Genomic DNA, 49641 nt, shown 5'->3' on the forward strand with positions numbered 1-49641 from the left:
GCGATGGCGTGAAGGGGCCCAATATTCACGGTACGGACCACGTCACCGTCCAAGACCCGGAAGTATCCTTCTTTGACTGTGTGCAATGGTCAAAAAACGTCGTCAGCACAATTGTCAGGCTGATCGGTTCAGGCAATGCTGATCTTTAGTCCCTTGCCCCGCCGTGTTTGTGACCCCGCAGCCGCAGGTCAAGACTGGCGATTGCCAGCATCAACTTCAACAAGCAATACCCCAGCTCGGCAAACACTCCATCATCTGACCGCTACCGGATCATCATCCAAGTGCTTTCCGAACGCCAGACCGGCGCTTTCCGATGCTCAGACACCCGCTACCGGATCGGGCTTCCTAACAAAAGTATATACTGCCAGCACTGGTGCTCTCTGCCTTGGTGTCTTCGGAATTATGACGCTTATTGTAAGAGTCCCCAGTCCTGTTTCCTCTACCAGGGAGATAACAATAGTCTTTTCGACGACCTACACTTGTGTCGAAGATACAGCTACCGTGAATCTTCTGGATGTGTGATTAAACGAAACCGCCCGGCTGAAGCAAATTCTTCAACCGGGCGGATCTATCGTCGATTCGCTATCGCTTAGGAACGATCACGTTTGCCTTCAAGCTCGCGGACTGCGGTCTCCACAGAGCTTTGTAGCTTACGACGGTCTGTGTTGTGCTCTGCGTGCGCTTCTGCCAGTTCTTCGGCTGTCACGGGCTCAACACGATCTTCGAAGAAGTGGCGTGACCAGCGTGCACGAAGTTTCTCCAGAAGTGTGATCTTGCCTTTCTTATTAGGTTGGGCAGGAACAGGCTCTGGGGATTCGTAGGAAACGAGTTCGTACAGACGGTATTCGTCTAAGAGCTCGTGGCGCTCAAGGATTGCACCTTCAGGGGTGAACTCGATGACACCGGTTTCGCGGCCGTGCAGTGCGATCTCGCGGTCTTTACGCTGCAGCGCTAGGCAGATGCGCTTGGTGACGATGAAACCGATGATCGGCCCAAAGATCAACAGGAAGCGCAGGATGTAGGCGACATCATTCAGCGACATCTTGAAGTGGGTGGCCATTAAGTCAGATGACGCAGCGGCCCACATGACACAGTAGAAGATGACGGTTGCTACGCCGACGGCAGTGCGGCCTGGTGCGTTTCGTGGACGATCCAGAATATGGTGTTCACGGTTGTCACCGGTGATACCACGTTCAATCCATGGCCAAGCGAACATGCCAACGACCAAGATACCCATTGGGATCATTGGGACAAGGATTCCCATTGGAAGAGCGTTCCAGCCCCAAGGCATTGGAATATGCCAGAGGAAGGAGAAGTCTCCCAACATACCAGGCATCAGACGAAGGATTCCGTCACCAAAACCTACATACCAGTCAGGTTGGGTACCAGCAGATACTGGTGATGGGTCATAAGGCCCGTAGTTCCATACTGCGTTGATCTGGAAGAATCCCGAGATCAGAGCAATGATACCGAATACGATGAAGAAGAACCCACCGGCTTTCGTAGCGAATACCGGTCCGATTGGGTAACCAACCACGTTATCCTCGCGACGGCCAGGTCCCGGATACTGGGTGTGTTTGTGCACGACAACCAGGAACAAGTGCAAAGCGATAAACAGGATAATAAACGCTGGCACGACCATGATGTGCAGAGAATACAGACGTGGAATGATCTGATCTCCTGGGAATTCTCCGCCGAATAAGAAGAACGAGATGTAGGTTCCAACAACTGGAATCGCTTTCATCATTCCGTCAATAATGCGGAGACCGTTACCGGATAGAACATCATCCGGCAGGGAGTAGCCAGTGAATCCAGCAGCGATAGCCAGGATCCACAGAACGACGCCAATGACCCAGTTGAGTTCACGTGGACGTCGGAATGCACCGGTGAAGAAGACACGGAGCATGTGGATCGATAGTGACGCTACGAAGATCAGTGCGCCCCAGTGGTGTACCTGACGCATAAACAGACCACCGCGAACCTCAAACGAGATGTCTAGGGTTGACGCGTAGGCCGCCGACATTTCTACACCGTAGAGTGGTTTGTATGCTCCTTCGTACACGACGTGTGCCATGGATGGATCGAAGAAGAAAGTCAGGAAAGTACCTGAGAGCACGACGACAGCGAAGGAGTACATTGCCACTTCGCCGAGCATAAAGCTCCAGTGGTCCGGGAAGAGTTTGCGCCCGAACTCTTTAACGATGCTCGACGCGCCAACACGGGTGTCGACGTAGTTCGCAATTTTGCCGGTAGTTGTCGATGCTTTGTAGTCACGAATGACGGACATTATGCACCACGCTCCTCAGCTGGTCGTGGGTCACGTTCCCAGTAGGCAGGACCGACTGGCTCGAGGAAGTCGCTTTGCGCCACCAGGTAGCCTTCACTGTCAACTGTAATTGGCAGCTGTGGCAGTGGGTGCGATGCCGGACCGAAGACAACCTTGCATTCCTGAGTCAGGTCGTAGGTCGACTGGTGGCAAGGGCACAGTAGGTGGTGCGTGTGTTGTTCATAGAGCGCAATTGGGCAGCCAACGTGGGTGCAAATTTTAGAGTAAGCGACGATACCGTCGACGTGCCAGTCTTCGCGCCCGTCGCTGATCTGCATGTCTTCTGGATTTAAACGCATAAGCAATACCACGGCTTTTGCCTTTTGGTTGAGCTTATCGTGCTCCAGGTCCAGCAGACCGTCTGGTACGACGTGAAGGGCCGAACCGATAGTTACGTCCTGAGCCTTGATCGGAGTGCCGGTCACGTCACGAACCAGTCGTGTACCGGTATCCCACATCGTGTGGCGCATGCGCTCTACACCAAAGTTTTGTGCCGGGTCATCGGATTGGTTACCGGTGTTATCCAAGTCGCGAAGGAGCGCGATTGCTGGCAGTGGCGCGATAGCAAGTGCACCGATAAGAGTGTTGCGCAACAGTGGACGACGCTTGATCTGGGATTCATCGATGATGTCATTGATCATGTTGGCAGCGTCTGAGCGGTCTTCTTCGGTAACTACTTCTCCGCGTTCTTCGACCCATTCGTGATCGGGCATAAGAGCGCGACCCCACTGGACGATACCTATACCGATGCCAAGCATTGCAAAAGCGGTACCCAAACCGAGCAACCAGTTCTGCAAGCGGATGAGGTCCATATTGGTTTCGTCAAGCGGCAGCTGTCCGACGCCAAAGTACCCCACGAAGAAGATGATGGTACCGACGATGGACAGGATGAACATGAAAGAAACCTGGCGTTCTGCGCGTTTGGCTACGCGAGGATCTTCATCCGTAGTACGTGGCCGGTGAGGTGGCAATCCGGGGTTTTCGATAGCGTATTTACCCGAATCATCACTAGCGCGCTCTACGGTGCCCGGTGTACCGGGATCTCCGTGGCGTTGCTCGCCCATAGATCTGATTCCTTTACTCGAGTGATGTTGGTGATGTATTTAATCGACGATATTTCGATAAATTTTAGTTTGATCGTGAGGTTATCCACACCATGAAACCGATGATCAGTGCCAGGCCGGCAGTCCAAACGAACAGCCCTTCAGCCACTGGCCCAAGCGAACCGAGGGAAGCACCACCTGGGTGACCCTGGGATTCGAACTCTTTGAGGTATGCAATGACATCGCGTTTATCCTCGGGAGTGAGGTTGGTGTCAGAGAATACCGGCATATTCTGTGGACCAGTCACCATAGCTTCGTAGATGTGCTGCTCAGAGACGCCATGCAGAGATGGTGCATACTTACCACGGGTCAGAGCACCGCCGCCTGCTGATGCAGAGTGGCACATGGCGCAGTTGACGCGGAACAGGTCGCCACCACGTGCGAGGTTTACATCAGCGTGGTCAGCATCTAGGTATTCTTCTTCCGGAACGGTTGGGCCGGTTCCGAGGGAGTGGACGTATGCAGCCAGCTGCATGGTCTGTTCTTCACCGAACTGCACTGGTTTTTGAGCCCCTTGTGGCCCACTCATCTGCAGTGGCATGCGGCCGGTGCCGACCTGGAAATCAACTGATGCAGCGCCCACACCAATGAGGGATGGGCCAGCAGGTCCACCGGTTGCGCCAATACCGTGACAGGAAGCGCAGTTTGCGTTAAACAGTGCTTCGCCATCTGCAATGTTGTCTGCGCTGGTGTAATCAGCCTGCGAGTAGGCCGATGCAGAGTTGATGTTGGAGGCTAAGGAGTACAGTCCTCCGGTCAGTAGCAGACCCAGCAACAGCAGGGCCACTCCGACCATGGGGTGGCGGCGGTTCTGTGAGAGTGCCTTCACTTTTATGGATTCCTAACGTTTTGTATAACCGGATGAGGTGTGACAAGTCCAGTCCGGTTACCTCGGGTGCGATTGATGTCGAGCCGGCGGACCGAACAGATCACTGAATGACGTAGATGATGAACCAGAGGGCGACCCATACAACGTCGACGAAGTGCCAATAGTACGAAACGACAATGGCAATCGTGGATTCATGGTTTCCAAAGCGCTTAGCTAGGTAGGCGCGACCAATTACGAACAAGAACGCGACTAGACCACCGAGCACGTGCAATGCGTGGAACCCAGTGGTGATGTAGAAGGCAGAACCGTAAGCATGCGCTGCAACGGTTACACCGTGGGAAACAAGGACCGCGTACTCATACGACTGCACTGACAAGAAGATTGAACCGAGGATGAAGGAAACGATGAACCATTCCACAACACCCCAATCTTTGAGTTTGTTGCTGGTGCGGCGTGGTCGTAATTGGACAGCTGCCTTAACACCCCACTGAGCCGTGAACGAACTGATCACCAGGATGACGGTGTTAATGGTCGCCAAGACCGGATCCAACAGTGCGGTGTTCTCCTCCCACAATGTGGGCGAGGTTGACCGCAGCGTGAAGTACATAGCGAATAGGCCACCGAAGAACATAACTTCGGACGACAGCCAGACCATGGTGCCAACGGCAGCCAGGTTTGGCCGACTTGGGAAGCCGGTGGGATTATGCGAGAGAGTCTGAGTTGATGTTGTCACCCTTTCATTATGGCCCGAAATTATTCAAGATTCACAATGAGACTTGCCGACTGCGTGTCCTTTTGTTGTGACAGGCCCAACCTTCTGCGCCGTTATACCGCATAATTCCGAGGTAATACGCAGGTTTCATAGACAGTAATCTCAGCTTGTTGCGACTTCTACGGCTTGTGGAAATTGCTGAATTGTTAAGCGCAAATCTCGCTTTTTGAGGTCTTTTTCGGTGCGCAATTGAGGCTTCGGAAAGTCAAGATCGCTCGGAAAATCGAATTGGGTAATAGGATGACATAAGCAAGAGGAATCGTCTCGTCCTGAGGAAGCATTTAATGAATTGGCCCACAGTATTGTCTGCAGTATCGAATCAACAGCATTTGACGCAGGAACAGGCTGCTTGGGCGATGGAAGAAATGATGTCAGGGATAGCTACTGATGCCCAAATCGGCGGTTTCCTGATGGGACTGTCCACGAAAGGGGAGACGGTTGAGGAACTGCTTGGTTTAGCTGATGCGATGCTCGACGAAGCTGTTGCGGTTGACCTGCCTTCTGATGTCCTTGATATCGTCGGTACCGGTGGTGACCGATTAGGAACAGTCAATCTCTCTACGATGTCGTCGTTGGTAGCTGTTGGTGCCGGCGCGAAGGTCGTGAAACACGGGAATCGAGGCTCATCATCTACCGCAGGCGCTGCCGATGTCATCGAAGCCCTCGGTGTGGATCTCAATCTCACGCAATCGCGAGCCAAACAGTCCTTAGAAGAAGCCGGCATCACGTTCCTGTTTGCTCAGGAATACCACCCCTCAATGCGCTACGTAGCACCTGCTCGTAAGCAACTAGGCGTCCCCACAGCATTCAACTACCTGGGGCCGCTTTCAAATCCGGCCAGGGTCCAAGCACAAGCACTTGGCTGTGCGTCACAAGTAATGGCTCCGTTGCTTGCTGGAGTATTGGCAGATAGGGGAGTGCGCGGCCTCGTCTTCCGCGGCTCGGACGGACGTGACAAGATCACAACCTCAGGCCCGACGACGATATTTGAAGTTCGCAACGGCAAGGTTGAAGAATACGAACTACACCCACAGGATTTCGATATCGAATTGGCGTCAGTCGAAGCGCTGGCGGGTAAGGATGGCGCTTACAATGCCGGCATTGTCCGCGCGGTGTTGGAAGGCAAGCACGGTCCCGTTCGCGATGCGGTGCTATTGAATACTGCTGCGGGCCTTACCGCTTACGACAAGGATGCATCAGGCCATCTGTTCGACCGCATGCGAAAGAATATGACTCGTGCCGAAGTAGCTATTGATTCCGGCGCCGCGCAGCAAGTCTTGGACAACTGGGTAAAGGTTTCTCGCCCAGACAGTATCTGATACTGTCCTTCAGCTTTGGTTCATAAGAACGTGCCATGGATCCGCATTGCATCCGGACCCATGGCACTTTGATGCTTACTCGAAGCCTAGGGCGAAGCCTTCTTCTAGGTCGTTTCGGGAGTAAGCCCGGAAGGCCAAATGAGTCTCTGTGGCCTGAATCCCGGTGATCTTCGATAGACGATCTGAAATAACATCTTCGAGGTCTTCAAACTCTCGTACCCCTACCATAGCGATTAGGTCCCATGCTCCTGTGACCGAATATACCTGGGTGATACCGTCCTTGTCCGCCAGTTCCTGAGCGATCTCTGGAATGCGGTTGGTGTCAGTTTTGATCATGACGAAAGCGGTTACCATGGTCCTCCTTGTGGTCTCGTATTAGTAGTCTAGGTGGTTTGTTTTCCTCGAGTAACCAGTGTCGAAATGATGCGTCGGCCGATAAGGAGCAACGCCAAGGCGCCCGAAGTGACCAGCATGAAGGCCAATGCCGACGTGTCGTTAAACAAGGCTGCACGCAATATAGGTCCGATGATCACCGTGCTCAGCCACAGAATCACACCCATGGGAAAGATATTGTGAATGAGTCGCGTGGGTCTAATGCCTGCAGCAAGGATGAGATACGGGATCAGAAATGGAATGGCTACGCGCGCGATACTGGCTGGATCTAAGTTTCCATTGTGCGATGAGATCCCGATCATCGCAAAAATAACGATGAGTACAGCGTCGACGGCTAATAGACCAGCCACCGTGGACTTCGTGGCTTGATGTGGTTCTGATGTCATGATTGCAGTCTAATTCAGCACACTGAGCCTTTTAGATACTGTGTGTAACGCACACCACTGACCGCTTACGATGGTTTGGGTGCACAAGCAAATAGGGTTGTCACTATGCTTTGTTTGACATTGACCTTGGCCAAGACTGTTCCTGATTCACAGGGGCCTGAAATTGTTGGGCAGCTGGTCGAGTCACTCACTTGGCGACCTGACGGCGATGGGGGAGCAGGCCCGAATTTCAAAGCCACGGGCCGTCGTCAGGTGCAGGGACATTTGGCATCGGCTGACGAGACCGTGGGGTTCATATTATCTGCGGCTCGTTCAGGAACTTGGGGAGTGCATCTAGTTATCATCCCAGAAAGCACAGATGAGTTTGCTGACATAGATGAAGCTGATGCGTTGCACGAAATTTTGTGCCAGGCAGTCAAGGCTGCCCCTCAGGCCCTGCGAGCACCTGGGGGAGTACAGGTGGTAGCCGCACAAGGAAAGAAACTGGTGGATTCAAAAACTGCGCCAGAAATCGGTCCGATCGAATCTACGCTCCAATTACTATGCTCGATCGAGCGACGTCGTTCAGACGAAGGTCAAGAAGCGGGCTTGATGATCAATGCCGGAAACTCGCAAACACAAGCAGCAAAGAATCTTGGGGTTTCACAACAAGCGGTCTCTGCACGCTTACAGGCCGGATATTGGTATGAATCCAGGAAAGTAGCTTACTGGCTGGCGGTGCAACTTGACCAATTGCTATTGGGCGAGTAGCACATTCATGCGGTAGCTTCGACCGTTGGTTCAACTGATTGTTGTCCGGGAGCGAAGACCCGACCGATAGTGGCGAAACTCGCGGGTGACGCACAACACCTCTCCGGGAGGCCGATTGGCCGTCCTGTAGCTGATCATCGGCATATTGGGCCGAGAGTATTTCCGCGTCAAAGCTTGGCTGGTGCTCACAGCCGTCAAATATCTTCGGGGGAGTTGTGTAGAGCCGCGAGTTTGGGGCAACACGTCCCAGGGTGAAGTACCTCAGAGTGAAGCTCGTCTTCCAGGTCTACACAGATCTCCTCTGATAGCTCGTTGTGATTGGGTGAACCACAACGAGCTCCTAGGGCCGCGTTGAGACCAGTGTTTCTTGAGCTGTGGCCTGTGTGTAGCCTACATTGATGAGATAACCGTCGACGTGCGCAGGTAAAGCAGGATTTGGTGATAAGTTTTCGCCGCCGAGCAAACGTTTTGGTCCAGCGCATTGTGCGTAAAGGACATCTGCTGCCACGTTCGGAGTATTTGGTTACATGATTCGCTACGCCATTCAATGACGCCGAATTCCTTTGTGTGGCGATTCCAAGATGGTCTCGAGTTCAGAATGCTTTCGACGATTATTGCACGTGACCGAGATGAAGATCATTGGGTGTTGGCAGTCAGTGGCACTGTACGAATGTCGAATATGAATCAATGTCGAATAAGGGTGCTTGAGGGGATCGGTAGGCAAAGCTACCTAAAGCTATTCCCTTCCGAAAAGTCTTCAACTTTACATAATGTAGATTATCGGCGTTTTTGGTTGTTGTATTTGTGCTGCTTATTCGGCGATGACTGGTTCATCATCATTCTGCTGTTTCGGTATGGGTGTCAGCTCAAACAGCGTTGCTGATGCATCTTCCCACCGGCCCACGAGTCGGCGAAGTTCGCCGCCGTCTTCATCGAGAGTATCTAAGACATGATGAACGGATACTGTGCCCCATTCATCAGGCAATTCGCCACGAATGTAGATGCTGATATCGGAATCCTCTGATCCCAGATACTGGCCATCTTCGTTGTAAAAATGGTATTCAGCTTGCTGAATTTCGCCGGCAAGCGCTTGGTTGAGCATATGGATTCCCACGGGGTCTGCCATGGCGTCATAGACCCAGCGTTCTCCAAGCACAGAGTGTTGCGTTCTTGTAATGAGGTAGTCTTCGGCGCCGTCCAAGGGTGCTGCACGGTATGTCATTGGCAGGTGCAGTATCCTGTCATCTCGCTTTACGACAAAGCCTTCAAAGCCGACTTCCCCGCTGGTGTCGTCAAATCGGTAAGTGCCGACCAGTTCGGGTTCACCGGAGCCGCCCCAGAATTGTTTATCTAACCAAGCAGTTACAAATTCTTTTTTGGACGGAGTCAGCTCAGCTGTATAAATAGTGGCCATGATGAATAGTCTACGCGTTGGCTACCAAAAACACAGCTAAGCAAAAGCCATGCCGACACCCCCTAGAGATTATCGACTTCAGCATGGTCATCGTAACCATAAGGTGGTACACGAGCTGGCTTTTGGCGACAGCATAAGTCGAAACCAAGTATCCTGAAAACATGAACGCACTTATGGGGGGCCATCATGGTTGAGTGGATCCTAGATAACTTCTGGTCATTCTGGCTCATTATGATGCTGTTGCTAATCAGTGTTCAGGTCATGACAGGTGAATTGACCTTCCTGTTAATTGCGGCGGGAGCCATGACCGCGATCATTGCTGATCTCCTAGATGCTCCCCTGTACATTCAGTTCATTATCTTCGCAGTTATATCACTGGCGTCTCTGATATGGTTACGCATTTTCGATACCAAACGCAGAGAGAACGAAACGGGCCCCTCCCCCTGGAGCGTGAACCGGTATGTTGGGCGTGTGGGTGAGGTCACAGAAGAGGTGACCTCCAGTAGTGGATTAGTGCGTATCGGCAACGAAATTTGGTCCGCTCGAACCTACGCGACCGCTGCCATCCCTGCCGAAACTGCAGTCATCATCCAACAGATTGAAGGGGCCATTGTGTGGGTGGCCGAATCCTCCACTACCTCCGAGGCCTAATCTTACACGTGTACTCTTGTGGACGAGGGCTCGGTAATGTCAGATCAATAACGCCAATTCAACGATCAATCAGGAAAAGCCGTGGATATTTTTCTCATTATTCTTTTCGTCGTCCTAGCCATTTTTGTAGTGGCCATTTTGGCGAAATCGTTCCGCATAGTACCTCAGGGGCACTGTGGAATCATTCAACGACTCGGTAAATACCAGCGAACACAAATGGCCGGTTTAACCATGATGGTGCCATTTATTGATGAGATGCTTCCGCTCATAGACATGCGTGAGCAAGTTGTTTCTTTCCCACCCCAGCCGGTGATTACTGAAGATAACTTGGTCGTGTCAATCGACACGGTCGTATTCTTCCAGATCACGGACCCCACTGCGGCAACCTACGGCATTGCAAATTATATTGCTGCAGTAGAAAACCTCACTACGACCACGCTCCGTAACGTGGTCGGTGGCATGAACCTTGAAGAAGCTCTTACTTCGCGTGATGCTATCAACACGCAGCTTCGCGGTGTTCTGGACGAGGCCACCTCGAAGTGGGGTTTGCGTGTGTCTCGAGTCGAACTCAAAGCGATTGATCCGCCACGCTCTATCCAGGATTCCATGGAGAAACAGATGCGTGCTGAACGTGATCGACGTGCAGCGATTCTGACGGCAGAAGGCCAGAAACAGTCGGAAATTCTGACTGCTGAAGGCCAGCGGCAGTCCGCAATCCTCGAGGCTGAAGGTGATGCTCAAGCGGCCATCTTGCGCGCGAATGCTGAGGCGGAAGCTATCGTTACTGTTTTTGACGCGATCCATGAGGGTCGACCAAATGCTGACTTGCTGGCATATCAATACTTACAGGTGCTGCCACAGATTGCTGATTCTGAGTCCTCAAAACTCTGGATCATCCCATCCGAGGTAACCGATGCGCTAAATCGTTTTAGTTCCTCCTACGGGCCGCAATCAACTCCTTCGCCGTCAGATGACGAGTCTCAAGCGGCGCCTACTCCTCCCCCGCCAGCACCGCGGCGACGTACTAAGCGCGCTACGACGGCTGCCGAAATTGCAGACCGTGCTCCTAAAGCACCAAAATTGGACGACACTTCTTTAGAGGAAGCGTTAGCTGAGCCGGATATCGAAGAAGAAACTTTCCCGCAGCGACCAACACGTCGCGATGAAGGGGAACAAAACTAGCCGGAATTGCGTTACACATTTCGAGACGTTTTTCGTTAGACTGTCTTGTCTGCAGAATTTTTGTTGGAGGAATCTCTGAATGTCTGATCGTTCACTGCGCGGTATGCGCCTCGGTGCCCAGTCTATGGAAACTGAAGCAGGTGTCGAACCTGCCCCACGGCAGCAAATCGAATATCGTTCCGAAGACGGCGAATCGATTGTTGTCACTTTCGCGGCTGAAGCCGATGTACCCGACACATGGACTACCAAGTCCGGCAAAGAAGCCCTTCGTGTTGATGGCAAGGCTCCTGAGCTCGAAGATGAGAAACCTCAGCGTACCCACTGGGATATGCTTCTCGAGCGTCGCAGTGTCGAAGAGCTCGAAGAAACTTTAGAAATGCAGCTTAACAAGCTGCGTGCGCGTCGCGGTGAAGGCGTAGACGCCTAAGCCTCTTGCATAGTCACAGGAAAAAGGTCCGGTAACTGAAAGTCACCGGACCTTTTTCCTGTGTAAAGAGCTATCGCTGGAAACGCGATTTAAGCTTGTCTATACGAGCAGCCAGTCCCCATTTGGTGACATTGACTAGTGCCTCGGTGATGATATTGCCCGACATTTTGGACTCGCCGAATTCGCGTTCGGTAAAGGTGATTGGTACTTCAACGATTCGTTTGCCCAACTGCGCGGTTCGAAAGGTCATGTCAACCTGGAACCCGTAGCCCTTGGACTCCACAGCGTCCAGATCCATGTCAGTCAGTGTGCTGGCTCGGTATGCACGGAAACCCGCCGTGACGTCAGTTAGGCGTAATCCCAACAACAACTGCGGGTACAACGAGCCACCAATAGATAACAACTTGCGATACCAGGGCCAGTTCACCATCTTGCCGCCGGGAACGCGCCGCGAGCCAATGACCAGGTCGGCTTCATCAATGGCCTGGAGAAGGCGTGGAAGCTGTTCTGGGTGGTGGGAACCGTCGGCATCCATTTCTACGAGCACATCGTAGTCACGCTGCAATCCCCAGCGGAAGCCAGCTATATACGCTCCCCCGAGTCCGTCTTTGACCTGGCGGTGCAAAACGAACACTTGGTCGTCTTTTGCTGCTTGTGCATCGGCCCAGACACCGGTGCCGTCAGGAGAGTTATCGTCCACTACGAGCACATCAGATTCAGGGACCGCAGTCCGGAGACGTTCGAGTGTGCCAGGAAGCGATTCGGCTTCATTGTAAGTGGGGATAATGGTCAATACGCGCACTAGTTGTCCTTTGTTTATCCGTGGTTCGCCAGCCGTCGGGCCGGGATCAACCTTCGATTATAGTCAGCGTTCCTGAATAAGCGATAATAATTGGCCTCCTCTGATGACGCCGGCCAGTGATGGTGCGTCAGTGGCCGAAGATAAGATAGGCAAAAGTGCGGTTCCGGCGCGTTTATCAGTCGACCAGTGGGCGGCTTTTTCATCGGGGGCTTGCACGCCGAGTTGTTCGGCACGCCATATATTCAGGTCACCGGGTGATCCCACAGCCATTTGTCCTGCTCCCATTTGAGATTGTGCGATGCGGTTTGGTAAGACGCGGACGCCGTCGCGAGTCACGGTATTGAACGCAGCCCGAGTCGAAATGCGTTGGTTGTGATCTGGATGCTCAATCAATGCAGTCAACAACTCCCATACCGATCCAGTCCAACTACCTGATCCAGTAGCGACATGCACCCCTTGAGCGATGAGTGAGGCGACTGGTGCATGAAAAACCGGAGTGCTGTCACGAAGACTTGGTACCACAGTGACGGAAACGTGCAGCTCGACGAGTCGTGACACCTGCTGATCTGTCAGAGGGTGATTCAATAATATGCGGTGGCGACAACGCATCAGCACGGCATTTGGCTGCTTGGCGATGGCATCAAGAATTTTTGAAAGGTTCTCTTGGTTCGTGGACTCGATGAACAGCTGAGTTGGCGGCTTGAGCTGTGCTAACAGGGTTTCAAGGAGGCCCAGATCCTGCGTTGCAACAAAAATTCCTGCGGCCTCATCGACGTTCTCGGACGCCGGCGCATAGTGCACACCTCGGTTGGTCGGTGCCGTAGCGCTCAGGCCTACACGGGAATCAAGATCCGCCAGTGGTGTGGTGGAGAATCCATCGATAAACGCGGGCGTGACTAACATGCCGTTCAAATCGTGTGTTTCTACCGGCCCGGAAGCGGTAGCTGCAACCATTTGGTGGGCGGTCTCGTTGGATCCCAACCATGCGATGACATTGTTGTCGATGTGCAGCGCGTTCGCGTAGGGTTCTGCGACTGAGTGAATATAGCCGTTGGTGAGCAGCAGGGAGGTTGTCACTGATTTAGGTCCAGTTCTTCTATAGCGTTGTAGTCTTCGATGGGTTCATCTGGCAAGCGGACGGCCGATGAATAGGCGACGATGCCTCGATTGACGAGATCTTTGGCGCGACGACAACGTCGTGCCAGGTCTGGGTGTGTGTCATCAAGGCTGGCCAATTGATCCAGCAAATCCATCACCTGACGCGCCCAGCGAATGAAATCTCCGGCTGCCATATCTGCACCGGTTAACGACGCAAGGAGTTCATTGCCTCGTACCCACCGTACAATCGGCCAAACGAGCCCCGGATGGGGTTGGTCAGTAACCGTCAAATCGGCAGCACGTTCAGCGGCTTGAAGGTTGTACCAGTGCTCATCGACGACGTCGAGAGCTTCCTGGAGCATCTGGGTCGGCATGGCTGGTTGAAAAATCTGATCCTCGGTTGATGACTCAAAGACCAACAGTGCAGCCAACCCGGCCAGATCTTCGGGTGCCATAGTGTCCATCAGGCCGGATTGCAGCAACATGGAGACCAGTAGGTCGCGGTCACCATAAATCCGGCGCAGACTTTGACCAGGCTCGGTAACCTCATCATATTCGACATAACCAAAATCGGTCAGCAGGTTGATGATGCGGTCAAATCTCCGTGCAATCGTATTTGTTCGACCTTGGATCTTGGCGATATTCTTATCAGTCTCCGCACGTAGCTTCTGCCACCGGTTGGCCCAGGTCTGGTGATTCTCACGGTCCGGGCAACCATGACATGGATGCGCATGGAGTTTGGCACGGAGTTCTTCCACCCGGGCAAGGTCGTGTTCATCGTTATATCGGAAACCGACCGGTTGCTTGCCTTCAGATATTGGTGGGCGCTGTTGACTAATAGCTCCGTGCATCCAGCCGGCAATATTTTTCCGATGCTTAGGCGATTTGGTCAGCAATTTTCGTGGCAGTTCCACCCCCGCAAAAGGCACGATGGGCTCGTTTAAATCGTCGGTGGAAAGTCGACGTAGCTGACCTTTCGTCGTCACAACTCCGACTCTGGGATTCGTCGGGTTGCCCGCAGCAGATACAACGACACAGGTCCCCAGATATCGACTGCCCCTGACATCAAGGATATCCCCCACTGCTAAGTTGTTGAGCGACTCCATAATCGTGCGGCGTTGGACACGCTGACGGGAACGTGAAGCGGTCTTTTCAGCTTTTGATAATTCGTGACGGAGCCGGGCATACTCGGTAAAATCTCCAAGGTGGCACTCCATAGATTCTTCGTATCCGGCAAGGGAGCGTTCCTGGCGTTGCACTTCCTGGGCGAGTCCAACGACAGAGCGGTCGGCTTGGAACTGGGCAAAAGAAGATTCCAGAATATTGCGAGCACGTTCTCGGCCGAAGCGTGCCAGGAGATTCACCGACATGTTGTACGTCGGTTTGAATGATGAATTGAGCGGGTAGGTCCGTCTGGCGGCTAGCCCGGCAACAGATCCGGGATCTAGCCCGGGTTGCCACATCACCACGGCGTGCCCTTCGACATCGATGCCGCGTCGACCCGCCCGACCGGTCAGCTGCGTGTACTCCCCCGGGGTCATGTCTTTATGCGATTCACCATCGAATTTCACGAGCTTTTCGATAACCACGGTTCGAGCGGGCATGTTGATACCTAATGCCAGGGTTTCGGTCGCAAAAACAACCTTAATGAGGCCTTCGGCAAAGAGTTCCTCGACGATCTCTTTGAATAATGGCAGCAGACCGGCATGGTGGGCCGCAAAGCCTCTCCGTAGGCCATCTCGAAAACCCCAGAAACCTAATGCATCACGATCTTGTTCTACTAATACGGAAGCAGCTCGGTCTACGGTTTCAAGAATCTGTTGTTTCTCAGTGCCGGTTGTTAAGTCCAACCCAGCGTTGAGGCACTGCTCTACTGCAGCATCGCACCCGTTTCTAGAAAAGATAAAGGTGATGCACGGTAACAACCCTTCCCGCGACAGTGCTCGGACCATCTGGGGTCGTGAGACACGTAGGTCTCGACGTGGTGCCCGGGAGTGTTCAAATGAACCGCGACGGTCGGATTGCCGCCGGTCCCCTTGGCGTCGTCCATTGCGGGTACGTTGTCGGTTGCGGCCGCGACTGCCGGGACGCCCCCAATCATTGGGCTGGATATCGCGTCGCGCACGTTCGGCGAGCCGGACTAATTCTGGGTTGACCTGGGTGGTGGAAATCTTATCGCCGGTCATCATAAACAGGTCGTAGAGTTCCTTACCCACCATGACGTGTTGCCACAGCGGTACCGGACGGTGTTCTGAGACGATTACTGAAGTTGACCCGCGCACGGTATCCAGCCAGGCACCAAATTCTTCAGCATTCGATACAGTAGCCGACAGGGCGACCAGCTGTACGGATTCGGGTAAGTGGATGATGACTTCTTCCCACACAGCGCCACGGAACCGGTCGGCCAAATAGTGCACTTCATCCATAACCACGTATCCCAGGTTTTCTAGGGCATTGGAGTCAGCGTAGAGCATGTTTCGCAACACTTCGGTGGTCATGACCACGATCTGTGCTTCGGGATTCCGTGACGTGTCCCCGGTGAGCAAGCCGACTTTTTCCTGCCCGTAGACAGCAACCAAATCGGTGTATTTTTGGTTACTGAGTGCTTTGATTGGCGTGGTATAAAACGCCTTCTTGCCTTGAGAAAGTGCAAGGTGGATGGCAAATTCTGCCACCACGGTTTTTCCCGCTCCAGTGGGCGCTGCTACGAGGACAGCATGGCCTTCCTCGAGCTGCTCAGCGGCTTCCAGCTGAAATGGATCCATGGGAAATTTGAGACTTGCCGAAAATTTTCCGAGCTCAGTTTTTGCAAATTCTGCCCGCTGCCGTGAAGCTGCATAGCGCTCCGATGGAGAGAGTTCTTGATAGTGATCAGATGAATCGGGGCACATGCAGCCTAATTTTAGTCCTCATCAACGAAATCAGACAGAGGCTGTGCCCCACGCTGAATCTCGGCTTCTCCGGGTGTTCCCTGTCTGGCCTCGCGTTTTGCACGTCGTCGATCATTGATCAAGGCGATGCCAAGAGCCAAGGCAAATAGCAGCGTGAGGGGTGCACCCAAATAGAACATCGTCATGATGTCGGATCCCGGGGCGCCCATGGCGGCGACGACGGCGATCAGAAAGACCGAGATGCGCCAGTGTTTCAGCATGGTTTTGCCCTGGAGAATTCCTGCCATGTTTAGCCCAACCAGTACTACTGGGATGACCAGGGCAATGCCGAAGGCGAGCAATAAGCGTGTTACGAACGGGATATATACGGTGGCAAGCACCCGGTGTGCGGTGCCGTCTGGAGTCAAGGAGGTGAAGAACGCCATGGCTTGTGGCAGCGCAAACCAGCCAAGGGCGATCCCTCCGATAAATAGTGGCACCGCGGCTGCGATGAAACCAACTGCGTAGCGCCGTTCTTGTTTTTTCAATCCGGGCACAATAAATGCCCAAATCTGGTAAAGCCAGATGGGTGAGGACAAGATCAGCCCGATGAACAGGGCGACTTGGAGCATAATGTCGAATGGTTGAGCTACCGAGGAGAAAATGACTTCAACCGGGGCTTCTTCGGTCGACAGTTTGGTGATGGGTTCTGTCAGGATGGTAAATGCCGGTTGGTAGACGATAAAACCGACAACGGTGCCCAGCACAATGGCGATAGCGGCCTTGAAAAAACGGTTGCGAAGCTCGCGAAGGTGTTCGCGCAGCGACATTTGACCGTCGGAGGTTTTGAGTGGCTTTTTGCGACGTCGCTTATTCGACGTAGCCTGACTTTTGTCAGTGGAGGTCATTTACAGGACGATACGTTAGTTTGACGTCTGGCCTTTGGGGCTTTCCTGGGTACTGGTTTCGCCGTTAGAAATCACGGTGCCTTCAACAGCTTCAACGTCGCCGTCAGACGATGATTTTTTGTTCTTGCCGTCTTTTTCGTCAGTTTTCATTTCTTTGACTTCAGACTTCAAAATGCGCATCGATTGACCAAGGTTGCGGGCCATCTTTGGTAGCTTATTGGCGCCAAACAGCAAGAATGCTAACAGGATTAACACCAGAAGAATAACTGGGTTCCTAAAGATCTGCATGGTCTACCTTTCTGTACAGTTGGCTCTAGTCTACAGCCGCTAGAACAGTCCGCGAGTTGATTCGTGTGAGGCGCTTGATGCCTGGTCTGTTATGGTCCACACGGTTTCGCGAATCTTTCCGGGCTGCACGACAGTAATCTGGCCGGGGTGATTCGTCAACAGCTCAACCAGCGGTGTTAGGGATCGGAATGCTAACCGTGCAAAAACCGACCCATCATTGGCGACAGCTGTGGCGCTCGGGTGATACGCGCCGAGCACATCGCGCTGCCGGTGGGTGGCGTGAACCACTACGGTGATGGCGTCGTCATTGACAGCAGGTGCGATTGTGCGGCTATCAGACTGTTCCTTCACAGGCACAAAAGACTCGGTGGTCAGCGTGGCTGAACCAATGCGGTCAATGCGGAAAGTCCGATAATCGTCGGTCTTTCTGCACCAGGCGCGAATATAAGCGTGTCCAGCCGAATACAGCAGTTGCAGCGGCTCGATGGCGCGCGTACTGATGGCCCCGGACGATTCGGAATAGTAGCTGATATTGACCACCAGATGTCCGCGGGCAGCCTGGTGGAGCACTTCGGCGACTTCGTCATCGTCACCCAAGCTCAGATCCGGGTGCACAATCGCATCGTGGGATCCAACGTGTGGGGCGACCGTATCGACGGCGTCACGCAATTTGCGTTCCAAGGAACGCGCTGCGGCTTGTTGGGTAGCAGAAATTCCGGGGATGGTGGTGACCGCGCTCAGACCCGAGATGAGTCCAAGCGCTTCGGGTGCGGAGAGCTGCCAGGGCTGCGCTAATAGCTCGGCATTGCTGATTACGATTGGATCAGCGTGCGGGTCGACCTCGAATTGACCGCCGGCAAAATCAGTTTCGGGCATACCCCAGAACTGCATGGCGGCAAGGTCTTCAGTCAGGGTGGCCTCACTGATGCCAAAGCGTTGGCGGACGGCGGCCCGTGCTAACGAACCGCCGTGTTGGTTTACCACGGCGACGATACCCAAACGACGGGCAATGACTTCCCGGTCGCCGGTACGTTTCCGTGGGCGAGCGACTTTTGTCAGTGTAGGCACGCTCAGTGCTGATTCACCGTGATGGGCATCGCGTACAATGGCCAGAATATCGGATACCAGCTCTGCTAATTCGGGGCTGCGGTCGTGATCCACCTGGGCATTGGTGGTCAAAGCGGCGATAGTTGCGGCGGTTTTGAGTGGCTCACGGTAGATGATGCGTAAGAGATCCCATCCTGGGCGCTGGTCCACCTGCTGGGCGCGGATCCGGACACTGGAGGCGGTATCGGTGGCCAGCCACACGTAGCCGTCAACCGGGGGCTGGTCAGTGTAGAGACGTTGACGAATATCCTCGACGTCGAAATCTGCCGGCCGCGCAGAGGCGTGTTCTTGATCCCCTAGGACTTCGGAGGCGAGTAGGCTGATAGTTTTTGACTCGATGCGGGACAATTTGAATAACCGCTGGCTTCGGCGATCCAAGTCCCAGCCGGTCATGTACCACTGCTGATGGGCCATCAGTACCGCCCAAGGTCGCACCCGACGCACAGTGATTTCTTCTCGCCCCACAGTGCGGTAACGGAATTTTACGGGTGCTTGTTCTCGAGCTGCGGCCACGAGTTCGGTCAGCAGGTTCTGACCGGTAGCAAGCTGGGCGCCCACCACCGGTGGTGTGGTGGGTTGTTGAGCCGTCATCCGTGCCAGGGCAGCATGGATGGCGTCTTCAATCGGGGTACGCATCCACAATGCTCTAGCCTGGTGAAGCGCTACGATCTCGTCGTCTCGCAGCGTCAGGTCTGGCAGATAGAGCTGATCTCGGTCAATCAGGTAGACATCCTCAGCATGGGCTTGTTGCTGCCATTGCACGGGCACCCCGATGGAGGTCAGGGCTGCTTTATCGCGCGAAAATTGGCGTTGTTTGGCAGTTTCGGAGGTGTCCAGGTGGTCGTAGAGATAGCTAAAGATCTCCGATTTGGTGCGCCCGTTCGCTCCGGCTTCCAATAGAAGCCAGAGCAGCGAAACAATGCGTTCCGCAGATCGGGACACTTCTAGCGGACCTCCACCAGGTCAACAACGAAAATCAGGGTCTCATTCGGGCCAATATCGTTTCCGGCACCGGCTTCACCGTATGCCAGGTGCGGTGGGATTTCCAGACGACGACGACCGCCGACTTTCATTCCGAGCAGTCCCTGATCCCAGCCTTCGATGACCTGACCGACACCCGCGGTGAAATCCAGTGGTTGGCCGCGGTTCCAAGAAGCATCGAATTCGGCACCGGTGGACCAGGCTACACCAACGTAGTGGCAAGCGATCGGGGTGCCGGGGATCACGACTTTCCCGGTACCTTCGATGATGTCTTCGATGACCAGATCGGTCGGTGGGGTGTCGCCTGGGAAATCAATTTCCGGGCGTGGACGGTCGAGTTCGCGTTTGCCAAATGACATCGGGTCTCCTTTGGACAGATGGTGTTAGTGGTGCGTTCGATTATTCGGCTGGCATTGGATCGGCAGAGTGCACAATGTCGATCACAAAGACTAGAGTTTCTTCGGCGAGTTCGTGGTCTTGGCCGCCGTAGCCAAGTTCTGGCGGAACCGACAGCAATACCTGAGAACCGACCTGCTGGCCTGCCAGGCCTTCCTGCCAACCGACGATGAGGCTTTGGAGATCGAAGCTAATGGGTGACCCGGTATTGTCCGGACCCCAAGATGAGTCGAATTCTTCACCATTTGACCACGAAACCCCACGGTAGTGGATGGTGACCTTCGAATCCGGTTGAACTTCTCGTCCGTCGCCTTGTTTGAGGACATCGACCACCAGTTCATCTGGTGCTTCACCCTCGGGTGTGGCAATGCTCGGCGCGTGGGTTTCCTCATCGAGGGTCACCTCTGGCAGGACATTACTGAGTTCAGATTGTGCGACTGGTTCACCGGTGGCATGCGTTGGCAGGACCTGGGCTACCGTGGCAATATTCAATACCGCAGGCGCACCGTCATAAATGCCATTTTCTGGCTGATAGATCGCCACGTCTGAGCCTATCGGTGCGTCTAAGAATGCTTCATAGGTTTGGGGGTTGCCGGCTTGTAAGTCGGCCATTGAAATGGTCATCCCACCCAGGTCGAAATCGTGGCTGAGAACTTCTTGGTTTTCAATATCGATATTGGCACTGTGAACCTCTAACAGGTCGTCTTCTGTAATTGGTTCACCGTCACCTTCGGAGATGACCCAGGCTGCTGGCTGGTCGCTGTTGAGTTCACCGTCGATGCTGACTTCTTCAGTTTCTTCAGAAATCTCGTAGCTGATCTCCACATCCGGGATCGCCGCGGACTGGTTATCGCCTTGATTGTCGGATTCTTCATCTGATCCGCAAGCGGTCAAAGCCAATGCCGTGGTCAGAGCAATCCCGGCAATGGTTGCGAGCCGAGTCCGGCTGTGTTGAGATGACATGTACTTCCTTGTCGTTGGGTGTCGAACCGTAGTTATTGTAGTGCGGTCAACCAGAATTTTAGTGGCCAGCAGAGGCGACTTTAGCAAACAGCTCATCGACGATTGAAATATCCGTTTCGAATGGATCTCGTACATACAGCGTGTGCAAGGGATGATAATTCAGTTTCATGTGCATCCAATCCATTGAATAATCCATCCCCATGGCTCGAGCGGTTTCGATAAAACGATGCCGCAGCAGTGCCCGGGTGGTGGCCGGCGGATTATCGTGGGCCGCTTGCACCTGAGCATCGGTGAGTACCCTGGCCGCCGCTCCCCTAGCCTCGAGGAGATTAAACAGCCCGCGCTGTGGATGAATGTCGTGATACGACATATCTAACTGCACCAAGCGTGCTGCATCCCAGTCGAGATTATTTTTGTTCGCGTACGCCGTCATGAATTTGTGTTTGATCGCCCAATCGATTTCGGTGTCGATTGCGGAATAATTTTGACTGGCGATCGCGTCTAAGGTTCTTGACCACAGATCCATGATCTGCTCGAGGTGTTCATGGTGTGGGCCCTGCCGAGCCAAAAACTCTTGGGCCTGGGTCAGGTAGAACTCTTGGAGCTCTAGCGCCGTCATGGTGCGACCGTCGGCGAGTTCTAACGGGGTCTGACCGGTGAGATCATGCGAGGTTTGGCGGATGGCTCGCACTGGATGTGCCAGTTGAAGATTCTGTAGGGGTTTTCCGGATTCAATGATGCGCAGCAGCAGGTCGGTGGTCCCAAACCGCAGCAGTTGGGTGGTCTCTGACATATTGGAGTCCCCCACAATAACGTGTAGCCGCCGGTATTTCGTAGAATCTGAGTGGGGTTCGTCACGGGTGTTGATCATGGGCCGGGCACGTGTTGATGACGACGAGATCGCTTCGTGCATGTAGTCAGCGCGTTGGGAAAATGCGAAATGTGGTTCGGAACGGCCGGGGAATTGGTCGGCAAGTGGCAGGGCGGCCGGGTCTTTGATGACCACTCCGTTGCCTGCGATGAGTTGACGGGTCACCAGAAACGGCAGCAGAGCTTGGGTGAGACGCCGGTATTGGGTGGTGCGCTCGATCATGTAGTTTTCGTGGCTGCCATACGAGTTGCCCAGCGAGTCAGCATTGTTGCGGTACAGGTAGACATCGCCGTCGAACCCGTCTTTGGCCATGGCCTGCCGAGCCTGGGTGACGAGCATGTGCATGATCGAATCACCGGCTGCATCTAGTGCCAGCAGTTCATCGAGTCGGGTCGTTTCTGCGGTGGCATATTCCGGGTGGGAACCCACATCCAGATATAACCGGGACCCGTTGGGGATGAACACGTTAGATGAGTTGCCCCAGGATACGACGGGTTTGAACATGTATCTGGCCACCTCATCGGGGGCCAGTGGTCGTTTGGTCGGATGAACTGTGTGGACTCCGTATTCGGTTTCCACCCCGATGATTCTGGTCTCCATGCGGCTCCTACAACGCTTGTGGATCGAGGCGACGAAATGCCCGGTGGGAGCCACGCAGCGTGTGTGGATCGCGATCCAACAGTGCTAATTCTACGTGGGAGCCGGTGGTGCCTAACTGCTCGCGGATGATGCGAATGGTTTCATCGAGCTCCCTCGACGACGCTGGAAGAGCCTGCTGGATTTGGAGGTGGAGATCTGGTGCATTACCACCCAGTACCAATAGGCCGTGGTGTTCTAACAGCGTGCCGTCAAAGGTGATCTGGTAGAGGCGATCGTCGTCGGGGGTGTCCCCGACTTCAGCGACACCGATTTCGACTTCGAAGGGTTTGGCTCCGGATAGGAAGAGTTCGCCGAGCGTGCGAGCATACATATTGGCTAGTCCGCGGGCGGTGACATCCGAGCGTTCGTAGGCGTATCCTCGAGTGTCGGTGTAGCGGATGCCGGCCTGACGGAGTGCTTCGAATTCGTTATAGCGTCCGACGGCACCCCAGGAGATGCGGTCATAGATTTCCGAGAGTTTGAATAATGACTGTGAAGCGTTGTGGGTCAGGGAGACAATGCCTTGGGTGGTGGAAGCAAATACCACTGGTTGTCCGCGACGGATACCGGCCCGGGCGAAGTCTGCCCGGTCTTCCATCTGCTGCTGGGGCGAAACATACATGGATGGTTGCACTAGTGTTTCCCTTCAAGCCCGGCCACGAGTTCAGCGATCACAGACTCGGCGATCTTCGTCACGCCGTCCCCGGTGACCACATACACCACCGGATATAGTCCTTTGAGCGGATCGGGTCCGGCGGTTCCGGCATCGGCATCGGCCGCATCGATCATGGCCTGCAGGCTGGCCTCGATGGCTTGGTGACTGGTGGCCTCGGGTGACCACAGACGTTTCAGCGTGGTTAGCGCGTAGGGTGAACCAGAACCGATGGACTGCCAGTTGCGTTCCTCAAACCGACCACCGGTGATGTCGTAGGAAAAGATTCTGGCGTCACGGGTTGCCGGTGTTACGCCGGCAAAGAGTGGCACCGCGGAGATACCTTGCATGGCGTGACCCAGGTGGCCCCGGACCAGTGCGGCTAACCGGTTGGCCTTACCCAGCAGGCTCAGCTGGGTGCCTTCTAATTTTTCGTAGTGTTCTAATTCCACCGCAAACAGTCGGGCCATATCGATTGCCACCCCGGCCACACCGGCGACTCCGACCAGGGAGTGGGAATCGGCTGCAAAGACTTTTTCCATGTGCGACGAGGCGATGCGATTGCCGATCGTGGCGCGGCGGTCACCGGCCATGACCACGCCGTCGGCAAATTTCAGTGCGGTGATCGTGGTCGCTTCCATGAGATCCTGGCGCGGCTCGGTGTGGCGTGGCATCAGCTCGGGATGCTGCTGTTGCAGGTGGGCCACGAATGAGGCTTCCATTCCGAGCGACTCGTTAGGCGAAAACATGGTTGGTGTTGGGTTCTTTCTGCACGGTGGGCAAGTAATGGGCTACTGGCCGCCCTTTTGGACAAATCCTTGGACGAATTCTTCGGCGTTGACTTCCAGGACGTCATCGATTTCATCGAGTAGTGAGTCCAGGTCGGAGGTTTGGGCTGCTGCTGAACCCGGTGTTGGGGTCCCTTCGGGCAGTGGATCCGGGATGTGCGGATCATTGTCTCGTCGCTGGGATGCTTGACGGCGTTGGTCTTGTGCCATGGTCAGCTCCTTTCCATTTCCGGACTAGTGGCGCCCGGTTACTCTATAGGGTTTTAACAGCTCTAATAGTGCGGCTATTTCCTCGCGGCTGTCTGGTGTGTCGTCCAGGGTCAGCTGCGGTTGATCCGGGGCCAGGAGCGCATTGTCATCATGTCGGGTACCGGCCAGCGGCTCCAGTAAATGGTAGCGGTGTATCGGTCCTGAACGAAATGGTTTTAGCAGTACAGACTCCCAGGATACTCCGGCCAGGTGGGCCCCAAACCGATCGATGAGTCGACCGCGTAGCCAGGCCCGAGTGGTGGGCGGCGGCAGGCGCATGGCATGGGTAATCTGGTCTTGGCTGATCAGTGTGCGCATGGCACCACGGGCCACAAGCTTGTAGTAGAGCCCTTTGTCTTGGCGCAGATCTGCCCACTGCAGATCCAGCATGGCCAGTTTTGCGTTGTCCCACTGCAGGCCGTGGCGTTGACGCATGCCGTTGAGTAATTGATATTTGGCAACCCAGTCCAGTCGGTCGGCCAGTTGTGCGGGATCGTGTTCCAGCAGGTCTAATACCTCAGACCACGCGTTTACAACGTCGCGTGATTGGGCATCGTTGATGTCATAGCGATCGAGGTAAGCTTGGGCGGCTTGTTGATAGACGCGTTGAATCTCAATGGCAGTCATCCAGCCGCGGCCATTGACCAGGACTTGGGTTCGAAGTGTCGGGTCGTGTGAGATGTCTTGCAGCGCTTGGACCGGTTCGGCCAGCTCGATCATGGGTAATTCACCCAGCTCGATCATCGATAACACCAAAGATGTCATCCCTACGCGCAACCAGGTGGAATATTGTGAAAGATTGGCGTCTCCGATGATCACGTGCAACCGTCGGTAGGTATCGGGTTGGGCGTGTGGCTCGTCACGGGTGTTGACGATGGGACGTCGGATGGTGGTTTCTAATCCGACTTGTTCTTCGAAGAAATCGGCGCGCTGTGAGATCTGGAATCCGGCATGCTGGTTGAGGTTCCCGATACCGACCCGACCGGCCCCGGTAATGATCTGTCGGGTGGTGAAGAATCCTACAAGGTGTTCGGCGAGTTCATCAAAATCTAGTCCCCGAGCCACCAGGTAGTTCTCATGAGCCCCATAGGAAACGGATTTGGAATCGGTGTTGTTCTTGTACAGCAGGATTTGGGCTGCCCCATCTTGGCTGGCGATATGGTCGGCGGCCTGTTGGGCGATCCTGTCGCCTGCCTGATCCCAAATGACGGCATCCAGCGGATTGGTCGTTTCCGGTGAAGAATATTCTGGGTGAGCATGGTCAACATAAAACCGCGCCCCATTAGGCAGAATGAGGTTAACCAGCATGTGCACTTCGTGGCCATCTGCGGTTACCAGAGCCTGGTCAGTCAATTGGGTCGGATGGGCGATCGAACGAGGCATCTGCCAGCCGCGCGCATCGGCCAGTGGGGATTCTTCATTGTAGTCCCACTCGGTGGAGGCCACATGAACGCCGTCCTGGGCCAGTTTATGTCCGTAGGCATTTATCAGCTCCAGCGACATCACTGAATGGGAGGCTTCAGGGTGGGCTGGGGCATGGATGCCAAACTCGGTTTCTAACCCGACGACCCGGTGGACGCCGTAACCCACGGTGGGACGGTCGGACGGGAATTTGGCGGCAAGAGTTTCAGGAATCAACGACACCGGTGTCATCGAATTATCCCTGCCCATTCTGCAGCACTCGTAGGGAAACGGCTTGAGCGCCCCGATGCCCTGCTAGTCGCAACCACTGTTGTGGAGCCGAGGTATCTGGTAAGTCGAGTTGTTGGGCTTTTTCTTCACGAAGTGCCTGCACGAGGTGTGCGGTGCGCAGTCCTTTCGAGGCGTGGTGGTCGGTTTTTGCCGCACTGAGATAGTCCTTGATGGCCAGACGTTTGGCACGGTCCACAATGTTGGCAATGGTGGCGCCGGAAACGAAATCAGCAAAGTACAGGATTTCGGTGGAACCATCCAAATAGGTCACTTCAACGAATTCGTTGGCCGCATTACGTGCGTAGAGCGCCGCCACGGACTCTTCGATCATGTGGGCGATAGCCAAGGAAACCTGTCCGTGAGTCACGATTTCTTCGGGATGGATCGGCACGCCCGAGCGCAGGTAAATCTGGAAGATTTCTCGGGCGCCCTTGGCATCGGGGCGATCCACACGGATTTTTACATCGAGTCGGCCGGGGCGCAAAATGGCCGGATCGATCATGTCTTCGCGGTTGGAAGCGCCAATGACGATCACATTTTGTAAGGATTCCACGCCGTCAATCTCGGCAAGCAGCTGCGGTACGATGGTGGTTTCCACATCCGAGGATGTGCCGGATCCGCGAGTGCGGAATAAGGATTCCATCTCATCGAAGAAGATTACGACCGGATACCCATCGGAGGCCTTATCGCGAGCACGGGAGAAGATCGTGCGAATGTGTCGTTCGGTCTCCCCCACATACTTATTGAGCAGCTCAGGGCCCTTAATATTCAAGAAATACGAGTGGTCTATGCCGTCGACGCGTTCTGCCAGAGACTGGGCAACAGCCTTGGCGATGAGGGTTTTACCGGTGCCAGGTGGACCGTAGAGCAAGATGCCCTTGGGCGGCTGCAGCTGGTGTTGCTGATAAAGCTCTGGATACTGAAATGGCAGCTCAACTGAATCGCGAATCTGTTCGATTTGCTCGCCGAGCCCACCGATGTCGTCGAAAGTGGCATCCGGAACTTCTTCTAACATGACGTCCTGGACATCTGAAATTTCCAGTACCTGGGTGGCGTAACCGGAGCGATAGTCGACCAGCACGGCGTCGCCGATGCGGATTCGTTGGTCTTTGAGTGCGCCTGCGCGTTTGACCACGTATTCATCATCACTGCGTCCCACGATGACCAATCGGTGGTCATCCAACAGTTCTTTGACACGACCTGTTTCTCCGGTTGGGTTGGTGCCCAGGACCGCCACGATGGACAGTGCTTCATCTAAGAGCACCTCACTGCCGGCAGTAACGGAAGCGGCATTGAGTAACGGGGAGATATGGGTGCGCATTTTTCGGCCCGAGTACAAAATGTCAGCGCTTGGTCGAGCAACTGCTGGCAATTCGACTTCTGGATTGTGCTCTCGGCCCTCGTGTACCTCAAGGACCGTGCCAAAACTAAATGGTGGTTGAGCGTTGTCGGCAATGGAATCCTTCAGCGTGGCGATTTCTTCACGGGTGAGATTCAAGATATCGACCATACGCCGATTATTTCGGGCGGCTGCGTCAAGATCGGCGCGTAGCTGTCGATTATTTTCCACCAACGTGGCCAGCCGACGTCGTGTCGAATCATATTTATGCCGCAGGTCACCATGAACTTTTGCAGAGACTGGTTCCTGTGGAGTTTCAATCGGCGTGTTGTCGGCCAAGCTAACACTACCTCCAATAAATTACGGTGCCGTGTCCTTATAGTGTACGTGGGTTTACCACTATGAGGGTGACTTTATGCCTGCTGCTCATCGTCTGTGGGCGAATTTTCCTGCTCAACCACTGATTCCAACGACTCTACTGCCCGCTGGGCTTGTGCTTTCGACTGGCGCACGGCTTTCTTGGCGCGTTTCGTCGTGGGCTCGCGCTGACCGTGTTTCTCCGGGTGCCATTGGGCGTCGTCTTCGGGGGTCCAAATATCCATGTCTTCTTGTTTGAAGGTCTTGATCCGACGACGCAGTTCCAAACCTTCCTGGCCCAGGGCCAGGCGGCGCGCCATAATCAAAAACCCGGTGTGTCCCACCATGCGGTGTTGTGGTCGAACCGCCAGGCCGTCTAGGTGCCAGCCACGCACCATGGTCTCGGAGGCTTCGGCAGCGGTGAACCGACCATCGTCACGGATGGCTTCGTGAATCCTTGACAATTGGGTGGCGGTGGCCACGTAGTTGAGCCACACTCCCCCGGGCGCCAATAAGGTTGCGACCGTGTCGATGGTTTCCCAAGGCGCCAGCATGTCAAGGACCACCCGATCAATGCTGCCGGGTTCATGTTCTTGTATCGCTTCGTCTTGCACGTCGCCCAGGGTGATGCTGAATGCCGGATGCCGTTGACCGAAAAATGTGGTCACATTGGCTTCGGCAATCTCGGCGAAATCTGCGCGGCGCTCATAGGAAAAGACCTTGCCATACTCGCCGACCGCCCGGAGTAACGCGATCGACAAGCCACCTGATCCCACGCCAGCTTCCAGCACGCGGGCGCCCGGAAAGATATCGGCCATATGAATAATTTGGCCGGTGTCTTTGGGATAGATGACCGTTGCCCCACGCGGCATCGACAGCACGTAATCCGATAGCAGCGGGCGCAATACCTGGTACTCAAATCCGTGGGTGTTTTCAATCACGACACCTTCTGGGCCGCCGATGATGTCGTCATGGCGCAGCACCCCGTGCTGGGTGTGAAATTCTTCTCCAGCGAGCAACGTGATTGTGTTGAGTTTGCCGCGCTCGTCGGTCAGTTGTACGCGCTCACCGGCGCGCAGGGGTCCGCGGCGTGTGCTCGCACCAACCGGGATATGGTGGTCACCCATAGGGGTCATTCAACAGTCCTTTCAAAAGCTGAGTTAGGCATTGAGCCGTCCGGCCAGCGTATCCGGATTAATGATGCCGATGATCCTGTGCGGTGTGGCTGTGTCATCAACGACGGCGATCAGATCGTTGGGGTGGGCCATGATCGTGGTGAACAGGTCTGGTACCGTATCGGTTGTTCGGATTTGGGCTTGGGAGTTGACAGCGCGCGCAACCGTGCTCACCGGTAGGTGCCATGCCGACCGTGGAACCGTCCCCAGCGCAGCATAATCGACTACTCCCACCAGTACCTCACCACCGGTGGTTTGATCGACGTCGAGTACCGCAACGGGAAGCTGTTGATATTCAAAACCCGGCCGGGTTCCGGTGAGCAAGGGCACCAGCTTGGCGATACTGGTATCGGCCAGTATGGTTTGCACCGGGGTCATCAGATCAGTGATGCGCATCTGCTCCGCCAATAACTGCATTCGTGCTGCTCGGATGGTCGCGGAAGCGGCTTGCCACAACATCATGGCAATCATGATGACAATGAGTATCCCAAAAATCGAGACGTCGCCGGTTTGAGCCAGTGGCACCACGATGCCACCGACAACCAACAGCCCGACGATGATTCGCCCGGACCAGCCGGCTGCGCGCATGCCTCGTGCGCGAGAACCTGTAGCCGCCCACACGGCAGATTCCACTACTCGCCCACCATCTAATGGCAGGCCTGGCAACAGGTTGAACACACCAATGAGCAGGTTTGTCCACACCGTTACACCGAGCAACACCTGGGTGGTGGCCGAGGTATCCACCAGGATCTGCAGCAATGCCCAAGCGCCACCGGCGATCAACAGGTTTGAGATTGGACCAACAATGGCCACAAATAACGACCGGAGTGGGGTTTGAGCTTTGCCACGTCCGGAATGTTCATAGACGGTGGCGCCACCCCAAAAATTTAGGGTGATCTCATTGACCTGCCATCGAAATGATAGCGCCGCAAGCGCGTGGGCAAGTTCGTGCACTAACACCGTGGCAAACATAATGAGCGCAAAAAATGCCGAAACCGCCCAGGTCCATCCGTCACTGGCTTCCGGTAGCGCTTGGGCAAAGGTCGGCCGAAATAGCACCACGATGAGCGCGGCGAAAAACCACCAGGTCCAACTGACATAAATTGGCACACCGGTGAACGAGGCGATCTTAAGGCCTTTTTGAGAAAACATGCCCGACATCCCGTTCTTGCAGTCGTTGACAACAGTGTTTGTTAAACTCTGCCACACTTTGGCAGCAACGCAGTTCAAGTCGCTACAGTGAAAACGCTTTGCGCCGAAGGCGTGAAATCAAATCGTTGTCACGCCGTGACAGCGGTATCACCGGGTAGTTCTGTTAGCTAAGCTGGTAAGAACAGTTTTCGTGAATACATCGAATGGATTTTATGTCTGAATTTTCTGGTACCGACCAGAGCTTTTTGGGCTGGTTGATACAGCACACTCCTGCTTTGGCCGGGCGTACAGCTCGTCCTGCACGCATTATGCTCGCCGCTTTTGAGGGCTGGTCTGATGCCGGGGATGCCGCGACCGATACGGTCGAAGATCTAGCACGGCAAACGAATGCAGACCTGTTGACCGAGCTGAATCAGGATGAATACTACGACTATCAGGTCACTCGGCCGGTCGTAACCCGCAATCCAGACGGTACCGGCCAAATTGACTGGCCACGCACACGGGTCTTTCATGCCCTAGCTGGCATGACCCATCCTGACCAACCAGAGCTGTACTTCGTGCTGGGCACTGAGCCAAGTTTGCGCTGGCGGTACTTCGTCAAAGAGATTCTAGACGCCGCGGAACAGTGGGATATTGACGCCGTGGTTGTCACCGGTGCACTGTTGGCAGATGTGCCACATTCCAGGCCACTGACCCCAAGTAAATCCAGCGCATCGACGTCATTACGTGATACCCTCAACGGGTTTATCAAACCCACCTATGAGGGGCCCACCGGGATCACCGGCGTGCTGACGGATGAGGCAGCAAATCGCGGTTGGCCTACGATTGCCACCTGGGTTGCTGTGCCTCACTATGTTGCGCAGTCACCCTCGCCCAAGGCCCAATTGGCTCTGACGAAAGAACTGGAAGAACTGCTAGGGCTACGCCTGGATTTGAAGTCACTGGCCGATGAGGCTGCCGCCTGGGAACGCGGGGTGGATGAGCTTGCATCAGAGGATCCGGATGTGGCCGCTTATATTCAGCAGCTGGAAGAAGCTCGCGACACCGAACAGCTCCCGGAAGCCTCCGGTGAGCAAATCGCCAAGGAATTCGAACGCTACCTGAAACGTCGTGATGAAAACGGCGGCGGTCCCGCCACTCACGGTGGCGGAACACGCTAGCCGATACGCAGAGGTTAATAGAGCTTGATGCCAAGCAGGGCATCAAGTACTACTGCTACGTTGATCGATGGCAGGTCGCTCGCCCGTGGCATACCCCGGGCAATGCTGTCCTGCGCCCATTGGTCAACGGCATTCAGCGCCCGCGGGGCATCAAGATCGTCGGACAGGGCTGTGAAAATATCCTCGAGTAGGATCTGGGCATCACCGGCCTGCTCACAAGCCATTGCGCTGCGCCAGGTTTGAATGCGCTTCGTCGCTTCGCTGAGCTTCTCGTGGCTGTAGGACCAGTCATTGCGATAGTGATTTGATAACAGCAGCGCACGGATCGCCATAGGCGATTCCACCCGGGAGACGAGATTTGAGACCAGCTCGAGATTACCCAGTGACTTGGACATTTTTACCCCGTCAAGACCGACCATGCCGGAGTGTACAAAGTAGTCGGCCATTGGCTTGCTGGTGACGGCGGTGGTATGGGCTGCTGAGAATTCATGGTGTGGGAAGCGCAGATCTGAGCCGCCGCCCTGCACGGTAAATGGTGCTGGCAGCGTGTGATAGGCGATGGCCGAACATTCGACGTGCCATCCGGGACGGCCATCGCCGAGCACGTCGTCATGCCAGTATGGTTCACCCTCACGACGAGCAGACCAGATTAGCGGATCCAAGGGATTGCGCTTACCGGGACGCTGTGGATCGCCACCGCGTTCGGGGAAAAATTCGATCATGTCTTCGTGGCTGTGCGCGCTAACGGAGCCTAGACGCCACTTGGTGTGTTGCTCGGCTGCCTCAATGGAGAAGTAAATATCGCCGTCGGGGTTTTGATCATTTCCCGGCACGGTGTAGGCCACACCGGCGTCGACCATGTCGCGGACCATAGTGCGAACCCAGTCGACGGTTTCTGAAACGCTGAGATAGTGTGCTGGGGCCAGCACGTTGAGGTGCTGCATATCGGAACGGAAGAGATTTGTTTGGTCTTCAGCCAGTTCACGATAATCAATACCCATCTCGTTTGCGCGTTCAAACAGCGGATCATCCACATCGGTGACATTTTGGGTGTAGGTGACTCGGTATCCGGCAGCCAGCCAATAGCGATACAACAGGTCAAAGGTGACATACGTGTTGGCGTGCCCCAAGTGCGTTGCATCATAGGGGGTAATACCGCACACATACATTGTGGCGTGGCCATCTGCGACTGTGACCCGTTGTTTTTGCTGGGTGACGGTATCAAATAGGTGCAGATTATCTTGCTGAGCCGGCAGGGCAACCGGGAACGGTGTGATCCAAGATTTCATGAAAGCTCTTAAGTTCCTTACGAATAACTGACCGATGAGGCTAATAATAGTTGGGGTCAGGCGCTAATGAGGCCTAATCCGAGCAGAATATAGAGGGCCGCTCCTAACAGGATGCGGTACCAGACAAAGATTTTGAATGAGTTATTGGAGATAAATCGCATCAACCAAGCAATGACGGCGTAGCCCACCAGGAATGCCACCAGCGTGGCGATTATGGTTTCTCCCATGCCGTAGGGGGCACCTGGATCAGGACTGGCGATGGATCGACCAAGTTTATAAAACCCGGAAGCAAAAACTGCTGGAACTGCTAACAGGAATGCATAGCGTGCCGCGGCTTGACGAGTGTATCCCAACGCCAGCCCCATTGTGATGGTACCGCCGGATCGAGAGACGCCCGGGATGAGCGCTAGCGCTTGAGCGAAACCATAGAAGATACCGTCGCGCCAGGAGAGCTTTGTCAGCGGTTTGACCTGCTTACCCCACGTGTCTGCCATGGCCAGCAAGACACCAAATACGATCAGCATGGTGGCAACCAACCACAGCGACCGAAATGACGTGTCGATACGTTCTTCAAATAGCAGCCCAAGAACACCGATGGGGACGGAACCCACGATGATCAGCCAACCCATCCGAACTGCAGGATCCGAGTGCGGAACTTTGCCAACGAGAGCCTTGAACCACTGGGAGATAATATGCGTGATATCTCGCCAGAAGTACAACAGCACCGCAAGTTCGGTACCAATTTGGGTAATGGCGGTAAATGCCGCCCCGGGGTCTGCCGCACCGGGCAGAAATTCTCCGACGACACGTAGGTGCGCCGATGAAGAAATCGGCAGGAATTCCGTTAGGCCTTGGACCAGGCCAAGGATGATTGCTTCAATCCAGTTCACCTGGTCAACCCTACGACACTCGACACCGAAATTTTCGACGCTACGCCGTTTGGCGACCTCTAGTCGTCGGTTTCGTCCACGCCATCGATTTCGATTTCATCGAAATCATCATCGTCGTCATCGAAAGACCCGAAGTCATCTTCATCGTCGTCGTCATCGTCGTCATCTTCGAAGATATCTAGCGGTGTGACTTCACCGGTTGCCTCGTAGAGGGCATCTTCGTAAGTTTCAAAGACATCGGCCAGCGCATAGTACGCGTGCTCTAGTGCAGGGTCATCATCACCACGTTTATTCGTGGCTGCGGCGAGATGTTCTTGGAGTGCTGAAATTAAGGCCTCAAGCGAAACGCGTGGATCGGTGCTCATGGACTCTAGGCTAGCCTGGTTTGATCCACCTGACTACACTTTGCGCATTTGTGTGCTCGGCCGGGTGCGAAACAACCACAGTGTTACATTCCGATTTTTCGGCAAGCTGACTACAGTAGTTGTAATTCTTTGGACATCCGGTCATAGAGACCACCTAGGAGGACCACGAGTGCGTGACACACCGATTATCAGCAGTGTTGATTCTCTAACGCGCAGACATTCTTGGGAACATTTGGTGATTACGGTTGCGCCCGGTGAATCGTTGGCTCAAGCACGACAACGGCTGGTTGAACACGCCGAGTATGGCCACTGGGAGCTGCAACGCACCCTGTTGTATCGGGGTGGGACTCGACGTTTCTGGTTGCGTCGCAAAGCCATCAAAGTCGAGTCCACCCTGATTACGATTTAGTCTTCAAGGGGGCCAAGACCAAAGGTTGCAAAGGTCGTGTGCGCCGATTCATCATCTGATGGTTGGTAGAACCCGGCCATGACATCACGATAAAGCCGAGCGATTTCTTCGGTACGGTGGAAGCCCGCGCCGCCGGAGGCTTCAAAAGCATAATCGACTTGGGCTTTGGCCACCCGAACCGCGGCAATTTTGTTAGCGACAAGTCGGGTGAACCATTCTGCGCCATAGTCGGTGAGCTCGGTGACGGCTTCAGCCAGGCCGGTGAGCTGTTGATCTTGGGTGATTTGGCGCAAAATTGCTTCGCCGTGCTTATAGCGCAAGATAGGGTCCTGCGATAACGCGGTACCTTGCACTTTGGAACGACGCGTGTGGAGTTTCTCAGCTGCGATTTCAACGGCCCGATCTCCGATACCTGCATAGACGGCCGCGATGAAGGTGAGAAACCCAGCAAAAATTGCGAAGGTGAGCAGATCTTGATTCGGTCCGGTGGGTATTCTGCGAATGACCCGATCAGCCGGTACGACGGCGCCGTTGAGCTGAGTCACAAAAGAATGTGTGGCACGCATTCCTAACATATCCCACCGAGAGCCATCGGACTCGGTATTGCCTGCGTCTCGATCTAAGATCGCATAGATCAGTTCTTTGCCGTCTGGGCTCTTGCCAAATACACCCAGCCGGGTCCATGCCGGCGATAGGCTCGTGAAAATTTTGGTTCCGGTGAATTTGACCGATCCGTCGGGTTGGTCTTCGGCGATAGTCGCAGAGTCGAATAGCACAGCGTCATTGTCAGCTTCAGAAATACCGAAGGCATAGATCTCACCGGCAGCTGCATCTTTCAGGATGAAGTCCAAGTCGTGATTGCCGTGGGCACGGAATATTGCAGCGACACCGGACCAGATGAGGTGCATATTGACGGCCAACGCGGTGGCAGGAGCATAGGCGGCGAGCTTCTTTTGTGCATCGACTACAGTAGCGAAGTTCCACCCTAGTCCCCCGTCTTCGGTGGGTGTCAGGGCCGCAAGGTAACCGGCGTCTTTGAGAACGTTTAAGTCTTCGGTAGGAAACTCATTGCGTTCATCGAAACCGGCTGCTCGTTGTCGGATACCGTTGAGTAGCCCTTCGGTAAGTACCTTATCGATTTGGTCTTGGTATTTTGAATATGGCAAGGCCATGGTGTCCTCTTATGCGCTGTAGCTTTGTGGTTGCAAGATCCGAAGTAGTGCGCGAACTCCGAAATCTAATGAGTCGATTGGCATGCGTTCATCAATACCGTGGAAGAGTTCCGGGAATGCCAGGTCCTCTGGTAATTGCAATGGGATAAACCCGTATCCGGCAATCCCTAGTCGCGATAGTGCATTATTGTCAGTCCCGCCGGACATCATGAACGGTAGGACCACAGCATCCGGATCTTCCTGAGCAATAGCGGCAATCATGGCATCAACAAGCGGCCCGGAATATGGTGCCTCGATGGCCTGACGTGCATGTTCATATTCAACCTGCACCGCTTCACCGGCGAGGTCACGAATCGTAGCGATCAGCTGGTCATCTTGGCCGGGTAGTGGTCGAGCATCAACGGTTGCTTCTGCTTTTCCGGGGATAACATTGTGTTTATAGCCGGAACTTAGGCCGGTGGGGTTGGATGAGTTACTCAACGTCGATCCGACAAACGCAATCGCCGAACCAATGGCCTGCAGCTGCGGGTCGGGGTTGGACTCGTCAAAGGTCACGCCCATCAGTCGCGAGACATCTTCCATGAGCTGCCTGGTGGTGGCGGTGTAATGCAGCGGCCATGTGTGATGACCGATAGCCGCGATCGCGTTTGCCATCTTCGTCACCGCATTATCCGCGTGCCGGGCAGAACCGTGACCGGGGGCACCGGTGGCTGTGAGATTTAGCCACGCAATACCTTTTTCGGCGGTTTGGAGAAAATAGGCGCGCTTGCCAGCCACCGTGGCACTGAAACCACCCACTTCTGAGATCGCTTCGGTTGCGCCGTCAAAAAGTTCAGGACGGTGGGTTACTAGCCAATCCGAGCCGTAGACTCCACCGGCTTCTTCATCTGCGAAAAACGCCAGAATAATGTCGCGCTGGGGCCGCTGGCCAGTGGCATGAAGATGCTCAAGAGCCGTGAGCATGATGGCGTCCATCCCTTTCATGTCTGCTGCGCCACGGCCATAGATGACGTCGTCGATCACCTCGGCGGAAAACGGATCAACAGACCATTCGTTAGCATCAGCAGGCACCACATCAATATGTCCGTGCAAGACCAGAGCCGGAGCCTCAGCATCCCAGCCACGCATCCGGCCAACCACGGACGCACGGCCTGGTTCAGACTCGATAATCTCTGGGTTCATCCCCATGGCTTCCATCAAGGCTGCGCAATATGCCGCCGCCTCCGGTTCGCCTCGTGAATTATTCCCACCGTAATTTGTGGTGTCGATTTGAATGAGATCGCGAGTGATTTTACTGACTCGATCGCGGAAAATACCAGGCGAAATAGCACTAGCGTCAAAAAGTTGAACCATACTGTCACTTTAGCGAACCCGATAAGGCACGACCATGGTACACGCCCGGCAAAAAAGTGTGTTATGCTTATCGCTGTTGCCTTCTCCTTCGCCGGAGAATTCACCACCAGCGCGGGTGGCGGAATTGGTAGACGCGCAGCGTTGAGGTCGCTGTGAGCTTTATCGCTCGTGGGGGTTCAAGTCCCCCTCCGCGCACGGTTTTACACGAGGATCGGGATTTAGGCTTTTGCTGGTCCCGATCCTTTCGTTTAACCACTACTATCGTCTCTTGTGGGAGTAGCTGAGCGCATCGTGGACGAATCCCTAACCGTCGTCATGATCTCCATGCACACCTCCCCCTTGGCACAACCAGGGCGAGGTGATGCTGGCGGGTTGAATGTGTATGTGCGTAACCTCACTAACGCTTTGATCCGTGCTGGTCACCAAGTGTTGTGTTTTACTCGAAAAACCTCGGTCACAGACACAACGATACTTTTGGATGAGAACACCCAGTCCAAAGTGATACCGATCGTCGCAGGGCGACTGTTGTTACCTAAAGAGGCACTGGTTGAACTGACCACGCAATTTGCTGAGACGATGATGCCGGTGATTCACGAACACGCCCTACATCGGTTAGTTGCACATTCTCATTACTGGCTCTCGGGACTTGTAGCCCTACAGGTGGCTGAAAACCTCGGATGTCCCGTGGTCCACACAATGCATACCCTAGGTGCAGCCAAAAATGCGTCGGCTCCCGGGACAGAGCCGTCATACCGTTTGGAACGAGAAGCCTACATCAGCGCCAAAGTCAGCGCCCTAATTGCCAATACGGCTGTAGAAAAGCAAGAACTCATCAAACATACCGGTGTGGAAGCTGAAAAGATCGCCGTCGTGCATCCCGGCGTCGACCACGACATCTTCGAACCTTATGGGCCTAGACATTGGCCAGGTCAGCACACCTCTGAGGCACCACACGTCCTTTTTGCCGGTCGATTGCAGCAGTTTAAAGGTCCACACGTACTGATCGATGCGCTGGCCGATTTAAAGAAACGTGGCTTTCAGTCGCTACCGGTGATACATTTCACCGGTGCAACCTCTGGAAGCGCAACTTATGATATTCGCTCTCGTTCGCACCTGCTTGGGGTCGCCAGACAGTGTTCGTTTTCTGACCCGGTAACTCCCGAAACATTAGCCAGTATGATGCGTGCAGCCGACGTCGTCGCCATGCCGTCGGTGGCGGAGACATTCGGTTTGGTTGCGTTGGAGGCTCAAGCCTGTGGAACTCCGGTGATCGCACACCGTGCTGGCGGGCTTACCACCGCGGTGGCGGACGGCGTCACCGGTCAGCTCATTGATTCTCTTGAACCACGCGACTGGGCTGATGCGCTGGCCTCAGTGGTCGAAGAACCAGCCAAATGGCAGCAGTTTGGTGCTGCGGGGGTTGAACGCGCGGCGAGTTTTTCGTGGTCTGCAATGGCCGATCGTATGGCAGATATCTATTTGCAGGCACTGTGATGCTCTTAACTATCTCCACCGGCCTCCACGTTTGTGTGGCGACTGGTTCAGGACAGCGTGGAGCTTAGAACTGGCGGATCTCGGCTAGGAAGTGTAGCTTTTCGTGTTTAGCATTCCAAGCGGTGGTGAGTAGCCGATCACCTTCTTGGCGATAGTTGACTGCGACTTTTGACGGCAGACGCATAGGAGAAGCAAACTCGATGGCCCAGGTATACGGGGCTAACGTCTCACGGCCGGCCAGCATCTTGCCTGCGGCGTACATGCCATGGGCGATCGCACTGGGCATACCCAGAGCTTTAGCGGTCAACTTCGATAAGTGGATTGGATTCCAATCGCCTGAAATCGCACCATAACGTCGGCCAATATCTCGGGGCAGCTCCCACTGGGCGGTCATCACAGGCGCCTGGAATGGCTCACGCACTGGTCGTTCGGGTTTTTCGGCTCCAGGTATGACCACCGACTTCGACAAATAGAGAGCCATGGACTGCCAGAGTAATTTATCGGTGGTCGCATCAAGCACTTGGACCCAAATCTCAACGGTTGTGCCAGCATAATGTGGTCGCATACTTTGTGCCCAAGTTGAGATACGTACCGGTTGGTCGATTGGCACATCAGACATATGCCAGACCTTGTGTTGCAGGTGCACCATGCCAAGTAACGGCAACGGGAAGCGCCGTTCTGCCATCATCGCGGTCGATAAGCCAAAAGCCGTGATGTGTACGGTTACTGAGGGAGCCGAGTTTTGGCCGACGACACCGGAAGAACCCAGCAGCGCATTATATTCATCAACGAGCCGCCGCGAGATAACATCGGTGGTTTCCCACCGGGTGCCGGGCAGACTCGATGCTACCGACTGCTTGGCACGCAGTAAACCAGTCGCCACTTTGCCATACGAAGATGTCAGTGATGGAATTTCACTGAGTCGAACGACCCGCAGGTTTTCGGGCTGCGGAGTGGTATCCATGATATTAAGCTCAACCATTATTTCCCTACCATTGATTGTCCACAGACTCTCAGGGTTGTGCCATTGATTCCAGCTGCAGCATCAGCATGGAATAATGCGATCGCTTCGGCCACATCGACAGGCCGGCCACCTTGTTGTAGTGAGTTCATCCGTCGAGCAACTTCTCGAGTCGCAGTCGGCATCGCATCGGTCATCGCGGTTTCGATAAACCCTGGAGCTACGGCGTTAATGGAGCCACCAGTTTGTGCTAGCTGACCTGCAAATGCCTGGGTCATGCCGATAATGCCAGCCTTAGCGGCTGCGTAATTTGTCTGTCCACGGTTTCCGGCGATCCCTGATGTTGAGGCCAAGGACGTAATCCGGAAATTCTCAGCAACCACGCCTTGGCCGAGCTCGACTAAGAGCTGTTCATTGATACGTAGCGGAGCGGTGATGTTTACCGCGATGAGCGAATCCCAACGCGCGGCATCCATATTTGCCAAAAGTTTGTCGCGAGTGATTCCGGCGTTATGGACGATGCCATCGAGTCTGCCGAAGCGCTGGCTGGCAAGGCGTATAAGTTCAGCGCCAGCATTTTCGTTTGTGATATCTAGCTGGAGTGCTATGCCCCCGATTCGGTTCATCACCGTGGTGAGCGCTTCACCTGCCGCAGGCATGTCCACGCCTATGACCGTGGCGCCATCGCGGGCCAGCGTTTCACTGATGGCCTCGCCGATCCCACGGGCTGCTCCGGTGACGATGATAACTTTGTCAGCCAGCGGGCAATCCCAGTCTGCTGGTAGTGAGCCTGCCGCAGATGAGATGGTTATGAACTGTCCGGCCACATACGCAGAACGGCCAGATAACAAAAACCGTAGAGCTGCCTGGACGGCTGGGGCGGCCAAGGTGACCTCTTGGCCTAAGATAATGCCGTTAGCGGTGGCTCCGAAGCGCATTTCTTTAGCCAAGGAACGTGTGAAGCCTTCAACACCATGTCGTGCGGCTACGATGTTGGCCTCGGTGGCGACGGAAGGGTCTTGGGGATCTCGGAAAACGGTAATAACCCTACCGTTGGGTTCCAACCCACGAAGCGCCATGCTGACCTGTAAGACTCGCTCGGAGAGATCACGTGGATGCGCCGTGTCGTCAAACCCCACAATGATGGCGGAGAATTTTTGTTTCAAGCCGGGATCTCTGCGCACGTCATAGTTTTCAGCCCAGAGTTGCTCGGCAATGGCGTCTCCGGCTTCGGTGTCTCCGATGACGAGAATCGGACCGGATACTAATCGGTCGCCGGGAGTATGACGACGTAACGGGACAGGTCGTGGCAGTCCGATAGTCTTTGCTACCTGTTTACCAAAGGGCCGATTGACGAACCGGGTGTAGTTATCAGTTGGTGACATGAGATTTGAATGTCCTTTCAGCAAGTACCAGATTCGTGGTTTAGCGTCCGCGCATTAGCGCAACAGCACCTTGGCCTCCGGCCGCACACACCGAAATCAGTCCCAGTGAACCTTCCCCTTTTTCGTGCAGCATCTTGGCCAGAGAGGCAACGATTCGAGGGCCGGTGGCAGCAAATGGGTGGCCGGCAGCTAGGGAGGAGCCTTTGAGATTCAGCTTGGATTGATCAATCTGTCCTAGCGCCCTGTCTCGTCCCAGGACATTCTTGTTGTAGTCTTCATCAGCTAGTGCCTTAATAGTCGACAAGACCGTTCCGGCAAATGCTTCGTGAATTTCAAAGAAATCGATATCATCGAGGCTTAGCCCATGCCGATCCAGAATCCGTGGAATCGCATAAGTCGGGGCCATGAGAAGTCCCTCTTTGCCATGGACAAAATCCACTGCGGCGACTTCGTAATCTAAGAATTCTGCCAAGATTGGCAGGTTGTGCTCTTCGGCCCAGTCTTCCGAGGACAGCAGGGCAGCAGCTGCACCATCGGTCATGGGAGTAGAGTTTCCGGCCGTCATGGTGGCTTCTTCACCAAATTGCTTTCCAAAGGCAATGCGAAGTTTGGCAAGAGACTCCATAGTTGATCCGGGGCGCATATTATTATCACGATCAAGACCTCGGAAAGGCGTCATGAGATCGTTGAAGAAACCGTCATCGTATGCGGCTGCCATATTGTTATGGGAATGCATAGCCAGTTCGTCTTGTTCTTCGCGGGTTATGCCCCATGCGTGGGTCGTAAGCGCCTGATGCTCCCCCATCGACAGTCCAGTTCGTACTTCGCCTGCCTGCGGTGCTAGCGGAGCGAAGTGCTTCGGACGAAGTTTCAGCGCGATTTTAATTTTGTCTTGCGCCGTGCGTGCACGGTTAAGCTGCATGAACAACTCGCGGGCCTCCGCGTTGAAAGCCAGCGGCGCATCAGAAATCGTATCCACCCCTCCCCCAATGCCAGACTCGATTTGGCCAAGACGTATCTTATTGGCGACACCGCCAACGGTTTCAATACCAGTTGCGCACGCGGTTTGGACGTCATGGGCCGGGGTATGCCCATCTAAAGAAGTCCCTAAAACGGATTCACGAGTGAGGTTGAAGTCCGCCGAATGCTTCATCACTGCACCGGCAACAACTTCGCCGAGTGCTTCTCCTTGAAGACCGAAACGTGCCACGAGCCCTTCAAGTACAGAGGTCAGCATGTCCTGATTGGAGGCACCAGCATAGGCTCCATGAGCGCGAGCGAATGGGATGCGGTTACCGCCGAGAACGACTGCTGGACGCAGCGGACCGCCGGCGATTGCGGCTGTGGATGTAGAAGTCATGCAAATTCTCTTTCCCAATGATTGTGATTACAGGTTGGTGTGTTTACGGACACCCACCTTACCTGATACTCTCGGTATCGTGAAGATGTCTGCAACACCAATACCGGACGGGCGCAATACACGCTGGGAAGCGCACCGTCGTCAACGTCGAAATGATCTGATCAGGTCCGCACGTGCTGCTGTTCACATTATTGGACCTGATGTGTCAATGGAAGAAATCGCCACCCATGCTGGCACCTCAAAGTCGGTGTTCTACCGGTATTTCAACGATAAACAAGGACTCCAGCAGGCCGTAGCTCAGGCCTCAATTGATTTTATGGAGGCCGAACTGAAAAAGGCCGGGAAATCTGCGCCAAGCGCTCGCGATGGTCTCTACACTATGGTGCTGGTTTACCTGCAGTTGGCCGACTCATCGCCCAACGTATATAACTTTTCCACGGCAATACCAACCGGAATGAATATCTTCCGCCAAAACATGGCGAGGTTCCTGCAACGAGCAGTTGAAAACGTCTTCCCACATTATAAGAGCGTGACACCAGATGTCGACAGCAAAAACCTGGCCTACTACTGGGCTGTTGCTGCAGTCGGGTTCGTGCGTGCGGCCGGCGAGGAATGGATAGCTGACCCGGAGGATCCTCATCGCCTCAGCGCAGCGGAACTGGCCCGCAGTATCGCTACCTGGTTGGTCGCAGGACTGGATTCTCACAGCATCACCAAAAACCACTCTCAGGAGGACTAGTGCCGTTAAAACAAAAAGATATACGAATCGATCAAGACGAACTCCAGGAACTCCTGTTGGGCCAGTGGGCCGATGATCGTCGTCAGATGCGAAAAATGATGGAAGAACCCGTTTTTCATCATCAAATAAACTTGACCAAGGAAGAACACCGTGAACTAACACTGAACCAGCTGAAAGAACTGGCTGCACGCAAGATCATTGGCAAGGCATATCCCAAGGAGTTCGGCGGACAAGAAAATCCCGGAGGAAATGTCGCCGGCTTCGCCGAAATGTTCCACGCCCACCCCTCCATGCAGATCAAAGGTGGCGTGCAGTGGGGGCTGTTTGGGTCGGCTATCTTAACTTTAGGCAACGCGGAGCAGCATAAAAAATGGTTGCCCGGAGTACTGAGCCTTGAGCTACCAGGGGTCTATGCTATGACAGAAATCGGACATGGCTCGGATGTTGGCAACATTGACACCACAGCGACATACATTCCTGAAGACGATGCATTTGAAATTCATACCCCGTTTAAAGCAGCCTGGAAAGAATTTTTAGGCAACGCCGCGTTGCATGGCAAAGCTGCTGTGGTGTTTGCACAACTGATTACCAAAAATGTGAATTATGGTGTGCACGCATTTTTCGTACCATTGCGTGACGATGACGGCAACTTTCTACCCGGGGTTGGAGGTGAAGATGACGGATACAAAGGCGGACTCAATGGGATCGATAATGGTCGACTACATTTCACACACGTAAAAATCCCCCGCACGAATCTTCTCAATAAGCTAGGCAATGTTGATGAACATGGGGAGTATACGACGTCGATTCCTTCATCGGGCCGCCGGTTCTTCACCATGCTGGGGGCGCTTGTCCAAGGACGTGTCTCCCTTGCAACCACTGCTGCTAACGCCTCGGCATTAGCTCTGACAGGGGCCATAACTTACGGCAACCAGCGTCGACAGTTTAATGCGGCCTCCGATATCGAAGAACAAGTCCTACTGGATTACGGCTTACACCAGCGTCGACTGATCGATCGTTTAGCACGCACCTACGCCGATATCTTTACCACCAATGAATTACTGGTGAAATTCCATGAAGTGTTCTCTGGTGAAGACGATACCGATGAGAACCGTCAGGAACTTGAAACACTGGCAGCCGGGATCAAAGCTGTCACGACCTGGAATGCACTGGATGTTTATCAGGAAGCCCGTGAAGCTACCGGCGGGGCAGGATATATTGCCTCCAAAAACCGATTCAACGCGCTGCGAGATGATCTCGATATTTACACCACGTTTGAAGGCGATAACAACGTGTTATTGCAACTTGTCGGACGCCGACTGCTAGGAGATTATTCTAAAGAATTTTCCACCCCGTCGTTTAAAGTCCTTACGAAATACGTCGCCGAGCGCGCTGAATCCAGCCTGTATGGGCGCTCCGGACTACGCCGTGTGGTCCAGCAAGTATCTGATGTGGGCTCTGAGCGTCGTTCCGCTGCTTGGCTCAAAGACACCGAGGTACAACGTAGTCTTTTCACCGACCGAGTCCGCACTCAAATCGCAGAGGTCGCCGAAGTGTTGCGTCCGGTGGCCAAAGCCTCCCAAAGTGAACAAGCCCGGGTGTTCAATGAAAACCAGTACGATCTGATCAAAGCGGCCAAATCCTATGCACAGCTGCTGCAATGGGAATCATTCACTGCGGTCCTGGAGACGATCGAAGACCGAGAAACCAAAAAGATCATGACCTGGATGCGTGATTTATTCGCCTTGTCAACGATTGAACAGGATCTTGGGTGGTTCATCGAATACGGGCAGATATCACAACAGCGAGCCAAAACGCTTCGTCAATACACCAACCGGTTAGCTGCCCGTTTACGTCCGCACGCTCAAGACCTCGTTGACTCTTTTGGATATAACCAACATCATTTGCGGATGGATATTACCTCAGGTTCAGAACAGGAACGCCAAGAAGAAGCCGCCGAATATTACCGACGCTTACGTGCCTCCGGTGAAGCACCCATCCCCGAAAAAGTGTACCGTGCTCGACACAGCTAAGCATCAAAAACCATAGCAACTGCTCAGCGTGCTGTTGATACTCTGGAGTATCAACAGCACGCTGAAATCTTGTGCCAACACTTTTCGTGCCATCTACTCACCCGCCAGGGTGTTGTAGATTCCCACCGCGACCTCACCGATGATTGAATAAGGATTATGTCTACTACCCCACTGCTGGATGATGAACGACTTACGCGCGATGAGGCCTCGGCCCGTGCAGAGCACATCACGATCAGCGACTATGAGATTGAACTTGACCTCTCGAACGCTATGGCCCTGGATGAACCGACCTATCCGGTAACAACCACGCTCCGGTTTACGTCCGCCAGACCCGGGGAGGATACGTTCCTGAACTACCTGGGCGACTCCGTGGAATCAGTGGTGATCAATGGGATATCTCACCAGGTTGCTCAGGTTGCCGGAACAGCGCGCATAGCAATTCCAAATGTTGCTGAGGAAAATGAAGTCGTTATCCGCTCTCACAGTCGCTATTCACATTCTGGTGAGGGACTCCACCGTTTCGTGGACCCGGTGGATGGTCAGGTATATATCTATTCTCAATTTGAGCCGGCAGACGCACGCCGAGTCTATCCAAATATGGAACAACCCGACCTCAAAGCCGTATTTCACGTCACACTGATCGGTCCTGACACGTGGACGCTAGCGTCCAATGGTCACGAAATCGGACGAGAGTCCGTTAGCACCGGTATCGACCGAGTGCAGTTTGCGCCGACACAACCCATGTCCACTTATCTCACCACCTTTCTGGCTGGACCCTACGCGCGATTCGAAAGCCACTGGGATAATTTCGACGGCGTTGAACCTGTTCCGCTGCGTATTTTTGCTCGCCAGTCCTTAGCTGAGCATGTGGACGCTGACGAGCTCTTTAGACTGACGCAATTAGGCCTGACCTGGTTCCACGAACAGTTTCAATATCCTTACCCCTGGGGTAAGTACGATCAAGCCTTCGTTCCTGAATACAACCTCGGGGCGATGGAAAACCCGGGCTTGGTGACATTCAATGAGTCCTACATCTTCACGTCCCAGGCAACCGTGTCTCAACACATGGCCAGAGCGACAACGTTGATGCATGAAATGTCACACATGTGGTTTGGCAACCTTGCCACCATGAAATGGTGGGACGATCTGTGGCTCAAAGAATCCTTTGCCGATTTCTTTGGTACTAAAGCAGTCGCTGAGGCCACCGATATTCCCGGGGCGTGGCAGTCATTTGCTCATCAGCGTAAAGCCTGGGCCTATGTGCAAGACTCCTACCCCACCACACACCCAATCGTAGCCGACATCATCGATCTTGAGGCAGCTCGCCAAAACTTCGACGGCATTACCTATGCCAAGGGTGCAGCCGTCATTAAACAGCTCTTTCATTATGTGGGAGAAGCCGCATTTCTGAAAGCTTGTCGAACATATTTTGAACGTTTTGCGTTCTCAACCGCACAGCTTAACGATTTTTTGACCATTCTTGAACAAGCATCTCATCGAAACTTGCAACAGTGGGCACCCGACTGGTTACAGACCTCGGGCCCGGCAACATTGTCAGCAACCGTGGCAGATGACGGCGTCGTCACGATTCATCAAGATGCGATTGACCCACAAACGGGTAACGCCGTTCTGCGGCCACACACCTTTTACATCGCGGCCTTAACCCTCAACGACGCCGATCAGCTCGTGGTCACCGATCAAGCCGAGGTGGAACTTCCTGCTGGGTCTGCTTCCGTCGTCGCTGACCGGTTCTTCGTAGATAATTCAGCACCGCGCGTTGTATTAGTCAACCACCATGATTACACGTATGCCCAAGTTGAGCTGGATCAGGCGTCGCTTGAAGCCGTGACGAAATATCCGATCATCAACCCGGATTCGACGGCGGTCGCCACCGTCTGGTCCAGTCTGTGGACTATGGTGCGACACGCAAGCTTGCCTGCTGCAGATTTCATTGGTGCTGTTGCACGGCTGAGTCAGACTATCGATGACGTTTCCATGCATGCCCGTGTGCTTGCCCAAGCAGTGACAGCGCTCAAAGAATTTGCGCCAGCCTCACGGCGTAGGCAGCTAACCAAACAGCTTAGTACAGCATTACTTGATGCGTTGATAGAACTTGAACCAGGCTCAGACCGACAACGATCAGCAGCACGGGCATTGACCCAGTTAGGCATCGGCACGGAGTCACTCGCACCAGAACTGACCTTCTTGTTGGCAAGCGATGAGACCTCTGAAATGTCTCCGGGGCTTCGCATTGATGATGAGATGCGATGGCTCCTGCTAGGTAGCTTGGCCTCGGTCGGTCGTATTAATAAGATCCGTTTGGACGACGAGCTCGCCGCGTCACCGACAGCCACCAACGAGCTCTATCACCGAACGGCTGTGGCGGCAATGCCCGATCAAGTGCAGCGCGAAAAGCTCTGGCATCAAGTCGTGACAGGGCAAGAACCTGATGGAGCCATGCTGTCGAATGCGCAACTTACCGCCACAGCGCAGGGACTGAATTCCTCGGCACCGGGATTTGTAGCCGGCCAACTGACCCCACTTCTTGAACGGCTCCTTGACATTTGGCAGTCCCGATCCAATAATCTAGCGTCCAGAACGATCAACGGATTATTTCCGTTGCGTCATCAACCGGTCAAAGGCGGCCCGGCGGCACAACACAATCACCCGGCGTTGGTACATATTGACGCCTGGTTGGCGCAACATCAGGACGCTCCGGCATCGTTGCGCCGAATCGTTATCGAACGTCGTGCTGACATTGCACTACGCCTAATAGCTCAATCCAAGTAATTCTGAGAACGTGATGGGGTGGGATACTGCAATATTGCCAGATCCCACCTCGCCGTTATGGAACGCGGTGAATCCATTCGCGGGTTTTGAACTTCTGCTCTGCTAACGCCTCTGCACGAGCTAGTTCATCGGCAGTGACTTCACGCGTTGCGGCATCATAGCGCTTTTGGAAGGTATCGATCATGATGTCCCAGATATCTTCCCGGCTTAAACCAGTGTGACGCCGTAGTGGATCAACCCTGGATTGAGCTGAAGTAATACCTTTGTCGGAAACTTTCTCACGACCAATACGTAAAACCTCGGTCATTTTCTGTGCGTCAATGTCGTACGACATCGTCACATGGTGCAGCATCGTGCCAGACGCCAAGCGTTTCTGGGCTGCTCCCCCGATCTTACCTTCAGGAGTCGAAATATCATTGAGCGGTTCGTAAAAAGCTTGCACATTCATACGCTGGAGTGCTTCCATAACCCACGCATCGAGAAATGGGTAAGAGTCTGAGAAACTCATCCCATCAACAAGTGAGGTCGGAGTATAGAGCGAATATGTGACGGCGTTGTCGGCTTCCATAAACATCGCTCCGCCACCGGAGATTCGACGAGCAACTTTAATGCCGTACTTCTCAACGGCCTCTGCATCGACTTCGTTGCGATAACTCTGAAACGATCCGATGACCACGGACGGATCGGACAGCGGCCAACGCCAGAGACGCATGGCAGGATTTGTGCGACCTGCCCCGACGTCTTCGGTCAAGATTTGATCGAGCGCTACTTGAGTATAGATAGGGATTTCCATGGGCAGGAGAATTTCCCATTCGTGATCTTCCCAGCGGGTTGCGAAACCAGTTGCGCGGCGCACAGCCGTTGCCACCGCGTGGGCGTCAAAACCGAACATTACAACTGAATCATCAACTGCGTGGTCGATGGCCTTGGCGATGGTGCTGTGACTCGAATCGAAGCTCAAGCCGATCAGCGCTTGGTTAATATCATTAAGTGCCTCGTCGGGCTCTAGGAAAAAATCACCATTAATATTTGCTCGAGTGATCTTTCCACCGGTTACATCGAGATCGGCGATGACTAACTTGCCACCTGGAACCTTGAACTCACCATGGAGTTGTTTACCATCAACAGTGTTTTGAGCGGTCATGGTTCTACCTTACTCGTAAGACCAACTCGTCGGTGGAGGCGCTTCACACAACTGGCAGAATGTCGTCGTCAGGGAAACCTGGCCAAAACACAGCCAAAGGATGTCGTCGGACTCACGTTGAGAGCACGAGAACTGTTTGTTCCGGCTAGGCTAGTTACTATGGGAAAATCACAGCCAGCTGTGCCAACTGGGTGGCATAAATTCGCAATTTCCGGCGGATGGATCGGAACCTTTCTTCTTGCCGCCTGGATTCTCGTTCCTCGACTCATGATCGGTACAACGGTACCCATTGCCTGGGTTGTCACCGTCAGCTTGCCCTTGGTGCTCATGGCAATTGGAGGTGTGACGCTAGGTGTTCCTGCATTACGTGACATGATTCCAACGAAACGGTCAGTCGCTTGGCTCTGGTTCGCATTCTTTTGGGCGTTTATTGTGGGACTGTTCCTACCCGATAGCACGATCTTTTCAGCCGGCAGTCCTGACCACGCCACTGCCCTGGTTGCAGTCTTATTTGGGCCAGGTTGGGAAGGTGCGGGCTCAGCGATTGCGAACCCCGCAGCCATTTTGATGACAATCTCCGGCATCATCGGTGCAGTATTTTCTCTCTTGGATTCCAGAGCAGGTGGGCCCATCCGAACCGAAGATGAAGATGCGTTCCAAGGCCAGGGGTACTTCACGATTTTAGGAGAAGATGAGTATTACCAGCAGTAATACGAATGAATTTGGACCAGAGACTTCGCCGATAGGCAAAATTCGCAAAGCAGCGCTCTCTTTTGGTCCACATGCTGGTGCTCACCGGGTCGCATTACGAGCAGCCTTCTCGATTGCCGTGCCGCTGCTCATCCTGTTCTGGCTGGACCGGATGGACCTTTCCATTTATGCGTCCTTTGGCTCGATAACCTCCCTCTACGGTCGATTCCATTACTATGGTGATCGACTCCGAATGCAACTGGGCGCCGGCTGGTCTTCATAAGTGTGATGCTCATTGGCACCCTGCTGGCGCTATTCGACGCGCAGATCATCGTACGAATCATGGTGGTTGCCCTCATCGCGACATTAGTCACGGGCATCGCCATCGGTTTTCGGTGGAACGGTTATCGCGTTTATCTCGGCACGCATGCGCACCGAACATATCGACGACGCGTAGATCTGGACTCTTCAACACAAACAAAACAGCGCCACACGTTATGTGCGGCGCTGTCGTAAAGCTTATTGAAA

46 protein-coding genes and 1 tRNA gene are annotated in these 49641 nt (G+C 54.3%); 15 read left to right on the forward strand and 32 right to left on the reverse strand.

The genetic code is table 11. The annotated features are described in order from the left end of the window. Window positions 1–589: 589 nt before the first annotated feature. The 4 genes from qcrB to ctaE form a co-directional block, all read right to left on the reverse strand. The gene (gene qcrB / locus K8V32_RS07020) at window positions 590–2287 is read right to left on the reverse strand and encodes a cytochrome bc1 complex cytochrome b subunit (protein ID WP_303904970.1); all 1698 of its coding nucleotides are present in this window, start codon (window positions 2285–2287) and stop codon (window positions 590–592) included. Next, entirely contained in the window at window positions 2287–3390 is a 1104-nt protein-coding gene (gene qcrA / locus K8V32_RS07025) for a cytochrome bc1 complex Rieske iron-sulfur subunit (RefSeq protein ID WP_303904974.1), read from the reverse strand. The genes qcrB and qcrA overlap by 1 nt, the downstream gene beginning before the upstream one ends. A 64-nt stretch (window positions 3391–3454) precedes the next feature. After that, window positions 3455–4258: a cytochrome bc1 complex diheme cytochrome c subunit gene (qcrC, locus tag K8V32_RS07030; RefSeq protein WP_303904976.1), complete on the reverse strand. Its 804-nt coding sequence runs from the start codon at window positions 4256–4258 to the stop codon at window positions 3455–3457. A 100-nt stretch (window positions 4259–4358) separates the two neighbouring features. Beyond that, window positions 4359–4991, reverse strand: coding sequence for an aa3-type cytochrome oxidase subunit III (gene ctaE, locus K8V32_RS07035; RefSeq protein ID WP_303904979.1), 633 nt, complete (start codon window positions 4989–4991; stop codon window positions 4359–4361). A gap of 323 nt (window positions 4992–5314) precedes the next feature. On the opposite strand from ctaE, the gene trpD reads away from it, so the two are divergent. Further along, complete coding sequence (trpD, locus tag K8V32_RS07040; RefSeq protein WP_303904982.1) at window positions 5315–6349, forward strand: anthranilate phosphoribosyltransferase; 1035 nt, start codon at window positions 5315–5317, stop codon at window positions 6347–6349. Window positions 6350–6424: 75 nt separating this feature from the next. Here the strand turns inward: trpD and K8V32_RS07045 are convergent, their stop codons facing one another. Both K8V32_RS07045 and K8V32_RS07050 read right to left on the reverse strand, forming a co-directional pair. Beyond that, window positions 6425–6703, reverse strand: a complete 279-nt coding sequence (locus tag K8V32_RS07045) for an Lrp/AsnC family transcriptional regulator (RefSeq protein WP_303904985.1) — start codon at window positions 6701–6703, stop codon at window positions 6425–6427. Between the two features lie 29 nt (window positions 6704–6732). Beyond that, entirely contained in the window at window positions 6733–7128 is a 396-nt protein-coding gene (locus K8V32_RS07050) for a DUF3054 domain-containing protein (protein WP_303904988.1), read from the reverse strand. A gap of 105 nt (window positions 7129–7233) precedes the next feature. Between K8V32_RS07050 and K8V32_RS07055 the strand changes: the two genes are divergently transcribed. Continuing rightward, window positions 7234–7878 carry a hypothetical protein gene (locus tag K8V32_RS07055; protein ID WP_303904991.1) on the forward strand — a complete coding sequence of 215 codons (645 nt, stop codon included), beginning with the start codon at window positions 7234–7236 and terminating at the stop codon, window positions 7876–7878. 811 nt (window positions 7879–8689) lie between these two features. Here the strand turns inward: K8V32_RS07055 and K8V32_RS07060 are convergent. After that, window positions 8690–9292: a maltokinase N-terminal cap-like domain-containing protein gene (locus K8V32_RS07060; protein ID WP_303904994.1), complete on the reverse strand. Its 603-nt coding sequence runs from the start codon at window positions 9290–9292 to the stop codon at window positions 8690–8692. Between the two features lie 186 nt (window positions 9293–9478). Here K8V32_RS07060 and K8V32_RS07065 point away from each other — a divergent pair, with 186 nt between their 5' ends. The 3 genes from K8V32_RS07065 (at window position 9479) to K8V32_RS07075 (ending at window position 11552) form a co-directional block, all read left to right on the forward strand. Then, a complete protein-coding gene (locus K8V32_RS07065; protein WP_303904997.1) occupies window positions 9479–9943 on the forward strand; it encodes an NfeD family protein in 465 nt (154 codons plus the stop codon). Between the two features lie 81 nt (window positions 9944–10024). After that, complete coding sequence (locus K8V32_RS07070) at window positions 10025–11125, forward strand: SPFH domain-containing protein (RefSeq protein ID WP_303905001.1); 1101 nt, start codon at window positions 10025–10027, stop codon at window positions 11123–11125. A gap of 79 nt (window positions 11126–11204) precedes the next feature. Beyond that, the gene (locus K8V32_RS07075; protein ID WP_043058255.1) at window positions 11205–11552 is read left to right on the forward strand and encodes an RNA polymerase-binding protein RbpA; all 348 of its coding nucleotides are present in this window, start codon (window positions 11205–11207) and stop codon (window positions 11550–11552) included. A gap of 70 nt (window positions 11553–11622) precedes the next feature. Here K8V32_RS07075 and K8V32_RS07080 read toward each other — a convergent pair whose 3' ends face one another. The 16 genes from K8V32_RS07080 to K8V32_RS07155 all read right to left on the reverse strand — a co-directional run bounded on the left by K8V32_RS07080 (window position 11623) and on the right by K8V32_RS07155 (window position 29879). Further along, window positions 11623–12354, reverse strand: coding sequence for a polyprenol monophosphomannose synthase (locus tag K8V32_RS07080; protein WP_303905005.1), 732 nt, complete (start codon window positions 12352–12354; stop codon window positions 11623–11625). A gap of 63 nt (window positions 12355–12417) precedes the next feature. Further along, window positions 12418–13431, reverse strand: coding sequence for a hypothetical protein (locus K8V32_RS07085; protein ID WP_303905008.1), 1014 nt, complete (start codon window positions 13429–13431; stop codon window positions 12418–12420). Next, window positions 13428–16343 carry a DEAD/DEAH box helicase gene (locus K8V32_RS07090; protein WP_303905010.1) on the reverse strand — a complete coding sequence of 972 codons (2916 nt, stop codon included), beginning with the start codon at window positions 16341–16343 and terminating at the stop codon, window positions 13428–13430. The genes K8V32_RS07085 and K8V32_RS07090 overlap by 4 nt, the downstream gene beginning before the upstream one ends. 11 nt (window positions 16344–16354) lie before the next feature. Next, window positions 16355–17230, reverse strand: coding sequence for a twin-arginine translocase subunit TatC (gene tatC / locus K8V32_RS07095; RefSeq protein WP_303905013.1), 876 nt, complete (start codon window positions 17228–17230; stop codon window positions 16355–16357). A gap of 15 nt (window positions 17231–17245) precedes the next feature. Further along, window positions 17246–17518, reverse strand: coding sequence for a twin-arginine translocase TatA/TatE family subunit (locus K8V32_RS07100; protein WP_303905016.1), 273 nt, complete (start codon window positions 17516–17518; stop codon window positions 17246–17248). Window positions 17519–17557: 39 nt separating this feature from the next. Next, window positions 17558–19567: a helix-turn-helix transcriptional regulator gene (locus K8V32_RS07105; protein ID WP_303905019.1), complete on the reverse strand. Its 2010-nt coding sequence runs from the start codon at window positions 19565–19567 to the stop codon at window positions 17558–17560. Between the two features lie 2 nt (window positions 19568–19569). Next, window positions 19570–19965: an FKBP-type peptidyl-prolyl cis-trans isomerase gene (locus tag K8V32_RS07110; RefSeq protein WP_303905022.1), complete on the reverse strand. Its 396-nt coding sequence runs from the start codon at window positions 19963–19965 to the stop codon at window positions 19570–19572. A 40-nt stretch (window positions 19966–20005) separates the two neighbouring features. Next, window positions 20006–20965, reverse strand: a complete 960-nt coding sequence (locus K8V32_RS07115) for an FKBP-type peptidyl-prolyl cis-trans isomerase (protein ID WP_303905026.1) — start codon at window positions 20963–20965, stop codon at window positions 20006–20008. Between the two features lie 58 nt (window positions 20966–21023). Next, window positions 21024–22436 (reverse strand): Pup--protein ligase, encoded by a 1413-nt coding sequence (pafA, locus tag K8V32_RS07120; RefSeq protein ID WP_303905029.1) that lies wholly within the window; start codon window positions 22434–22436, stop codon window positions 21024–21026. A 7-nt stretch (window positions 22437–22443) separates the two neighbouring features. Next, a complete protein-coding gene (prcA, locus tag K8V32_RS07125; RefSeq protein WP_369681048.1) occupies window positions 22444–23109 on the reverse strand; it encodes a proteasome subunit alpha in 666 nt (221 codons plus the stop codon). Continuing rightward, window positions 23109–23849, reverse strand: coding sequence for a proteasome subunit beta (prcB, locus tag K8V32_RS07130; RefSeq protein WP_303905032.1), 741 nt, complete (start codon window positions 23847–23849; stop codon window positions 23109–23111). Before prcB ends, prcA begins: the two co-directional genes overlap by 1 nt. A 69-nt stretch (window positions 23850–23918) precedes the next feature. Continuing rightward, complete coding sequence (locus tag K8V32_RS07135) at window positions 23919–24125, reverse strand: ubiquitin-like protein Pup (protein WP_303905035.1); 207 nt, start codon at window positions 24123–24125, stop codon at window positions 23919–23921. 24 nt (window positions 24126–24149) lie between these two features. Beyond that, the gene (gene dop, locus K8V32_RS07140; protein ID WP_303905040.1) at window positions 24150–25817 is read right to left on the reverse strand and encodes a depupylase/deamidase Dop; all 1668 of its coding nucleotides are present in this window, start codon (window positions 25815–25817) and stop codon (window positions 24150–24152) included. Window positions 25818–25821: 4 nt separating this feature from the next. After that, window positions 25822–27534, reverse strand: coding sequence for a proteasome ATPase (gene arc / locus K8V32_RS07145; protein WP_303905043.1), 1713 nt, complete (start codon window positions 27532–27534; stop codon window positions 25822–25824). Window positions 27535–27608: 74 nt separating this feature from the next. Next, complete coding sequence (locus K8V32_RS07150) at window positions 27609–28688, reverse strand: tRNA (adenine-N1)-methyltransferase (protein WP_303905046.1); 1080 nt, start codon at window positions 28686–28688, stop codon at window positions 27609–27611. Between the two features lie 24 nt (window positions 28689–28712). Further along, on the reverse strand, window positions 28713–29879 hold the full coding sequence (locus K8V32_RS07155) for a site-2 protease family protein (protein WP_303905049.1): 1167 nt from the start codon (window positions 29877–29879) through the stop codon (window positions 28713–28715). Window positions 29880–30091: 212 nt separating this feature from the next. Between K8V32_RS07155 and K8V32_RS07160 the strand changes: the two genes are divergently transcribed. Beyond that, entirely contained in the window at window positions 30092–31039 is a 948-nt protein-coding gene (locus tag K8V32_RS07160; RefSeq protein WP_303905052.1) for a PAC2 family protein, read from the forward strand. Window positions 31040–31053: 14 nt separating this feature from the next. Here the strand turns inward: K8V32_RS07160 and mshC are convergent, their stop codons facing one another. The 3 genes from mshC to K8V32_RS07175 are packed head-to-tail and all read right to left on the reverse strand — an operon-like array spanning window position 31054 to window position 33583. Continuing rightward, window positions 31054–32328, reverse strand: coding sequence for a cysteine--1-D-myo-inosityl 2-amino-2-deoxy-alpha-D-glucopyranoside ligase (mshC, locus tag K8V32_RS07165; protein WP_303905055.1), 1275 nt, complete (start codon window positions 32326–32328; stop codon window positions 31054–31056). A 56-nt stretch (window positions 32329–32384) separates the two neighbouring features. Continuing rightward, a complete protein-coding gene (locus K8V32_RS07170) occupies window positions 32385–33218 on the reverse strand; it encodes an undecaprenyl-diphosphate phosphatase (protein ID WP_303905058.1) in 834 nt (277 codons plus the stop codon). 59 nt (window positions 33219–33277) lie between these two features. Continuing rightward, window positions 33278–33583 (reverse strand): hypothetical protein, encoded by a 306-nt coding sequence (locus tag K8V32_RS07175; protein WP_303905061.1) that lies wholly within the window; start codon window positions 33581–33583, stop codon window positions 33278–33280. 235 nt (window positions 33584–33818) lie between these two features. On the opposite strand from K8V32_RS07175, the gene K8V32_RS07180 reads away from it, so the two are divergent. Then, window positions 33819–33992, forward strand: a complete 174-nt coding sequence (locus tag K8V32_RS07180) for a DUF5703 family protein (protein WP_524536707.1) — start codon at window positions 33819–33821, stop codon at window positions 33990–33992. On the opposite strand, the gene K8V32_RS07185 is transcribed toward K8V32_RS07180, so the two are convergent. Together K8V32_RS07185 and K8V32_RS07190 are read right to left on the reverse strand one after the other, a co-directional pair. Beyond that, window positions 33989–35164: an acyl-CoA dehydrogenase family protein gene (locus tag K8V32_RS07185; protein WP_303905067.1), complete on the reverse strand. Its 1176-nt coding sequence runs from the start codon at window positions 35162–35164 to the stop codon at window positions 33989–33991. The two genes, K8V32_RS07180 and K8V32_RS07185, sit on opposite strands and share 4 nt — an antisense overlap. Before the next feature lie 9 nt (window positions 35165–35173). After that, window positions 35174–36517 carry a M20/M25/M40 family metallo-hydrolase gene (locus K8V32_RS07190; RefSeq protein ID WP_303905070.1) on the reverse strand — a complete coding sequence of 448 codons (1344 nt, stop codon included), beginning with the start codon at window positions 36515–36517 and terminating at the stop codon, window positions 35174–35176. Window positions 36518–36626: 109 nt separating this feature from the next. Between K8V32_RS07190 and K8V32_RS07195 the strand changes: the two genes are divergently transcribed. Beyond that, window positions 36627–36712 (forward strand) — tRNA-Leu (locus K8V32_RS07195). 75 nt (window positions 36713–36787) lie between these two features. Beyond that, window positions 36788–38011 (forward strand): glycosyltransferase, encoded by a 1224-nt coding sequence (locus tag K8V32_RS07200; RefSeq protein WP_303905073.1) that lies wholly within the window; start codon window positions 36788–36790, stop codon window positions 38009–38011. Window positions 38012–38075: 64 nt separating this feature from the next. On the opposite strand, the gene K8V32_RS07205 is transcribed toward K8V32_RS07200, so the two are convergent. The 3 genes from K8V32_RS07205 to K8V32_RS07215 are packed head-to-tail and all read right to left on the reverse strand — an operon-like array spanning window position 38076 to window position 41717. Further along, window positions 38076–38975, reverse strand: coding sequence for a MaoC/PaaZ C-terminal domain-containing protein (locus K8V32_RS07205; RefSeq protein ID WP_303905076.1), 900 nt, complete (start codon window positions 38973–38975; stop codon window positions 38076–38078). 17 nt (window positions 38976–38992) lie between these two features. Further along, window positions 38993–40357 (reverse strand): 3-oxoacyl-ACP reductase, encoded by a 1365-nt coding sequence (locus K8V32_RS07210; RefSeq protein ID WP_303905079.1) that lies wholly within the window; start codon window positions 40355–40357, stop codon window positions 38993–38995. A gap of 40 nt (window positions 40358–40397) precedes the next feature. After that, the gene (locus K8V32_RS07215; protein ID WP_303905081.1) at window positions 40398–41717 is read right to left on the reverse strand and encodes an acetyl-CoA C-acetyltransferase; all 1320 of its coding nucleotides are present in this window, start codon (window positions 41715–41717) and stop codon (window positions 40398–40400) included. 85 nt (window positions 41718–41802) lie between these two features. Here K8V32_RS07215 and K8V32_RS07220 point away from each other — a divergent pair, with 85 nt between their 5' ends. The 3 genes from K8V32_RS07220 to pepN all read left to right on the forward strand — a co-directional run bounded on the left by K8V32_RS07220 (window position 41803) and on the right by pepN (window position 47279). After that, window positions 41803–42456: a TetR/AcrR family transcriptional regulator gene (locus tag K8V32_RS07220; RefSeq protein WP_303905104.1), complete on the forward strand. Its 654-nt coding sequence runs from the start codon at window positions 41803–41805 to the stop codon at window positions 42454–42456. Next, the gene (locus tag K8V32_RS07225; RefSeq protein WP_303905084.1) at window positions 42456–44489 is read left to right on the forward strand and encodes an acyl-CoA dehydrogenase family protein; all 2034 of its coding nucleotides are present in this window, start codon (window positions 42456–42458) and stop codon (window positions 44487–44489) included. The genes K8V32_RS07220 and K8V32_RS07225 overlap by 1 nt, the downstream gene beginning before the upstream one ends. Window positions 44490–44645: 156 nt before the next feature. Continuing rightward, window positions 44646–47279, forward strand: a complete 2634-nt coding sequence (gene pepN / locus K8V32_RS07230; RefSeq protein WP_303905087.1) for an aminopeptidase N — start codon at window positions 44646–44648, stop codon at window positions 47277–47279. A 55-nt stretch (window positions 47280–47334) separates the two neighbouring features. Here pepN and lplB read toward each other — a convergent pair whose 3' ends face one another. Continuing rightward, complete coding sequence (gene lplB / locus K8V32_RS07235; protein ID WP_303905090.1) at window positions 47335–48423, reverse strand: lipoate-protein ligase small subunit; 1089 nt, start codon at window positions 48421–48423, stop codon at window positions 47335–47337. A 159-nt stretch (window positions 48424–48582) separates the two neighbouring features. Here lplB and K8V32_RS07240 point away from each other — a divergent pair, with 159 nt between their 5' ends. Genes K8V32_RS07240 through K8V32_RS07250 form a run of 3 tightly spaced genes read left to right on the forward strand, consistent with a single transcriptional unit; the run spans window position 48583 to window position 49629 of the window. Then, on the forward strand, window positions 48583–49134 hold the full coding sequence (locus K8V32_RS07240; protein WP_303905093.1) for a hypothetical protein: 552 nt from the start codon (window positions 48583–48585) through the stop codon (window positions 49132–49134). Next, window positions 49115–49396, forward strand: a complete 282-nt coding sequence (locus tag K8V32_RS07245) for a hypothetical protein (RefSeq protein WP_303905096.1) — start codon at window positions 49115–49117, stop codon at window positions 49394–49396. The genes K8V32_RS07240 and K8V32_RS07245 overlap by 20 nt, the downstream gene beginning before the upstream one ends. 5 nt (window positions 49397–49401) lie before the next feature. Further along, window positions 49402–49629 (forward strand): hypothetical protein, encoded by a 228-nt coding sequence (locus K8V32_RS07250; RefSeq protein ID WP_303905098.1) that lies wholly within the window; start codon window positions 49402–49404, stop codon window positions 49627–49629. The last annotated feature ends 12 nt before the right edge of the window (window positions 49630–49641 follow it).

Source organism: Enteractinococcus helveticum (assembly GCF_020742345.1).
In the GTDB taxonomy this organism is placed as follows: Bacteria; Actinomycetota; Actinomycetes; order Actinomycetales; family Micrococcaceae; genus Yaniella; species Yaniella helvetica_A.

Coding starts and splice junctions, on each gene's coding strand:
- K8V32_RS07115 (WP_303905026.1), bottom strand. CDS start 20,965: ATGTCATCTCAACACAGCCGGACTCGGCTCGCAACCATTGCCGGGATT.
- K8V32_RS07110 (WP_303905022.1), bottom strand. CDS start 19,965: ATGTCATTTGGCAAACGCGAACTCGACCGTCCACGCCCGGAAATTGAT.
- pepN (WP_303905087.1), top strand. CDS start 44,646: ATGTCTACTACCCCACTGCTGGATGATGAACGACTTACGCGCGATGAG.
- K8V32_RS07155 (WP_303905049.1), bottom strand. CDS start 29,879: ATGTTTTCTCAAAAAGGCCTTAAGATCGCCTCGTTCACCGGTGTGCCA.
- tatC (WP_303905013.1), bottom strand. CDS start 17,230: ATGACCTCCACTGACAAAAGTCAGGCTACGTCGAATAAGCGACGTCGC.
- K8V32_RS07215 (WP_303905081.1), bottom strand. CDS start 41,717: ATGACTTCTACATCCACAGCCGCAATCGCCGGCGGTCCGCTGCGTCCA.
- K8V32_RS07055 (WP_303904991.1), top strand. CDS start 7,234: ATGCTTTGTTTGACATTGACCTTGGCCAAGACTGTTCCTGATTCACAG.
- K8V32_RS07065 (WP_303904997.1), top strand. CDS start 9,479: ATGGTTGAGTGGATCCTAGATAACTTCTGGTCATTCTGGCTCATTATG.
- lplB (WP_303905090.1), bottom strand. CDS start 48,423: ATGACCGCTCAAAACACTGTTGATGGTAAACAACTCCATGGTGAGTTC.
- K8V32_RS07150 (WP_303905046.1), bottom strand. CDS start 28,688: ATGACCCCTATGGGTGACCACCATATCCCGGTTGGTGCGAGCACACGC.
- K8V32_RS07190 (WP_303905070.1), bottom strand. CDS start 36,517: ATGGTTCAACTTTTTGACGCTAGTGCTATTTCGCCTGGTATTTTCCGC.
- K8V32_RS07250 (WP_303905098.1), top strand. CDS start 49,402: ATGCTCATTGGCACCCTGCTGGCGCTATTCGACGCGCAGATCATCGTA.
- K8V32_RS07210 (WP_303905079.1), bottom strand. CDS start 40,357: ATGTCACCAACTGATAACTACACCCGGTTCGTCAATCGGCCCTTTGGT.
- qcrB (WP_303904970.1), bottom strand. CDS start 2,287: ATGTCCGTCATTCGTGACTACAAAGCATCGACAACTACCGGCAAAATT.
- K8V32_RS07075 (WP_043058255.1), top strand. CDS start 11,205: ATGTCTGATCGTTCACTGCGCGGTATGCGCCTCGGTGCCCAGTCTATG.
- K8V32_RS07050 (WP_303904988.1), bottom strand. CDS start 7,128: ATGACATCAGAACCACATCAAGCCACGAAGTCCACGGTGGCTGGTCTA.
- K8V32_RS07240 (WP_303905093.1), top strand. CDS start 48,583: ATGGGAAAATCACAGCCAGCTGTGCCAACTGGGTGGCATAAATTCGCA.
- mshC (WP_303905055.1), bottom strand. CDS start 32,328: ATGAAATCTTGGATCACACCGTTCCCGGTTGCCCTGCCGGCTCAGCAA.
- K8V32_RS07100 (WP_303905016.1), bottom strand. CDS start 17,518: ATGCAGATCTTTAGGAACCCAGTTATTCTTCTGGTGTTAATCCTGTTA.
- prcB (WP_303905032.1), bottom strand. CDS start 23,849: ATGGAAGCCTCATTCGTGGCCCACCTGCAACAGCAGCATCCCGAGCTG.
- K8V32_RS07175 (WP_303905061.1), bottom strand. CDS start 33,583: ATGAGCACCGATCCACGCGTTTCGCTTGAGGCCTTAATTTCAGCACTC.
- K8V32_RS07245 (WP_303905096.1), top strand. CDS start 49,115: ATGAGTATTACCAGCAGTAATACGAATGAATTTGGACCAGAGACTTCG.
- dop (WP_303905040.1), bottom strand. CDS start 25,817: ATGACACCGGTGTCGTTGATTCCTGAAACTCTTGCCGCCAAATTCCCG.
- K8V32_RS07135 (WP_303905035.1), bottom strand. CDS start 24,125: ATGGCACAAGACCAACGCCGTCAAGCATCCCAGCGACGAGACAATGAT.
- qcrA (WP_303904974.1), bottom strand. CDS start 3,390: ATGGGCGAGCAACGCCACGGAGATCCCGGTACACCGGGCACCGTAGAG.
- K8V32_RS07090 (WP_303905010.1), bottom strand. CDS start 16,343: ATGTGCCCCGATTCATCTGATCACTATCAAGAACTCTCTCCATCGGAG.
- K8V32_RS07060 (WP_303904994.1), bottom strand. CDS start 9,292: ATGGCCACTATTTATACAGCTGAGCTGACTCCGTCCAAAAAAGAATTT.
- trpD (WP_303904982.1), top strand. CDS start 5,315: ATGAATTGGCCCACAGTATTGTCTGCAGTATCGAATCAACAGCATTTG.
- K8V32_RS07205 (WP_303905076.1), bottom strand. CDS start 38,975: ATGGATACCACTCCGCAGCCCGAAAACCTGCGGGTCGTTCGACTCAGT.
- K8V32_RS07220 (WP_303905104.1), top strand. CDS start 41,803: ATGTCTGCAACACCAATACCGGACGGGCGCAATACACGCTGGGAAGCG.
- K8V32_RS07045 (WP_303904985.1), bottom strand. CDS start 6,703: ATGGTAACCGCTTTCGTCATGATCAAAACTGACACCAACCGCATTCCA.
- pafA (WP_303905029.1), bottom strand. CDS start 22,436: ATGGAGACCAGAATCATCGGGGTGGAAACCGAATACGGAGTCCACACA.
- K8V32_RS07160 (WP_303905052.1), top strand. CDS start 30,092: ATGTCTGAATTTTCTGGTACCGACCAGAGCTTTTTGGGCTGGTTGATA.
- K8V32_RS07185 (WP_303905067.1), bottom strand. CDS start 35,164: ATGGCCTTGCCATATTCAAAATACCAAGACCAAATCGATAAGGTACTT.